Raw genomic sequence first — 56,515 nt, 5'->3', positions numbered from 1 at the left:
TCGAGATGTCCGCACGCACCGGGCTGAACTGCCCCGTCCTGCTCGTGCAGCTTCCGGAGGATCTGGAAAACAATTTTAAGACCGCGACCGGCTCAGCGAAGACCACCATCGCGAACGCTATTAAGTATCTCCGGCAGCGTGGTAAGCCGCTCACCATCCCCGAACTCACCAAGATCAGAGTCACGCTCGCCGGTCAGCGTTTACTGGCGGATCGAAAGGTGAACAGCTGGAACGGTGATGTCGGCTTCCGTGTACTGAAAGTCGATTCGACCAATATGGCAGACGTACTTTTTACGCCTGATGAGACCGACCAGCGCGCGTTGGGGGTGCTGGAGGACAGCGTGAAGCCTGGTCGCACAGGTGCGGATCTACTGTTCCAGGTACTCCTCGATGCGGGATTGGAGCTGACAATGCCGATTTGCGTGGAGAAGATCGAGGAGCGCGAGGTGTTCGTCGTGGAGGAAGATGCGCTCATCGCCTGTTTCGACACCGAGGTGAGCCCGGAGCTCATTCGTGCGATCGCGAAGCGTGAGCCGCTCCGTGCGGTGTTTCGGGACTCTGGGTTTGCGTCTGACGCTGCGCGAATCAATGCTGAGCAGGTCTTCCGCGAGATCTCACCAACCACCGACGTGAAGGCGATTTGACGCGATGAAACTCCAGTTCAAGGTTCAGCCGTACCAAACCGACGCAGTCGAAGCTGTCGTCGAGGTGTTCGCCGGGCAGCCTAAGCAAGATGGTGTCTCCTACCGAATCGACCCGGGCAAGTTGAAGCGGACTGCCGCTCCGGTGCTGTTCGAAACGGACACGACTCCGGACTCGGGCCTACGTAACACCGAGATCGCCCTGAGCCCGAAGCAGTTGCTGGAGAACATCCAGGAAGTGCAACGCTCCCGCAACCTGCCGCTATCGACTGAGGTAAAGGACAGCAGGGCCGCTCCCGGGGCGCCCAATCTTGATGTTGAGATGGAGACAGGTACGGGCAAGACATACGTCTACATAAAGACGATCATGGAGCTGAACAAGCGGTACGGCTGGAGCAAGTTCATAATCGTCGTGCCATCAGTCGCGATTCGTGAGGGCGTCAGGAAGTCCTTCGACGTCACCGCCGAGCACTTCCAGCAGGCCTACGGCACTAAGCCACGCTCCTTCATTTACAACTCCTCCCAGCTTCACGAGCTCGAGCGGTTCAGCTCGGACGCGGGCGTACAGGTCATGATCATCAACATCCAGGCATTCAATGCAACGGGCAAGGACCAGCGCCGTATCTACGACGTCCTCGATGACTTCCAGTCGCGGAAGCCAATCGACGTCATCAGGGCCAACCGCCCGATCGTAGTCATCGACGAGCCCCAGAAGCTCGGCGCCGACAAGTCGCTGAAGGCGCTCGCAGAGTTCAACGCCCTCATGATGCTGCGTTACTCCGCCACCCACAAAGTCGAGCACACCAAAGTGCACCGTCTCGACGCACTGGACGCATACAACCAGAAGTTGGTTAAGAAGATCGCGGTGCGTGGCATCACCGTGAAAGGCCTCGCTGGCTCGACGGCCTACCTTTACTTGGACGCGATCGAGATCGCCAAGGGCGCCGCGCCGCGCGCCCGGGTCGAGATCGAAGTCCAGACAAAGGGCGGGCCGATTAAGCGGCAGGTCAAACGCCTCAATGTGGGCTCCAATCTGCACGACATTTCCGGCGGCATCGAGGCCTACAAAGGTTTGTTCGTTACTGATATCGATGCGAATCGCGATGTGATCGAGCTGAGCAGCGGCGACGTCGTGATTGCCGGGCAGCTCGCTGACCGTGACGTCACTGAAGAAACCAAGCGGCGGATCCAGATCCGTGAGGTCATTCGCGCCCACATCGACAAGGAGAGGGAGCTCTTCAGTCAGGGCATAAAGGTGCTGTCGCTGTTCTTCATCGACGAGGTTGCAAAGTACCGCGACTACGAACGCGAGGACACCCTCGGCGACTACGCGCGCTACTTCGAGGAGGAGTACACGGCGATCGTCGAGGAGATCCTCGGTGAACTGGAATTGGACGACGCCACAGTGGCCTACCAGAAGTATCTCCAGCGCGATGTCGTGCGTGAAGTTCACGAGGGCTACTTCTCGATCGACAAGAAGACCACGCGGCAGGTCGATCCGACCGTCACCAAACGCGGCGAAGATGCCGGGCAGGCATCGGATGTGGATGCTTATGACCTGATCCTGAAGGACAAGGAACGGCTGCTATCCTTCGCAGAACCGGTTCGCTTCTTGTTCTCACATTCTGCCCTGCGTGAAGGATGGGACAACCCCAACGTCTTCGTCATGGGTATGCTCAAGAAGAGTGACAACACCGTTTCCCGGCGCCAAGAGATCGGTCGCGGCCTGCGTTTGGCGGTAAACCAGCACGGTGAGCGCATGGACAACCCGGCCACGGTCCACGATATCAACGAGCTGACCGTTGTTACCGATGAGTCCTACACCGACTTCGTCGCTGGCTTGCAGAAGGAGATGTCCGAGTCTTTGGCGGCACGCCCACGCAAGGCCAGCGTCAAGTTCTTCGCCGGCAAGACGATCCGCACCGAGTCGGGTGCGAGCGTCATTGGGGAAGCCCAGGCCCAGGCCCTGTACAAGTACCTAGTCAAGAACGATTATCTAAACGACGACGACACCGTCTCGGAGGCCTACAAGGAAGCCAAAAAATTCGGCACCTTGGCCGAACCCACGTCCGAGCCGCTGAAGAGCATCATCGACTTCGTCTGGCCGCTGGTGGACGCACTCTACGTCGATGTCCCCCTGCCTGCGAACGACCGCAAGCCAAAGCGAATTCCTCTCAACGAGGCGAACTTCGCCAAGAAGGAGTTCCAGTCCCTCTGGGGGAAAATCAACCATAGGACCGTCTATCAAGTGGAGTTCAATTCGGCCGAGCTGATCGGCAAGTCCATTCAGGCTGTCGACAAGCACCTCAACGTCGCCGCCATGCAGTATGTCGTACAGACAGGAAGGCAACTGGACTCTCTGGAGGCCGACGACCTCGCCAGCGGGGCAGGATTCCATAAGGCCAGCACCGCTACCCACACCGAGACTGTGTCGGCCGGCTCCCAAATCAAGTACGATCTGCTCGGGGAGATTACAGGGAAAACCCAACTTACCCGACGCACTGCGTCTGCCATCCTCAGGGGGCTCACGCCGGCGACCTTCGCGAAGTACCGGCGGAATCCTGAACAGTTCATTACTGAAACGGCCCGTTTGATCAATGAGCAGAAGGCAACCGTAGTCGTTGAGCACCTGGCCTATGATTCTCTCCAAGAACGCTTCGACTCGGCGATCTTCACGGAGAACCAGACCAAGCAGGACCTGACGAACGCCGGACAGATACTGAACAAGCACATATATGACTACGTCGTCACCGATTCCAAGATCGAGCAAGACTTCGTCAACGAACTCGACACGAGCAAGGAAGTTGCCGTTTACGCGAAGTTGCCGCGCGGGTTCTTCATCCCGACTCCCGTGGGGGACTACAACCCTGACTGGGCCATCGCCTTTACCGAAGGAACAGTCAAGCACGTCTACTTCGTCGCCGAGACCAAGGGTTCACTTTCTACGCTTCAACTAAGGGGTGTCGAAGACGCGAAGATCGAGTGTGCCCGCAAGTTCTTTGCAACGCTCAACGAGAAGCAGGACCAGAGCGTCAGGTACGACGTCGTCACCGACTATAGCGAGCTCATGCAACTCGTTGAGACTGTATGACGGGTTGTGCACTATAATTCAGCGGCAGGCGGTCCGTTGGCGATCGAGTTGATGGGCGCTTCTTAGCTAGCTGACGTTGGCTAAATTTATCGACCCCAGAGGTTGGGTACGCGGCTGGTCGGTGGCCGCCCCTTAAGCGAATGGTGGCCGCGGTTGTAGCTGTGCACCACTCGGCGAAAGGCAAGGCGTGCACCGGTCGCAAACCGTAGGTAAGTTTGTAGTCCCATTCCTGCAGCAGGGTGCGGTTGTGAAATTATTCCTTTCCGCCGGGGCTTCGGCGCGGAACTGCAGCAGGAGCCGTCGTCGGTTAAGAGCCGTACATTTCGATCCCGGCCCGTTAAACCAGGCCTTGGCTCGTCGCCAGAAGGCGGGTGCGGTCTGCCGCTCGTCCTCGAGGATCTCCATTTACGCTAGGAGCGAGTGGTCATCGAACGCTTTGTGCAGGGAGTCGCAGCAGGGGCGCCCGGTTGGTCTCTTCTACGAGGTAGTCCGTGGCATAAGCGCTGCCCTTCCCAAGAAGAGAACGGCATTATCCCCAGGACACGCAGGTACGAGCAGGACGGGTCAAAGCGGGAAGGAATCCCCTTGGCAGTCCCCTAGATTGTCCTTGCTGAAGGTCTGGTCGATCAAGTCGTTGTCGTCTCGTCGACTCTCCAAGGGAACATCGCATCCAAGATGCCCGGTGCGAGACCGTTGACGAAGACATACATAATAACGAGGACCAACGCCAGTTGTAGCAGCAGATCCAAGGTGAACGATAGACGAAACAACCAGGGATGAGCGGTGAGAAACGAACCCAAGCGACTGTCCGAAGACTTTCCACGCGAATGCAAAGCATTCGCATACATCGAAGCAAGCCCGAGGAAAGGTGCGATACCCCGGACTGATTGGAACATCTGGATACCGGGTGTGCCTTCAGAGCCCTCTGCCTTGGACCCTAAATCATCCTTGACGTCTCTCACTCGTCCCGCGGATCTGGTTTTCTGTTGGAGGCGCTCGGCATCGTCCGTGCCGTCAGCCTCTCCTTTAGTCGAAAGTGCGGAATCGGTCATTGTCGAACAGGGTCGAAGCCGAGATTCTTCAGTCTATAGCCCATCGCCACTTCTGACACGCGAAAAATTCTGGCCATTTGCTGGACAGATTTTCCCGCTTCCCGCAGTTGCATAACCAACTTGCGCGGCATTAGCAGCGCTGCAGCAAAAGCATTCGCATAGATTTCTTCTTCTGAAGTTCCCTGCCGTGCCTCTTGGTCACGGTTTCTAACCTCATCGCTCAAGGCGCCATCGCCTAGGGTCGTATCGCCATCAACGAATCCAGTCGTAGCTGGCGGCTTGATTTCACGCGCGTACACCAAGTGGCCTGTTTCGTGCGCAGTAGTGAAGCGCCGGCGGACTAGCGAGCTATTCTCATTGATGGTGATTTCTGGGGTGCGGGCTCGTGGCATGTAAATGAACCCGTCTAACTCTTCATCGTCCAAGTCGGCCCAAAACACATTTGCGCCAAGGCGCTCAGCCACGACGGTGGCATCTACAGGCATATTTTCAAGGTCAACAGGCCAATGTTCCTCGTGGACCTCAGCTGCGTGAAGCTCAGCGTCATCGCGGAGTTCCTTAACCTTTTGCCAAGGCACGCGATCAAGAGTAGCTCCGTTGTTTCCTTCAACAATTTTTGTCATTGTCGGCACACCTCCTTACCGCAGCCATTTCACCTCTACAAGATAAATTAGCTAGATGTTTGACTCCCAGTCCAGAGGTCAAATAGTGCAATATACTATATTGTACACTGAGCGTTCGTTCGACGCTTGGCACGCCTGTCTTCTCGGCGGCGACTGTATGTGGAGCGCGCCGCGGCGCAAAGCTAAATGTGCCGAGATTACTGGGATTCGGCAAGCCAGACGCCTTCCATGCTTACATTTCCCTTCCAACGTCGGCCCCAACATCGTTGTGGTTCGAACGCTACCACGTGCGAGGGACAGTTTTGTTTAAGCTGCCCGCACCAGAAACTACCGTCCCGTGCGCTTGGAGGAACGCATACACCTCGGTCTCGTCGACGCCGGGGAAGGCGCCGGGCGGGAGGGCTGCGAGGAGGTGGGAGTTGGCGCGGGCGCTGGGCCAAGCGTGGCCGGCCCATTGGGCGGCGAGGTCGGCGGGTGGGCGGCGGCAGCAGGATTCGTCGGGGCAGTTGGAGACGGAGCGTTCGGTGGTGTCGCGGCCGCGGAACCACTTCACCTCCTTGTACGGGATGCCGATGCTCAGCGAGTACTCCCCCGACGAGTGCCGCTCGGTGATCGCGGTGCACCAGAACGTGCCGGCTTTGGTGTCCGTGTACTGGTTGAAGGCACGGAACTTGTCCGGCACATCGAACACTGCCCGTGAGGTCCAGTTGCGGCAGACGGGCTGGCCCTCGATGGCGCCTGTGTGGTCGGCGGGGAAGTTCACCCCGTCGTTTTCGTAGGCCTTGTGGATGATGCCGGAGACGTGCACCTTCTGGAAGTGGCAGGTAATCCCCAGGTGGTGGGTGGCCAGGTTGGTGAAGCGGTGGGCCGCGGTCTCGTAGGAAACACTGAAGGCGTCGCGCAGGTCCTCGATGGCCAGTTCCTTGGCCGCCTTGGCCTTCTGCAGGAAGTCCACGGTGGCGTGCTCGGGCATCAGCAGCGCGGCGGCGAAGTAGTTGGTGTAGACACGTTGACGGAGGAAGTCAGCGTAGTCGGTGGGCGTCTGGTGCCCCAGGACGTAGTGGCCCACGGCCTGCAGCAGCACTGACCGGGGGTCGTGTTCAGAGCGGTGTCCCTGGGTCAGGTAAATTCTGCTGTTCTTCAAATCCGTCACGGACCGGGTCGAATGCGGCAGGTCGCTAACGTACTGCAGGCTGAAACCGAGGTGCTCGGCGATGTCCGCAGCCACGTGGTGGGACAACGGACCGCCCTTGAAACCGACCGCCTTGAGCAGCTCCTGGGCCTGGGCCTCGATATCCTCGTAGTGGTTGTTCCTAGCGCGCATTTCTGCCCGCAGTTCAGTATTCGCGCGGCGCGCTTCTTCGGGGGTGGCGGCCTGTTCGTCCAGCCGGCGCTCCAGCTCGTGCTGCAGCCCGACCAATGACTCCAGCACGTCCAAGGAAAGCCGCGAGCTGACGCGGACTTTGGGCAGTCCGAGCGACTCGTAAAGCGGTCCGCGCTGGTAGCGTTCCAGCTCGATTTCCAGCGCGGCCCGGCGGCTGGGCGGCTCGGCGCCGAGCAGCTGGTCGATGCCCACACCCAGGGCCTTGCCGAGGGCCTGGAGCATGCCGAGCTTGGGTTCGCGCTTGCCGTTCTCGATCAGCGAGAGCTGCGACGGCGCGGCGCCGACGGCCGCACCTAGATCGTCCAGCGTCATGCCCTGGGCCTTGCGGAGGTGCCGCACCCGCCGGCCCAGGCTGATGACGTCGATCTCGGGCTCGGCGGAGGCACCGCCGTCGTGCTTGGAGGGACGATTCCAGCTGGTGGTTGTCATTTCTTGAGAATACGAGAAGAACTGCAAATTTTTCCAGCACATTCTCTGGTTTGGGTGTTGCAGAGTGCGGAATAGTCGGTTTCACGAAGGATTTGGCCCGGACCGATCACCGAGGATCGGAACCTGCCGGACCCGACACCGAACAGGAGACAGCAATGACTGCATCATTTGAGCCGGCCCCGATGAACGCTGAGGAAGCGGCCAAGGCACTGGAGCTCGAGTGGGCCGCCGATTCCCGCTGGGAGGGCATCACTCGCGACTACACCGCAGCGGATGTCATCCGCCTCCGCGGCCGGGTCCAGGAAGAGCACACGCTGGCCAAGCGCGGCGCCCAGAAGCTGTGGAAGCAGCTCACCGAGGAGGCCGCCGAAGGTTGCTACACCAACGCGCTCGGCGCGCTGACCGGGAATCAGGCGGTGCAGCAGGTCAAGGCCGGGCTGCGCGCCATCTACCTCTCCGGCTGGCAGGTGGCCGCCGACGCCAACCTCTCCGGCCACACCTACCCGGACCAGTCGCTGTACCCCGCGAACTCGGTGCCGCAGGTGGTCCGCAGGATCAACAACGCGCTGATGCGGGCCGACCAGATCGAGTTCTCCGAGGGCATCCAGACCGTCGAGGACTGGATGGTGCCGATCGTGGCCGACGCCGAGGCCGGCTTCGGCGGCCCGCTGAACGCCTACGAGCTGATGAAGTCCATGATCGCCGCCGGCGCCTCGGGCGTGCACTGGGAGGACCAGCTGGCCAGTGAGAAGAAGTGCGGCCACCTGGGCGGCAAGGTGCTGATCCCCACCGGCCAGCACATCCGCACCCTGAACGCGGCCCGGCTGGCCGCCGACGTCGCCGGCACGCCGAGCGTGATCATAGCCCGGACCGACGCCGAGGCCGCCACGCTGCTCACCTCCGACGTGGACGAGCGCGACGCCGAGTTCATCACCGGCGAGCGCACCCCCGAGGGCTTCTACAAGGTCCGCAACGGGATCGAGCCGTGCATCGCCCGGGCCAAGGCCTACGCCCCGTACTCGGACCTGATCTGGATGGAGACCGGCACCCCCGACCTGGAGCTGGCCCGCAAGTTCGCCGAGGCGGTCAAGGCCGAGTTCCCGGACCAGATGCTCTCCTACAACTGCTCGCCGTCCTTCAACTGGAAGAAGCACCTGGACGACGCGACCATCGCGAAGTTCCAGCGCGAGCTCGGGGCGATGGGCTTCACCTTCCAGTTCATCACCCTGGCCGGCTTCCACGCCCTGAACTACTCGATGTTCGACCTGGCCCACGGCTACGCCCGCAACGGGATGAGCGCCTACGTGGACCTGCAGGAGCGCGAATTCGGCGCCGAAGACCGCGGCTACACCGCAACCAAGCACCAGCGCGAAGTGGGCACCGGCTACTTCGACACCATCTCCACTGCCCTCAACCCCAACGGCAGCACCTTGGCCCTGGTCGGCTCCACCGAAGAGGGCCAGTTCCACTAACGACGACGGGGCGCACCCCGGCGCTGCGCCGGGACCCGCCGCGGCACGACCTTCCGACGGCCGCGGACGGCCTTACGAAAGCTATTAGCCGCTTTCCGGGTCCCGGCTCCGCACCTCAGATCCGAAGGTCACCTTTGGCACCCAGGCGGGGCGCCGGCGTCGTACTTACAAAAGTTTTCTTGAGGAGTGAATGAGCGATGAACGATCCGATTACCTTGAACGGGATTACGTTGACGGGCCCGGCCGTGTGCCGGCAGGAGGAAGTGCTGACGCCGCAGGCGCTGGAGTTCGTGGCCAGGCTGCACCAGGCCACCGCGGCCCGACGGCGCGAGCTGCTGGTCCAGCGGGAGAACCGGCGGCGCTCGATCGCCCGCGGCCACGACCCGAAGTTCCTGCCCGGCACCCGGCACATCCGCGAGGATTCTTCGTGGAAGGTCGCTCCCCCGGCACCCGGGCTGGAGGACCGCCGGGTGGAGATCACCGGGCCGGTGGAGAAGAAGATGACCATCAACGCGCTGAACTCCGGCGCCAAGGTGTGGCTGGCGGACATGGAGGACTCCTCCACGCCCAGCTGGTCCAACGTGGTCAACGGGCAGCTGAACCTGACCGACGTGCTGGAGCGGCGGATCGACTTCGTCTCCGACACCGGCAAGGAATACAAGCTGACCGGCCAGACGCTGACCGACCTGCCCACCATCGTGGTGCGGCCGCGCGGCTGGCACCTGCCGGAGAAGCACATGCTGATCGGCGGCGAACCGGTGGCCGGCGGCATCGTGGACTTCGGCCTGTACTTCTTCCACAACGCCCAGCGGCTGATCGCCCAGGGCCGCGGACCGTACTTCTACCTGCCGAAGATCGAATCGCACCTGGAAGCCCGGCTGTGGAACGACGTGTTCATCCTGGCGCAGGACCTGCTGGGTATCCCACAGGGCACCATCCGCGCCACCGTGCTGATCGAGACCATCACGGCCGCGTTCGAGATGGAGGAGATCCTGTACGAGCTGCGCGAGCACGCCTCCGGGCTGAACGCCGGCCGCTGGGACTACATCTTCTCGGTGATCAAGAACTTCCGGGCCCGCGGCCCGCGGTTCGTGCTGCCGGACAGGACGCAGGTGACCATGACGGCACCGTTCATGCGCTCCTACACCGAGCAGCTGGTCCGCGCTTGCCACCGCCGCGGCGCCATGGCCATCGGCGGGATGGCCGCGTTCATCCCCAGCCGCCGCGACCCGGAGGCCAACGCCATCGCCATGGAGAAGGTGCACGCGGACAAGACCCGCGAGGCCTCCGACGGGTTCGACGGTTCCTGGGTGGCGCACCCGGACCTGGTGCCGGTCTGCCGCGAGGTGTTTGATTCGGTGCTCGGTGAGCGGCCCAACCAACTGGACCGTCAGCGCGAGGATGTCACGCCCGACGACGGTGCCCTCCTGAACATCGCAGGCACCGAAGGCTCAATCACCGAGACCGGCATCCGCACCAACCTGGAAGTCGGCATCCAGTACATCGAGTCCTGGTTGCGCGGCAACGGCGCGGTGGCCATCCACAACCTGATGGAGGACGCCGCGACGGCGGAGATCTCCCGCTCGCAGATCTGGCAGTGGATCCACGCCCACGCAGTGACCGACGACGGCGAGATCATCACCCGCGAATGGGTCCGCGAACTGCTGGAGGAAGAGTTCGCCGGCCTGCCGCGGTTCGACGGCGATCGGTTCGACGACGCCCGCGAAATCTTCGAAGAGTGTGCCCTCGGCGAAGAGTTCCCGGCCTTCCTGACCATCCCGGCGTACCAGAACTACCTGCTGGAGAAGTCGCCGGCGAAGGTGGTTGCTGCGGCCTAAGTTGCCACCATTCGTCCGGCGGCGGGCCGGGGTCCACTAGCCAGCCCCCGGTCAGCCGCCGGCACCAAAAACTTTCCGCAGGGCCGCCCGGTCCACGCATCTTTCGCCACAAGCAGCCCGATGGTCGGGCGGGCCGGCGGTCCTGCGGAAGCACAGTGAATGAAAAGGGTCGGGTGCGGCTCTATCTACAGAGCCGCACCCGGCGTCTTTCGTTGCATATTCTGCGTGGAGTTCGAGCCCATCCAGGGGTGTGATCACGGGCCAAGCGGAGAGGCCACAGCTCCGCACAAGAATTCCGGCGGTTTCGAGGCTGCCCTTGCTCAGGCACTAATCCGCATGAGCGGCTGACCCCCTTCCGCTGATGACTCTCCCTGTATCGCAACCCCAGTGTTCAAACCCATGCTGTGCAGAGAGAACACGCCGACCGGCTAGCCGGTACGGTGGCGTGCTAGGTGCACGACCGGATCGCGTAAGCTCCCCGTATGCAACTAAAGAGAGCGCTAGAGCAACACATTGCAGTGTTTGGCGAAAGCGGCAGCGGCAAGACCGTGATGGTCTCCTCCTTTTACGGGGCCACCCAGGAGCCTCATCATCTCCAGAAGAGCCTGTTCCGAGTGGTGGCTGACAGTACAGGCCAAGGCAATCGTCTGCACCAAAACTACCTTGGCATGAAGAATTCAGCACGGCTGCCCATGACCACCCGTTTCGCCGCCACGTCCTACTCCTTCTCGGTCAAGCTGAAAGATGGGGCTAATGCCAAGGCGATGAAGGCTAAGCCGTTCGATGCACTGCGTCTTGTCTGGCACGACTACCCAGGGGAATGGTTCGAGGAGGACGTGAGCGGGCCAGAGGAGGCCCAGCGCAGAGTCGACACTTTCAAGAATTTGTTGGGTTCTGATGTTGCTCTCTTGCTAGTGGACGGTCAGCGGTTGCTGGACAACTCCGGAGAGGAGGAACGGTACCTCAAGTCGTTATTCACCAAATTCCGCAACGGACTGTTGTCACTCAAAGATGATGTGCTTGAGGACGGTAGGCCTCTCGTCGACTTCCCTCGTATCTGGATTATGGCGCTGTCGAAGTCCGATTTGCTGCCGGATCTGGACGTCTATAAGTTCAGAGATGTCCTCATAGAGAAGGCCAGCGATGAAATGGAAGACCTGCGTGAGGTCATCGCTGGCTTTGTGGAAGGCCAAGATGCGCTGTCCGTGGGTGAAGACTTCGTCCTGCTCTCGTCAGCGAAGTTCGACGCAGACACGATTCAGGTGGCCAAACGAGTCGGTGTTGAGCTGATCCTGCCGCTGGCCGCCGTGCTCCCATTCGAGCGACACGTCCGGTGGGCCCAGCTGAAGCAAATACCTGGGAAAGTGGTCGAAAATCTGTTAGGCGGTGCCGGAGCTTTAGCCGCCGCCCTAGTCGGAAGCAAGGTTAAGCCCGCCGGTCCAATAAGCCTTCTGCTGAACCTTGTTGGTCCAGATCTCATCAACGATGCGGCCAAACTGGCCGGGGACAAACTCAGGGAGGTCAACTCCGAAGCATTGGCTAAGCGAGACTTCGTGACAGCAACGTTGACGGGCTTCCGAATGGACTTGGACAAGGGCGAAAAGGAGCAAACCCTTCTCAGGAGCTCTAGATGAGGCTCATCTGGGCCACTCGTGGGAAAACCTGGGGATTCCGGTTTCGCCGTTACGGAGGATTCGACGATCCGCTCCCGGAATACGACGCCGTCTTTTCGCGTATCGGGGATGATTCGGAAGTCTGCCACCGCGTCGGCGAAAAGGTGGCGCTGCGTTTCCCAGATCCTTGGGAGCGTAAGGATGTATCCGGCAGAGTGATTCCACACGAATTCGTCGTCTATGAGCCCTTGGCCGATGGCATCGACTCGGTTGAGGAGGGTCTCCTGAAGGTCTGGCCCTTGGTTGCGGACGAATTTGCGCAGGTCTGGGAGCTGCCGCGCCCACCCGCGGCTAACGGATAACCTCAGCGGCATAACACATCGCGCGAGCGCACTCAGAGCTACCAGTTGCGCCCATGCGAGGGCAAACTAATACGCCGGGTGCGGCTCCACGTTTTGGAGCTACACCCGGCGTTCTCCTGACGGCATCAGAAATGCTTGGTCAGCCGGAAACGGAGCTCGGGCTAAAACTCGATGTGGGGCTCTACCCATGAGTGCCGCACACGGTCAGGGAATGAACTGCGTTCGACCAATGCCGTTTTACAGCCGGCGACTAACCTAAATATTGTCCTCGTGAGCCGTGCCGCCTTCGCCTTCCCATGTTTCCAAGCGCGCGATCTTGGAAGCGTTGAACTTCCGACGCACTCCGTAGCCGCCGTGATCGTCGTCTTCGATGAAGACGACGCCGAACTGTTCTAAGGCACGGCGCAATTGCCAGTTCTGCTCCGGGGTCAGGGCCTGGTTGCCCTTTTCGAAGTCGCGCACCTGTTTTTTGTCCAGGCCGGATGCCTTGCCGATCACCTTGGACGAAACCTGGGTTAGTGCGCGGGCCGCACGGGCAAGATCTGAAGGAATGATCATCGATGACTTAGTCATGGCCTGATCATCCCAGTCTTTGAGAAAAGGTGCAGCCGCCACTTCTGCTGACCAATGTCCTATGCCACATCAACCGATGCATGCCCTAGGTTGGAGCCATGATCGCGCTGCAAGCTCCAGATCCGGTCGAGGTTGTGGTCCGCAACGACGCCCCGGACGGGTGGGACGTTCTCGCCTCTCTCGGTCCGCTGGCCATCCTGTTGGCTGCCCTTATCGCCGCCTTTATCGGCTGGCGCAGCATGCGGACGCAGGCCGAGGCAGACCGCCGGGCGCAGTGGTGGGCGAGGGCGGAGTGGGCGCTGGATGCGTCCATGTCCCCCAGCCTGGACCGCAAGGTGGTGGGGCTTGGGGTGTTGGCGTTGCTCGCCGAAAGCCATCTGGCCGGCGAGGAAGAAGCGCGGATTCTTCAGGTCGCCTCGAACGACGGTTTGGCTCAGCAGGTCACGGCGCTTGAGGACGTGGAGGCTGTTCCGGCCTTTCCCAGAGCCGCTGACTCCCCACAACAGGACAGTGTCAGGATCCAGGCAGCCAAGCTCCGCGTGGTGACGGACAAGAAACAAGGGCACCAGACACCCGAGTGGATCGTGAAGCTGGCCCAAACTTCGACTTAATCCGCGGTCATGGCACAATGACGGCAGACTAAGCCCGGAGGAAATGCATGACAACCCACGATCAAACCGTCCCAGAAACGCAGCAAAAGCCGAAAAGCTACTTGGAGTGGAAGTTTTCCAGCGGCGGCAAAGTCTTCCGCGATCTGCTCGGGATTGCCTTCATTTTTCTGTTCATCACGCTTTTCAATATCGCGGGCAACGGGTTTTGGATGAACCTCGGCGGTGCCGTCCTTATCGGCCTTGCCCTCGATGCCGTTGAATACCAGCACGAAGTGCATCGGCGGCCAGCCGTCCGGAAACACGTCATCTGGTGGCAACTGCTGGCCGCGGTTGCCGTGACCATTCTGTACATCAGCGTGCTCCAGCTAACCCGCTGACCATCCGCTGCCAGCCCCGGGCTCAACTGAACGGCGGCGCTCGGGCGAGCACCGCCGTCGTAGTTTCCTAGCTCCGGAAAAGGCCGCTGTAGGCGTTGAGGGCCGGCTGGCCGCCGAGGTGTGCGTAGAGCACAGTGCTCTCGGCCGGGATCTCCTTGCTGCTGACCAGGTCGATCAGGGCGGCCATGGATTTTCCTTCGTAGACCGGGTCCGTGATCATGGCTTCGAGCGAGGCGCTCAGCCGCATGGCTTCCAGCGTGGATTCGACCGGGATGCCGTAGAGGTCGCCAGCCCAGCCCTCGAGCACCGAGATCTCGTCGTCGTGCAGGTCCCGCTCGAGCCCGATCAGCTGCGCCGTGTTGCGGGCAATGCGGCCGACCTGGTCGCGGGTCTTGGACAGGGTGGCGGAGGCGTCGATGCCGAGCACGCGGCGCGCCCGGCCGCCGGCGTCCTGCAGGGCGGCGAACCCGGCGATCATCCCGGCGTGGGTGGAGCCGGTGACGGTGCAGACCACGATGGTGTCGAAGAAGACGCCGAGGTCCTTTTCCTGCTGCTGCACCTCATAGGCCCAATTGGCGAAACCCAGCCCGCCGAGCCTGTGCTCGGAGGCGCCGGCCGGGATGGGATAGGGCTTGCCGCCGGCAGCCTCGACCTCGGCGATGGCGTTCTGCCAGGAGTCGCGGATGCCGATGTCGAAGCCGGCGGGGTCGAGCCGGACGTCCGCCCCCATCAGCCGGGAGAGCAGGATGTTGCCTACCCGGTCGGTGAGCGGGTCCGGCCAGTCCACCCAGTTCTCCTGCACCAGCAGCGCCTTGAGGCCGAGTGTCGCGGCCACCGCTGCTACCTGCCGGGTGTGGTTGGACTGGAAGCCGCCGATGGACACGATGGTATCCGCGCCCTCGGCGAGGATGTCCGGGACGATGTACTCGAGCTTGCGGGTCTTGTTGCCGCCGTAGGCCAGGCCGGAATTCACGTCCTCCCGCTTGGCCCAGATCTGCGCGCCGCCCAAATGCTTGCTCAGCCGCGGCAGGTGGTGAACCGGGCTGGGGCCGAAGGTCAGCGGGTAGCGGTCGAACTCCGTTATGGCCATGTGGTCCCCGTTCTGCCTCGGCGGCTACTGGCCTGATCCGGCGTTCTCCGGAGCCGTGATGTTGACCATCCAGTTCACACCGAACTTGTCCGTGAGCTGCCCGAAGTAGTCGCCCCACGGGGCCTTTTCAAGCGGCTGGTTGACGGTTGCTCCGTCGCTCAGGCCCTCCCAGTAGCTGCGCAGCTTGTCGTCCTCGCCCGGGTCTTCGCCGCTGGAGCTGACACAGATGTAGCCGTTCGGGGAGGCCTGCATCTCGGGCGGCACGTCCGACGCCATCAGCAGGAAGCCGCGGTCCACGGTCACGGACGAGTGCATGATTTTCCCGCCGGTCTCGGGGCTCTCGTCGCCCATTCCCTCGGCGTAGGTCATTTTGCTCAGCTCGCCGCCGAACACGGAGTGATAGAACTCGATCGCCTCCGCGGCGTTGCCGGTGAACTGCAGGTAGGGGTTCAGGTCCAGTGCCATGGGTCTGCCTTCCGTAGTGGATGCGGCGCGTTCCGTGCCGCGTTCATTCTTGCGCCTTCCACGGCGCGCGGGAAGGGGCGGCGGACCCCTGCCGCACCTGCCCGTGAAGTGGAACGTCCAACCTGTGCGTGCTCCGGCGCTTCCGCACCCTGTGCCGGGAAGCGGGGGTCAGTAGGTCCGCTCGACGCCGAACTCCAGCGGGGGAAGTGCCGCGCGCCGCCGGACCAGGTCCTGGGCGTGGGCGGCCAGCCGCCGATCCTCGTCGGAGCGCAGCACGAGTTGCGGAACCTTGGCGGCGTGCCCGGCCTCGTCCCGGGTAACGAAGACGGTCATGCACTGCGTGGTGTCCCGCCAGTCGCCGCCGCGCGGGTCCCGTGCCCGGACGTGGACGGCGATGTGCATGGAGTGCGGACCGGTGTGAATCATCCGGGCGGAGAGTTCAACCAGGTCGCCGATGTGGACGGGGTTTAGGAAGTGGATGCCGCCGGAGTAGACCGCCACGGCGTCGGCACCGCACCATCCCATGGCGCAGGCCCTGGCCACCTCGTCAATCCAGCGCAGCACGATCCCGCCGTGGGCGTTGCCGCCCCAGTTCACGTCCGTGGGGGCGGCGAGGAAACGGAAGCTTTCGGAGGGAGTGGTGCCAGCATCCGTATATGCCTGGGCGCTCATCACCTCGCGGATCTCGCGCCGGGCCTCCAGCCGGCCCTCGATCCCGCGGGCCAGCCGCTGCGACGCGTCGTCGGTCGGCGCCCACGGCGGAACAGGCCGGGGCCGCCGCTGCTCATCCATGGCGACGAACACCAGGATGCAGTCCATCGCCGGCCGGAACTGCCGGGCGCGCACGTCCGCCGCGTCGACGGTGACGACCACCTGCATGCTGGAACGGCCGGTGTGCGCGATGCGGGCGCTGACCTCGATCAGGTAGCCGTTGCGGATCGGCCGGGTGAAGTGCACATTGCCGACGTACGCGGTGACGCAGTAGCCGCCCGAGTAGCCGACGGCGCACGCGTAGCCGGCTTTGTCGATCCACTCGAGGACCCTTCCCGCCTGCACCGTGGTCCCGTCGGCCGCGACGTCGGTGGGCGCGGCGAGGAAGCGCAGCGTGATCGAATCTTCCATGGCGCCATCGTAGCCGCGCGTGGGGCCGCCGTTGCCGGTTCGCGGACGGGCCGCGCGCTGGACGGCCGAACGGCTGAGGGACGGCCGAACCGCAGAGGGACGTGGCCCGACTGCGGAGGGACCGACACAAAAACGTCCGCTCCCCGGAGACCCGGGAAGCGGACGTTTCGGCGCAGCCTGCGGCGGGCTCGGCTAGCGCCGGCCTGCCAGGGCGTCCTCGCGGCCTTCGAGTGCCGCCTTTTCCTCGGCCACCTTGGCGTCGTGGGCGGCGCGGATCGCGGTGTGCTCCGGGTTGCGGCGCAGCCACAGGTAGCCGATGCCGAGCGCGACGAACCAGACCGGGGTGAACAGCAGGGCAGCCAGCGTGTCCGGCTGGGTGGTCAGCGCCCACAGGATGAAGGCGAAGAAGGCCATGACCACGTAGGGCATGAACGAGCCGCCCGGCATCTTGAACTTGCTGGCCTCGTGCAGCTGCGGCCGGCGACGGCGGTACACGATGTAGCTGACCAGGATGATGGTCCAAACGAACATGAAGCAGAGCGCCGAAACCGTGGTGACCATGGTGAACGCCTCGGAAACGCTGCCCTCCGCGTAGAGCAGGACCACGCCCGCGAGCAGGAACATGCAGGAGAACAGCAGCGCGCTGCGCGGCACACCGCGGCTCGAGAGCTTGCCGAAGCGCTTCGGGGCATCGCCCTCCAGCGAGAGCCCGTAGATCATGCGCGACGTCGAGTAGATGCCCGAGTTCGCCGACGACGTCGCCGAGGTCAGGACCACGAAGTTCACGACGCCGGCCGCGCCGACGAGGCCGGCGAGGGCGAACATGCCCACGAACGGGGATTCGTCGGCGTTAAACCCGGTCCACGGCTGGACGGCCATCAGGATGATGAGGGCGCCCACGTAGAAAATCAGGATGCGGATCGGGATGGAGTTCACCGCCCGCGGCAGGTTCTTCTCCGGGTCCTTCGTCTCGGCGGCGGTGGTGCCGACCAGTTCGATTCCGACGAACGCGAACACGGCGATCTGGAACCCGGCCACGAAGCCCATGAAGCCGGTGGGGAACATTCCGCCGTGCTCCCACAGGTTCCCGAAGGAGGCGCGGACGCCGTCGTGCTCGAAGTTGGTGATGATCATGACCAGGCCGACGACGATCAGGGCCACGATGGCAATGATCTTGATCAGCGCGAACCAGAATTCGGTCTCGCCGAAGGCCCGCACGGTGGGCAGGTTCAGCGCGAGCAGCAGCAGGATGCAGGCGAGCGCCGGGATCCACAGCGGCAGGTCCGGCCACCAGAACGCCACGTAGTGCGCGATCGCGACGACGTCGGCGATGCCGGTGACGACCCAGCAGAACCAATACGTCCAGCCGGTGAAGAAGGCCGCCCACGGCCCCAGGATGTCGCCGGCGAAGTCGCCGAAGTTCTTGTACTCGGTGTTACTCAGCAGCAGCTCCCCCATCGCCCGCATGACGAAGAAGAGCATGAAACCGATGATCATGTAGACGAAGATGACCGAGGGGCCGGCGACGGAAATCGTCTTGCCCGAGCCCATGAAAAGCCCGGTGCCAATCGCACCGCCGATGGCGATCAACTGGATGTGGCGGTTGGATAAAGACCGCTGGAGGTGCGGTTCGGTGCTGGTGGCGCTCACTATGTTCCTTACGGGTGGGACTGTGCAGCTGCGGGAGGTTCCCTTCGAACCGGTCGGACGCAGGCTCCATTGCCCGTCCGGCCAGACCGAGAGCAAGCCGCCCGCGGCTCAGCCCGGAGGGGCCGACTGGGTGACCTACGCCACGAAAACCTATCTGTCGCGGCTCACGTGGGTCAAATCGAGAACAATCGGGAACGCCGTCCCGGCTGGCGCGCGTGGAAACGTGCGGTGAACAGGGCCGGCATTCCGCCGGCCGGCCGGTGGGCCGCGCTTCGCCGCCCGCCGGATGGCCTGTGGGCCGCGTTTAGCCGGATATAGTCGGGGCAAAATAACGTTTCATCGAGAGAGTCGGTGTCGATCATGAGTGCGAGCGTCGGGGTCTTGAAGGGCGCGCTGGGCGTGGTTGCCGCCCTGGCCATGTTCCTGCCGCAGCAGGTTCCGGTTTCGCAAGTGCCCGTCCAGCAGGTGCCGGTTTCGCAGGTGCCCGTCCCGCAGGTGCCGGTTTCGCAGGTGCCCGTCCCGCAGGCTCCCGCCTCAGGATCCGAGGAGGCCGTGCCGGTGATGCTGACCTTGGACGCCTCCGGCTCCATGCTCAACCCCGACGCCGACGCCAAGGGCACCCTGCGGATGGACGCAGCCAAGGCCGCTGCCAGGGAGCTGGTCGAAACCCTGCCGGCGGGATCGCAGCTGGGCCTCATGGTCTACGGCACCAACACGGACAGTTCCCCGGAGGCCCGGGCCGAGGGCTGCAAGGACGTGAGCGTGCTGTCCAAACTGGGCACCACAGATCCCGGGAAACTGGTCGATCAGATCGACTCGATCAAGGCGTCCGGCTACACCCCGGTGGGCGAGGCGCTGCGCCGGGCCGCCGCGGAGCTTCCCGACGACGGTCCCCGCAGCATTGTGCTGGTCTCCGACGGCATCGACACCTGCTCGCCGCCGCCGCCCTGCGAGGTAGCCAAGGACCTGGCAAAGGACGGCGTGGACCTGGCCATGCACACCATCGGGTTCAAGGTGGATGCGCAGGCCCGCAAGGAACTCGAATGCATCGCCAAGGCCTCCGGCGGCACCTACGCCGACGCGGACAACGCCGACACGCTCCGTGAGCAGATGGTCATCAAGACCGTCCGCGCGCTGAACCCCTACGACTTCGCCGGCATCCCGGTGACCGGCGGCAAGAGCGCCGCCGCTGCCGCGGAGGTGTCCACCGGCCAGTACCTGGACACCTTCGCCGCCGGCAGCGACAGGACCTACGAGGGCGGGACCCGCAAGTTCTACAAGGTCCACCTGGACGACGGCGAGCGCCTGCACGTCAGCGCGTCCCTGGTGATGCCGATCCGGGCCGGCAGCATGACCACCTACAGCGCGCTGGAGCTCGAGGTCTTCTCCCCCGACGGGCAGGAATGCCTGAGCTCGGTCCGCGAATCCCGCGACGAGGCCCGGCTCTCCGATGGCCCGGTCACCGCGGTGCTCTCCACTGGCGCCATGGGGAGCGGCGACCAAGAGTGCCTCGAGCCGACCGGCGGCGGCGACCTAGTGGTCGGCGTGACCCGGAGCGGTCCGGGCTGGAAAAAAGACCCGCTGCCGATGGAGCTGCTCTTCCTCGCCGAACCGGAGGCCGATACCACCGGACTGCCGGCCGGCTACGACGCCGTGACCAAGCTCGATCTGCTGAAGCCGGGCTCCAAGCCGCGCGAGACCACTCCCGGCAACAGCTTCAATTCCGCCCCCGAACTGGCGCCCGGCAGCTTTGCGGCCACCCTCATCCCCGGCGAGGTGCACTTCTACAGGGTGCCGGTGGACTACGGGCAGCAGCTGCGCGCCGTCGCCCAGCTCGGCGATTACGAAAAGGACATCTTCAATCCGTCCTACCTGCAGGTCGGCTTCGCCAATCCGCTGCGCCAGCCGGTGACGATCACCGACGGCACCTCCACGGGCGCCTACGGCATGACGTCCATGGCCGACCCGGGCACCAAGGTGGCAGCGAACTTCGCCTCTCCGGTGCGCTACCGCAACGCCGCCGAGGGCATTCACGACGTCCGCAACCTGTACCTTGCCGGCGACTACTACCTCCAGGTGGCCGTCGACCCGCTGTACTTCGAGGACGCCAAGGAGACGGAAATCCCCTACACCCTGACCCTGGATCTGGTTGGCGACGTCGAGCCGGGCCCCGGCACGGCCGAACCCGGTGCTTCGGCCGCGGCCACCGAATCCGCGGTGGCAGAACCGGCGGACCACCAGGCGGGGACGGCAACTGTCGTTGCCGTGGCGGACGACGGCGAAGGCCCGGCTTCGGTCCCGGCCCTCGCCTGGGGCATCGGCGCGGCCCTGGTCCTCGCCGCCGGCGTGGCCACCGCCGTCGTACTCCGCAGGAATCGCGGCGTGAAGTAACGCCGGGCTACCGGCTGCGGCTGTGGTCGGCGGGGTCTGTCTCGTCGGAGGACAGCGCCTGGAGGCGCCGGAGGTCCTCGGGGTGCAGTTCGGGCCGGTCCCGCATGGCGTCGAGAAGTAGCTGCATCTGCCGGTCCAGGGCCGGCGTGTGTTCGGGGTGGCCCTCGGCACGGACGTGTGCGATGAGCATGCGGAGGACCCGCAGGAGAGCGGCGACGACCTCCGGCTGGTCCAGGCTCGTCTGTCGCAGCTGGTCGAAGGCATGGTCGACGTATTCGGCATGGTCAAGGTTCCACGGCTGCAGCAGTACCCGGCCTGACTCGTCCTTCAGCGCTTCCGCAGCAAGCGGGGCGGTCAGGACCGCCCGCAGAAGGCTGCCCAGCCTCAGGATGACCTCCACTGCCGTGGTGGGGTCGTTGATGGCCGGGCTAAGCGCCCGCAGGCCTATGTCAACCAGCTGGCGGATAGCGAAGTCGACATCCTGCAGCATGGTCCGCGAGTCGGCTATGGCAATCGCCCCGGCAAGCTTCTCCCGGCTGCGCTCCGGCGGTGGCGGCCACACCGTGAACAATGCTTCACCCGCGTGGATGTAAGCACCCACGCGGGTTTCCATCCGCACCGTCGTGCCGGCAGGGACCGCTCCCAGCAGCTGGCCGCTGTCCACCTGGCTGATCCATCCGCTCATCCGGCAAGGAATGACGGCGGCATTCCCGGGGGCATGGAAGTCTTTGGGCTCCACGGGCTGGAGGCCAGAGGGCACCCGGTTAAGAGCCGCCACGACGGTCCGGCCCTCTGCCGCGATGACCCGGGCGACGTTGCCAACCTGCAGTCCGCGGGCAAGATGGTCCAGGTGGACGATGATCCCCACCACCGTCACCAGGGTGAGGACGACGGCGATCGTCAGGGATATGCGCGGCGCCGGCTCGGTCGGTTCCCCGCTCAGGCTCGGCAGGACGAGGACGCAGTAGAAAAACGTGGCAACGAGCAGGCCGATAACCGCCTGGCTGAGCCGGTCCCGGATGAACGAGCGCATCACACGCGGCGAGAACTGGTCGCTGGCCAGCTGCAGGCTCACCACGGTCAACGAGAAAACCACGCCGACGGTGGTGATCATCGCTCCCGCGACGGTGGACAGCAGCCAGGTGGCGGCATTGCTGCTCATCGCCAGCGTGAGCGGCACATCGGCATGGTGGCCGAGGGCTCGGTCGACGGCGGTGGCACCGATGGCCAGCGCGATGCCGGCCAACATCACCACCGCCGGGAAGAGAAAGAGGCTCTCCTTGAAGCGGTAGCGCAACGCGGCAACACGCAGGCCCCAGGCACCTTCCTCTCGCTGAACCCCCGACTCCTTGCTCCTCCGCACCGGGCGGCTCACCAGGCGGAAGCGAGGATCAGCGGCGGCTGGCCCGGCAGCGAGCAGTTCAGCGTCAGGGCCGTGGCCGGCCTCTCCTGGGACCCGGGAGTTCGGTAGACGGTCAACGTCAATGGGTTGGCATCGATGGTGGTGACGCTGCCCTCGGTGGTGGGCACCGCCGTCGTCGTGGTGGGGACGATGCCGCCGGGACCGCCGCTGCCGCGGACCGGGAGGGCACCGGCCAGCGGTTCGAGCTTGCCGTCTACGTCGCGGAACTGCTCCGCGCCGGATCCGCCCTGGATGATCACGGTGGCCAGCGCGGTGGCGTACACCGGGTCGGCGCACGCGTCGTAGATCCAGCGGTCACCGAGCACGGAGTGGTCCATGGTCCCGGCCAGGAATTGTTCGGCTCCGGGCAGCGGTGCGCCCCGGTAGGTCAGCGGGACGTGCAGCACCGGACCGTCGCCGGCCCGGACCAGGTGCGTTTCCATGCCGACCTCTCCGGCCGGATCGTCGAAGCGGAAGGCGCCAAGGTGCTCCAGCTCGCCGGCGCTGGCTCCAAGTTGTTGGAACCATGGCTGTTCGGGCAGCCATGCCGCCAGCAGCTCCTGCTTGGTGGGATTCAACACTGCGTCGTAAATGATGGCCATGTTGGTAGCCTATCCACTCTTGGACGGGCACGGGCGGGCGGTCAGTCGGTCACCGGCTAGCCGTGCCGCCTCGGTGGTCACTCCCCTTTCGCTCGCGGGATGCCCGGCTCAGACGAATGCGGGATGCCTGGACTCAGACGGATGCGGGCTCGGCGAGGATGGCGTCGATCTGGCCCATGGCACCCTGCATGCCCTCGACCATCCCCATCTCGAGCATCTTCTCCAGCTGCTCGGCGGACTCGAACCTGGACTCGGTGGTCATCCGGGTGCGGCTGCCGATGGATTCCAGCGTGACCGTGGCGTAGGTGGTGCCCAGGTCCGCCACCGGCTCGCCGTCGTCGTCGGCAAACCCGTCCTCGAAGGTCAGCCGGTGCGGGGCCTCGATCGCGGTGATCCGCCACCAGCCGGCGGCCGTCTCGCCGTCGGGCCCGGTCATGTAGTAACTGGCCGTGCCGCCGGGAGTGAACTCGTGCTTGCTGAAGGTGGCGGGCCACTCGGGCGGGCCCCACCAGCGTTCCAGCTGGCGCGGATCCTCCCAGAGCTGCCAGACGCGCTCGACGGGTGCATCGAACTCGGCCACGAGGGTGAACGTCAGGGCCTCGAGGTCCTGCTTGGTATCGGTAACCGGCATGACGGTGTCCTTCCTATCCCATTGCGAGAATGTCCTGGATCCGGTCAACACGTTGGCGCCAGAGCATCTCGTATTCGTCGAGCAGGCGACGCGCTCTTCGCACTCCTTCAGGATGAGGCCGCACCATCTGCTCCCTTCCGCGCTTCTCCTTAACCACCAGGGAAGCCCGTTCCAAGACCGCGACGTGTTTCTGTACCGCGGCGAAACTCATCTTGTACCCCGCCGCCAGGCCCGACACCGAGAACTCGCCGGTGAGCACCCGGGCCACGATGTCGCGGCGGGTGGCGTCGGCGAGCGCCTGGAAGAGGCGGTCCAACTCGAGGTCACTGACTTGATCTACAACCATTTGGTTGCAGGTTAGTCCTCGGTGGCCGCGGGGTCAAGGGTTTGCGAAGGGTGCGCTCAGAGCGCCGCGGCGTGTGGCCGCACCATGAATTCGGCGCTGGTGGTCACGGTGACCATCGGCGCGAGCAGTTCCAGCAGTTCCAGTGTGGACCGGTGCGCCTGGTCGTTCTGCCCGGCGCACGCGTCGGCGACCACCGTCACGAAGCGGCCGGCATCCGCCGCCCCGAGCGCGGTGGCCAGGATGCAGCAGTCGGTGGCGACGCCGGTGAGGACGATTTCGTCTCCCGCCGGGATCCGGCGGGCCATCTCGTCACCCCATTTCGTGAAGGTCGGCAGGTCCAGCGTCGCCACGATGTCGACGCCGGGCAGCTCCACGTCCCAGACGGGATCGGCCGGATCCAGCCGCATGCTCTGCCAGCGGTCGTAGTAGGCGGACCAGGAACCGGACTCGGCCGGGTCCGGGACGAACCGCGTGATGAGCGGACTCAGGCCGGACCCCACCAGCCGGGCAATAGCCTCGGCGGCCTCGTGGTAGCGCGGCACGTGCCAATCGCCCTGCTGGCGGAACGCACGCTGCATGTCGACCACAACCAAATGCTGCTGCCCTGTCCGATCCGTCCGATTCCCGTCCGTCATTGTCCTAGCCCTCCTTGTCGGCGGTGAGCAGTGACCGCCCGGACAGCCGCGGCAACCGGTAGGTCACCAGGTAGGCCACGGTGGCGATAGCCGCGCCCACGTAGAAGGACAGGTCGCCGATCTGGGGGAAGGCCGCTGCAACAGGGCCCGTGTAGATGGCGGAGATCCAGAACGGCGAGGAGCCTACGACGCCGGCCGCCCAGGCGATAAAGCCCCACTCGAACTTTCGGGACTTGTCGTAGAGTTCCTGGATGCCCTGCCGGCTCCGGCGTCCGCCGAAGATGTAGTCGCAGATCAGCACCGCAACATAGGGCGCAACGCAGTAAGCAGTCAGGTTCAGGAAGGCGGTGAACCCGTCATAGAACCCGTGCTGGCCCCAGAGCGCCACCAGGTAGGACGCGATGCAGATGAACACGACTGCGACATGACGGCTCACCGGCACGCCCATGGTCTGGATGGAGATGGCGCCGCCGTAGACGTTGAGGAAGTTTTGCGTGAAGGAAGACAGGGCAACGATGCCGAGTCCGATGACCGCCCACGGCCCCATCAATTCATCCAGCGCCGCAATCGTGTCGGAGGAGGTGGCGGTGGATCCGAGCAGCGCGCCGAGGATGCCCATCCAGGAGAGCGTGATGAAGTTACCCAGCATGGTGAACCAGCCCGCGCCGCGCCGGTTGGCCGCGTTGTTCGGCAGGTAGCGCGAGTAGTCGGAGGCGAACGGCATCCAGGCGACGATGTAGGAGAAGAAGTAGCCGAAGAAGATGATCCAGCCGCCCACGCCCAGGAAGCCCTCGGCGTCTGGGTTGGGCGTGTTGACGACCTTGCCGGAGGCCACCGTCACGACGGTGACGAAGATGAAGCCGGCCAGCAGCACGAAGGAGAGCACCCGCTGCAGGAAGTGGATCAGGTTGTAGCCCATCACGGCGACCCCGAGCTGCAGCAGCATCAGGACCAAGGCGGACAACCAGAACGGCATGCCGGTGAGCAGTCCGATGGCCTGCCCGCCGAGGATGACGGTCACCGAGGCCCAGCCGACGCCAGCGAAGACGTTGACATAGGCGACCGGCAGCAGGTTGCCGATAAAGCCCAACGGCCCGCGGGCCTGCATCTGCTGCGGGATGCCGAGCCGGACGCCCATCCCGCTGAGGTAGCCCATCACCGTGGCGGCGACCAGTCCGGCGCCGAGGATGGCCAGGACCGCGGACCAGAACGGCAGGCCGAAATACGCGGCGCTGAAGCCCAGCACGACCAGCGGGAAGTTCATGCCGGCCGCGAACCAGAGGAAGAACTGCGAGCGCGGCTTGCCGTGGCGCTCCACGTCCGGGATGTGTTCGATGCCGTACGGCTCGATCTTGGTCAGGCTGTCACGGTAGCCCCGGTCCTCAGCGGTGTTGCCCTCCCCGGCAGACACGCTGTTAAGTTCAGTTTTCACGGTGATCCCTTTGATTCTCGATCGGTACCGGCGGCCCCCTGTGGGCTGCCGGGTGGAACGGCACGGGTCGGGTCGTCCCCGCCTGCCCGTGCAGGGTAGATCAGTCCAAAGAAATCGGTTCCTTGTCCGCGACAGCAGCCCGCCCCGCAGCTGGCTGTGCCAGGACAGGCTGTTTCGAAGTCGGGCCCTGAAATTCAGGGTCCCTTCGCAGTTCGATGATGAGCGATACGCCCAGCAGTGCCACGATGATCGTGAACGGCAGCGCCGAGAGCATCGCCGCCTGCTGGAGGGCGGCCAACCCCCCGACAAGGAGCAGCAGCACCGCGCACACGCCGGTGAGTGCGCCCCAAATGCTCAGTACCGGCTTGCTGGGCTCCAGCGTCCCCTTGGACGAGAGCATGCTCAGCACGAAGGTGTTGGCGTCGGCGCCGGAGATGAAGAACAGTGCCACCAGGATCACGGTAATGACGGAGGTAAGCGTCACCAGCGGCAGGTTTTCGAGCATCGCGAAGAAGGCCGAGTTAATGTTCTCGTTCGTTGCCTCGCCGATCCTGGCACCGTTCATATCCATGTTGATGGCGGTGCCGCCGAAGATGGTGAACCACGCGAAGAACACCACGCTAGGCACAGCCAGCACGCCGGCGACGAATTGCCTGATGGTTCGGCCTCGGGAGATCTTGGCCAGGAAGACCCCGACGAAGGCACCCCAGCTGAGCCACCAAGCCATCATGAAGTACGTCCACCACTGCATCCACTGCATGTCCTCGGGCGTACTCGGGGTGATCAGGCTCGCCTCAAGGAAGTCGTTGAAGTAGGTGCCGACCGAGCGGAAGAACAGGTTGGAGATGAAGTTGGTCGGCCCGGTGATCAGCACGAAGAGCGCCAGCAGGACCGACAGCGACATGGTCACTTGGCTGATGTACTTGATCCCGCGGTTTACTCCGGACAATGCGGACAGCGTGAACAACACCGTCACCACCGCGATGATAAGGATCTGCATAGCCAGGCCGGACGGGAGCCCGAAGACCCGGTCCATGCCCTCGGCGATCTGCGAAGCACCCAGACCCAAAGACGTCGTCGTACCAAAAAGCGTGGCGATGATGGCGAACACGTCGATCAACTTGCCGAACCAGCCGTCCATCGCTGTGCCGAAGATGGGCCTAAGCATGGGAGATACGAGTCCGGGACGCTTCTTGCGGTGGGTCGAGTAAGCAATGGCCAGGCCGAAGATGCCAAACACGGCCCAGGCGTGCGGTCCCCAGTCGAAGAAACTGAACTGCATCGCCCGGACGGCGGCCTGCATGGTTTCAGGCTCGGCCAATGCATGTGGGGGTGCCATGAAGTGCGAAATCGGTTCCGCCACGCCATAGCTGATCAGGCCGATGCCCATCACGGCGGACAGGATCATGGCTAGCCAGGCCCACGTGCTGTGTTCCGGCCTGTCGGTGCTGGACCCCAACCGGATCCCGCCATAGCGGCTGAAAGCCAGGTAGAGCATGAGCCCGATGCACAACAGTGTCACCAGAAGATAGCTCCAGCCCACCGACCTCGCTACCCAATCCATGCTCGTGGTCATGGCGGCGCCCAAGCTGTCCGGCGACACTGCCGCCCAGAGGACGAAGGCTGCGATCAGTCCCAGCGATGCCCAGAAAACTACGCCGGGCCTTCGGTCGGCATGAATGCCGTCCTGCAGCGGATCGCGTGGCGCCCCGCGGGACGACTTGGCTAATTGTTGAACCATGGAAATCTCCGAATCTCAGGAGCAGGCTGCCGGCAGTTGCCGTTACAGCGGGGAAAGACCTTCGCTGTCGTAGAAGCGGCCGGCCTGGTAGACCATGGGCGAAGCGTCGCTAACTTCGGCGTGCCGCACTCGGCAGATGAAGACGGTATGCGTCTTGGCTTGAAAACGTTCCCTGATCTCGGCTTCGAGCGCGGCGGAGGATCCGTCGAGCAGCGGGGAGCCGTTGGGGCCGGCGTGCCATTCGATCTCGGCGAACTTGTCCGCCGCCTTCGATGCGAAGGTGGCAACGGTGTCCTGCTGCCGGTTGCTGAGGATATTGATGCCAAGGTGTGTGGAGGCAAACAGTGCGGGGTAGGTCGACGAGGTCTTTTGGATGCAGACCATCACCAGCGGCGGTTCCAGCGAAACAGACGCGTAGGCGTTCACGGCCAGCCCCTTGGGGGTGTCCCCTTCCGTCGTCGTCACCACTGTCACGCCGGTGACAAACTGACGGTTGAAAGTCTTCATGATCTCGGGGTCCGGTTCTCCGGAGAGAGAATCGACGACGACGCCGGGACCCTCCGCCTCGAGCGCGTCACCCAAGTGCCGGATCCCCAGCGACCCCAGCAGTTCCCTGCTGTCCCAGGTCACGGTTTCCTGCTTAATGCGGCCGCCTGCCATGGAGACGAAGTTGGAACCGCGGGTCTGCACCCGGCGTCCGGTCGGCGGCACGCCCATGAAAGCAGCGCTGTGCGTTCCCGTCGACGTCCAGAAGATGGCTGCCGTGTCACCATCGACAACCACCGCGTCCACCGTGGTGACCAGGTCGGGGAAGGCCCGCCGGACTTCCTGGATGTCCTCCTGCAGCTGGCCGAGATTCATGCTCTTGCCGCTGCCTTTGCTGATCCTGATGTAGTCCGGCGTAACCAGCGCTTCAAGCGCTTCTACCTCCCCGCGATCCCACGCTGCGGACCATGCACTTGCCACTGCAGTATCAAAAGTCTGTTGCATGGCAGTGAGCGTAATGTAGATCACTAGAGAAGGCAACATCGAGCTGGAAATTCAGCCGGGAGGCCACAACTAGCGCGGAGCAGTGCGGATTTGTTGCGAAGCCTTGACGAGCTGATGCATGCAACATAACCTCTGATGTATGCAACAGACGACCACCCAGCAGGACCTCCTGCAGCCGGGCGAGGAACTGCCCCTCCTCGACCGGGTCCGCGCGCTCATCCTCGGGGGTGATTTCCCGCCGGGCGCTCCGGTGTCCGAAGTGTTCCTCGCTCAGGAGTTCGACGTGAGCCGCACACCGGTTCGCGAAGCCCTGAAACAGCTGCAGCACGAGGGCCTCGTGGAAATTCGGCCGAAGGTCGGCACCTTCGTCCGGGAACCCACTCGGCGAGAGATTGTCGAACTGTTCCAGCTCAAGGAAAGCTTCGAAGGACTGGCAGCCGGCCTGTTGGCCCGCCGCGGCCCCGTGCGCGAGATTGCGGTTCTGGAACGCAATCTGGAGGAATCCGACGAGGCGGCCGCCGCAGGCGACGCCGAGCGCTATGCGGCGTTGGTGCACGAGTTCCACCAGACCATCATTGACGGCGCCGACAACAACAAGCTGGCCGAACATTACGGGCGCCTGATGAACCAGTTGGCGTATCACCGGCTCGTCCTGCGCACCGCCGGGCATCCTGGTCGAATCGTCGCCTCTACCGCCGAACACCGCACCGTGCTGCAGATGATCAAGGACAAGGACCATTTCGGTGCCGAAGCGGCCATGCGCAACCACGTCTATGCATCGTCCCGCGAAGTCCTGACCGACTCGCGGACCCGAAACGACTGACCTTCTACTACGACATCCGGGCATCTAAGCCCTGTGAAAGGACCCACCATGCGCTTTTCCATCTTCCACGGCCTTGGCGCCCCAGGAGACCTGGGCAACTACAACCAGCACATGAAGGATGCCCGCGAGTACGCGGTGACCGCGGAGAAGTACGGCTTCTGGTCCACCTGGTACACCGAGCACCACTTCGGCCACGAGGGCCAGGAACTGACTCCAAATCCCATCCTGATGGGCGTGGACATTGCCGCCCGCACCTCCAAGATCCGCATCGGCCAGGCCGCTTCCATCGTCACGTTCTGGCACCCGCTGCGGCTGGCCGAAGACCTGGCGCTGCTGGACCAACTCTCCGACGGCCGGCTCGAGGTCGGCGTCGGCCGCGGCCTGTACGGACGCGAGGCGCTGAACCTGAACCCGGCCGCCGATCCCCGCGACCAAGAGAAGAACCGGGCGCTCTTCGCCGAGACCATGGAGATCCTCGACAAGGCCTGGTACAACGACTTTTTCAGCCACAAGGGCGAGTTCTACGAGTTCCCGGCCCCGGGCGTGAAGTGGAACCACCCGCTCTCCCCCGCCACCCCCGAGTACACCGAAGACGGTGTCATCACGAAGATGGCCGTGACGCCGCGTCCGCTGCAGCCGAAGCTGCCGCTGTGGCAGGTCATCGACACTCCGCGGTCCATCGTCGGAGCCGCCCAGAACGGGGTCCAGGGCATCTTCTGGCTGCCGCCCGTGTCCGCGCTCAAGGGCCGGTTCGAGCTGTACCGCGAGCACGCCGCCCAGGCCCAGGGCCGCGAGGTGCCGCTGGGCGAGGGCATCGCGCTGGTCCGCGACGTGTACGTGGCCGACACCATGGAGCAGGCGCGCGAAGAGTTCGAAGAAGCGGTCATGAACACCTACCGCTGGATCACCCACTGGCGCGGACTGTCCAACCTGATGGAAGAGGGCGAAGAACTCACCGACGCCCACACGCTGGACTTCGACATGCTGATGGACCGCAACATGCTGGTGGGCACGCCGGAGTACGTCACCGAAAAGGTCCGGGAACTGCAGCGCGAAGTCGGCCTGGAGCACATGATGCTGTGGACCACCCACCCCGGGCTGGAGCACCACAAGGCGATGCGCAGCCTGGAGCTGTTCTCGGAGAAAGTGAAGCCCCACTTTGACTAACATCGCCCCGGCCACACCGGGTGAACATCCCGGCATCCGCAAGATCGTCTACTACCAGGAAGAGATACTGCAGGAAAACGGTGCCTTCGCTCCGGTTCCGGTATACCGGGCGACCGCGGCAGCGGTGATCACGAACCCCTGGATCGGAACTGCAACGGACACCGACCTGGCCCCGGCATCGAAAATTGTCGCGCCTGCGGTCGCGCGGTTGCTGACCGACCGTCTCATCGCCGGGCTTGGCGGTGCCGACCGGATCGAGGCGTTCGGCAAGGCCGCGGTCGTCGGCACGTCGGGGGAAATTGAACATGCGGGAGCATTGATCCATACCCCGTACTTCGGCAACCTCGTCCGGGAGTTCCTGGAGGGCACGTCCATCATTTGCTTCGCCGACGACCGAGCCGACGCGGGAGAGCCTCTGGTGGTGCCCATGTGGCACAAGACCCAGGCAGCCACCCGCAGCCACTACCAAACCATCACCACACGAATCTCCGACGGGCCCCGGCCGGACGAGATCGTCGTGGTTGCCGCGGCATCAACCGGTCCCCGCCCGCACGCCAGAATCGGCGACCGCAGCACCGACCCGGCCGTCACGTCCCGCATCCTCGAAGGAGCCACCGCATGAACGTCCGCAAGATCGTTACCCTGACCGAAGAAACCCTGACCGAAGGCGGCCGGCCGGTCGAGCCCAACGCCCGGGTCGCCGTCGTAGCCGCAGTCATCGACAATCCCTGGCGCGGCCAGGGCTTTGTCGAAGACCTCACCGCCGGTATCGACGAGGTCGCCTCAAGGGTGGGCGAACTCCTCGCCCCCCGCGTGGTGAAGGCCCTCGGCGGGACGGTGGAAGCGTACGGCAAGGCGGCGATAGTGGGCCTCGAGGGCGAGATCGAGCACGGCTCGGCACTCATCCACACGCTGAAGTTCGGCGACCACTTCCGCAATGCGGCCAATGCCACCACGCTGCTGCCGGCTGTGGAAAAGCGCGGCCCGGCCGGGGTGACGTTCGACATCCCGCTGAAGCACATCACCGACGCGACCATCCGCTCGCACCACCAGAGCGTCGAGGTCCGGCTCGCCGATGCCCCGCATCCGGGCGAAATTGTCATCGCCTTGGCCGCCGCATCACAGGGCCGCCCGCAGCAGCGGCTGGCGCCCCTGGCCACCGAACAGTAACCGTGGAGACGAACCTGCCGATCGTCCTGCTGCACGGCGTCGGGCTGGACCGTTCCATGTGGGAACCGCTGGGCGAGCGTCTGCGCGACTCCACCGGACGGACCGTGCTGGCGCTTGACCTGCCCGGCCACGGCGGCCAGCCGCGGCTGGAGGCGCCGGTCTCGCTGGCCGACCTGGCCGACGACGTCGCGTCGCGGCTGCCCGGGCGGGCGCACCTGGTGGGCTTCTCGCTGGGCGCTCTGGTCGCGCAACATTTGGCCCGGTTCCGGCCCGAGCTCGTGGTTACCCTGACCAGTGTCAGCTCGGTGTGCCGGCGCACTCCGCAGGAGGCTGCATCGGTCGCGTCCCGGCTGGACAGCGCTGCGGCGGACTTTCCAGGCAGCGTCGAGGCCTCTATGGAGCGCTGGTTCCCGGCCGGTTCGGGGATCGACGCCGCCACAGTGGACGGCATTCGCCGGACCCTGCTGGCCAACGACCAGCAGTCGTACCTGCACGCGTACAGGGTCTTCGCTACCGAGGACGCCGAGATCGGCGCGGAACTCGGTGCCATTGTCGTGCCGTCGCTGGCCGTCACCGGGGACCAAGACCCCGGCTCGACCCCGGAGATGACCCGCCGTTTGGGCGAGGCCATCCCGGGGGCGCGCACCGCCGTCGTGCCCGGGGCCCGCCACATGCTCCCGGTGCAGCGCCCGGCCGAATTGGCGCGCCTCATCACCGACTTCATCAACGAATCGAGTCACGATACCCATGACTAGGAACTACAACCACTTCATCGACGGCCGCTGGAGCGCCCCCGCCGACGGCGCCTACTTCGAGAGCACCAACCCCGCCACGCTCGAGGTCCTCTACTCCGCCGCCCGCGGCAGCAAGGCCGACGTCGACCGCGCGGTCGCTGCTGCACGGGCTGCCTTCGAGAACCCGCTCTGGCGCGACCTGAGCCAGACCAAACGCGGGCACCTGCTGCGGCGGCTTGGCGACCTGGTGGGTGAGAACGCCGAGGAACTGGCACGGATGGAGACCGAGGACAACGGCAAGCTGCTGCGCGAGATGCGCGGGCAGCTGGCCACGTTGCCGGAGTACTTCTATTACTACGCCGGCCTGGCGGACAAGGTGCAGGGCAGCCAGATTCCCACCACCAACCCGGCGATCCTCAACTACACGCAGCGCGAACCGCTGGGCGTGGTCGGTGCCATCACGCCGTGGAACTCCCCGTTGACCCTGACGACGTCGAAGCTCGCCCCGGCGCTGGCGGCCGGCAACACGATCGTCATCAAGCCCTCCGAGTACACCTCGCGGACCGTCCTGCGGCTGGCCGAGCTGGCCGCCGAGGCCGGTTTCCCCGACGGCGTGGTCAACGTAGTCACCGGCATGGGTGCTGAAGCCGGCGCCGCACTGGTGGACCATCCCGGGATCGCCAAGATCTCCTTTACCGGGTCCACCGCCACCGGCTCGGCGATCGCCGCGTCCGCCGCGTCCCGGTTCATCGGCACCACCCTGGAGCTCGGCGGCAAGAGCCCCAACATCGTGTTCGAGGACGCCAACGTGGCCAATGCGGCCATGGGCGTGGTGGCCGGGATTTTTGCCGCGGCCGGCCAGACCTGCATCGCGGGCAGCCGGGTCTTTGCGCACCGTTCCATCTATGACGAGCTGCTGGAACGGGTGGCCGAGCGGGCCGGGAGCATCGTGATCGGCGACCCGCTGCAGGACAGCACTGAACTGGGACCGCTGGCGTTTGCCGCGCAGCAGGAGAAGGTGGGCTCCTACGTGGAGCTGGGCGTCTCCGAGGGCGCCACTGTCTTGACTGGTGGCGGGCGGCCGGACGTCGAGCTGCCCGGCTACTTCTACGCACCCACGGTGCTCACCGACGTCGACAATTCCATGCGGGTGGTCCGCGAGGAGATTTTCGGCCCGGTGGCGGCGATCATGCCGTTCGAGACCGAAGAAGAAGTGCTGCAACTGGCCAACGACACCCAGTACGGGCTCGCGGCCGGTGTCTGGACGCAGAACCTGGCCCGAGCCCATCGGATGAGCCGGCGGCTGGAGGCCGGAACGGTCTGGGTCAACACGTATCGCGCGATGTCGCCCATGTCGCCGCGGCAGGGTTTCAAGAACAGCGGGGTGGGCATCGAGCACGGCATGGAGTCCATGCATGAGTACACGCGGCTGAAGAGCGTTTGGATCAACACCGACGAGGGCCCGGTGGCGGACCCGTTCGTGATGCGAAGCTAGGAGGACGACATGCCGTTGATTGACGTATCGATTGCCGAGGGTCGTACGCCGCAGCAACTGCGGGACCTCGTGAGCGCCCTGCACCGCGCCGCGGAAGAATCCGTGGGCGCGCTGCCGCAGAACACCACCGTGATCATCCGGGAGGTCCCGACCACCCATTGGTCGAAGGCCGACCAAACCATCGCCGAGCGCCAGCAGGCCGCCACGGCACCCGTCACGGAAGGAAACCCCGCCTGATGTTTGTGGACGTGGACCGGGAGGACGGCGCCGCCGTCAAGGATCCGGAGAACCTGCGCGAACTCGCCGTGCGCGCCGATGGCTTAGGCGAACAGGAGGTTGCCCAGACGCTGGCAGCGGCCGGGTTGGGCACCGTGGACGCAGGCTATGCCTGGCTGGACGTGGCGCAGCTGCGGGCCAGCGGCGCCGCCCAACCTCCGTCGTGGGCCAAGGAGTTCGACGGCATGATCGGCTTTGCGCAGAGCCGCGGCTGGCTCAGCGACGACGGCCACAGCGTCCGCGCGCACGTCGACTACGGCAGATAAGGTTCCGGGCGGGGCGTAGAATTGACTGGCCGCTTTTTTGACCGGCCGTCTCCCTCCAGCAAGGTTGTTTCTCCCATGCCGCAATTCGCGTCCGCGCTCGCGCGTGGCCTGACTGTCCGCCACATCCGTTTCATGGCCCTCGGCTCCGCGATCGGCACCGGCCTGTTCTACGGCTCGGCCGCCGCGATCCAGGCCGCCGGCCCAGCCGTGCTGCTGGCCTATGCCATCGGCGGCGCCGCGGTCTTCCTGGTCATGCGGGCGCTGGGCGAGATGGCGGTGCGGCACCCGGTCTCCGGGTCGTTCGGCCAGTACGCCAGCCGCTACTTGGGCCCGTTCGCGGGGTTCATCACCGGTTGGACGTTCGCGTTCGAGATGGCCATCGTGGCGATCGCGGACGTGACGGCGTTCGGCATCTACATGGGTTTCTGGTTCCCCGAGGTGCCGCGCTGGATCTGGATCCTCGCCGTCGTGTTCTTCATCGCCGCCCTGAACCTGGTCAAGGTCAAGGTGTTCGGCGAGACCGAATTCTGGCTGTCGCTGGTCAAGGTCGCAGCGATCATCGCCATGATTGTCGGCGGCGCCGCGATCATCATCTTCGGCTTCGGGCTGCCGGACGGGGCCAACCCGGGACTGGAGACCATGCTCGGGTCCGGCGGCTTCTTCGCCAACGGGTTCTGGGGGCTGCTGGCCTCCTTCTCCATCGTGATGTTTGCGTTCGGCGGAATCGAGACCATCGGGATCACGGCCGGCGAAGCGGAGAACCCGAAGAAGGCGATCCCGGGCGCGATCAACACGGTGCCGGTGCGGATCCTGCTCTTCTACGTCTGCACCCTGGCCGTGCTGATGATGATCTCGCCGTGGGACCGGATCGACGGCTCCACCAGCCCGTTCGTGCAGATCTTCGACATGCTGGGCATCCCGGCGGCCGCGCACATCCTCAACGCCGTGGTGATCACCGCCGCCATTTCCGCCATCAACTCCGACACGTTCGGCGCCGGGCGGATGATGTACGGGCTGGCCGAGCAGGGCCACGCGCCGAAGGCCTTCGCGAAGATCTCCCGGCACGGGGTGCCGTGGATGACGGTGGCGACGATGGCCGCGGTGCTGCTGGCCGGCGTCGTGCTCAATGCGCTCCTGCCGGAGTCCCTGTTCCTGATCGTTGCGTCGATCGCGACATTCGCCACGGTGTGGGTCTGGTTGATGATCCTGCTCTCCCACATCGCGATGAAGCGGGAGATTGCGCGGAAGGGGCTGCCGGCGTCGGAATTCCCGGTGCCGTTCTGGCCTGTGGCGTCCTACCTGGCGCTGGCGTTCATGGTCTTCATCGTGGTGCTGCTGGGTATCATGCCGGACACTCGTGTGGCGCTGCTGGTGGGCTGCGCGTGGATCGCCCTGCTGTTCGTGGCCTACCGCTTCGGCATCAAGGGCGCCGGGCGGCGCCGCGCGGAGCTGGTGGACGAGACTGGCGTGGACGTGGCGGCGGAGGCCTCCCCCGGCACAGGCGGAGCAGTAGTCCGGACGCCGGCGGAGCAGTAGTTTAGGCCCCTAGCCCTGCGCTTACCGACGCTCAGTCGATCTGGGTCCCGCGGGCCACTGCCCCGCGCCGGATGAGCCGCACGGCCTCGCGGCACGTGCCGGCCGTGGCCGGCGACTCCGGGTGGGCGGCGGCCACCTGCTCGAGCAGGTCGGCGCACCGCCTGGCCCAGAGCACGAAGCCCCCGGCGGACAGCCCCGTCTCCGGCAGGACGTCGGCCAGGCTTCGGCCAGCCGCCCAGCCGTACAGCGGGCGGACCAGCCCGGTCTCCGGTTCCGGTGTGCCCGGCAGCCGGTAGCGCCGCTCCAGCACGTTCAGCTCCGCCCAGACGTCCGTGAGGGTGTCGAAGGAGGTCTGCAGCCCGCCGGTCGGCATTTTCACCGGCCCCGCCGGGCTCCTGCCGCTGCGGTACACCAGGGCGGCGGCAAAACCGGCAAGCTCAACCGGGCTGAGCCGTCGCGCGGCATCCCTGTCCAGGCCCAGGCAGACCAGCAGGTCCCGCTCGCCGTAAATCCCGCGCAGCCGCGCGCCGCCGTCGTCGATTAGCACCCCTTGCGCACCGACCGTCAGGTAGCCGTACCGCGCGAGCACCCGAACCAGGCCCTCGAAGGTTTCCTCATGAACCCCGAGGTTTGGCCGGCCGGACCTCCCCGCTTGGAAACTGGCGAACGACCGCGCCAGCAGTGCGCGCGCGCCCTCGTGGCCGTGCCGCGCAATGAGATTGACGGCCACGTTGTAGCCGGGCCGGAAGCCGGAGTCCAACGGGTAGGCGCGCCGGGAGGCCAGCGCCGCGACGGCCGCCGGGTCCACTCCCGGTCTCCACAGCACGACGGCGTGGCCCTCCGCGTCGATGCCGCGCCGGCCCGCACGTCCGGTCAGCTGCGTATATTGGCCCGCGGTCAAGGGAACCATGGCCTCGCCGTCGAACTTCTCCAGCCGCTCGAGCACCACCGAGCGGGCGGGCATGTTGATCCCCAGGGACAGGGTCTCCGTGGCGAAAACGGCCTTGAGTAGGCCCTCGGCGAACAGCTGCTCCACCAGTTGCCTGCACGCCGGAAGCAATCCCGCATGATGCGCGGCGACGCCACGGCGCAGGCCCTCCCGCCACCCTGGGATTCCGAGCGCCTCGCCCTCCTCCCCGGTCAGCCCAAGGTCCGCGGCCTCGACCCGGCGTAGGATCTCCCTGCGTTCGCGCAGGTCCGTCAGCCAGAGTCCCGATTCGGTGCAGGAACGGACGGCGGCGTCGCACCCGGCCCGGGAGAAGACGAATACGATCGCCGGCAGTAGCCCGTCGCGGCCGAGCCGCTGGAGCAGCTGCGCCCAGGGCTTGGACTCTCGGCCGCCTTCTGCCGGGCTGCGTGACCGGTGGAACTGCCGGGTCCGGCCGCGCTCCTGCTCATCGCCGGCGGTGGATCCGGCCAGCGAGGCTGCGTCGGACAGCGCCAGCAGGTGGGGGTTGAGCGGATGCCCGTCCAGCATCGCCGGTGGTTGCGGGTCGAGCTCGTCAAAGGCGACGGGCTCGGCGAACAGGTCGAACAGCTGGTTTTCGGCCATGACGTGTTGGAACAGGGGCACCGGGCGGTGTTCGGACACCACCACGGCGGTAGCGCCCCGGACCGCTTCCAGCCATGCCCCGAACTCTTCGGCGTTGGAGATGGTGGCGCTGAGGCTGACCAGCCGCACGGTTTCCGGGAGCTGGATGATGACCTCCTCCCACGCGGTTCCCCTGGTCCGGTCCGCCAGGTAATGCACCTCGTCCATCACCACATACGCCAGTCGCTCCAGGCCCGGGGATCCCGTGTAGAGCATGTTGCGCAGCACCTCGGTGGTCATGACGACGACGTCGGCGTCCGGATCGACGCTGCTGTCTCCCGTGAGCAGGCCGACCCGGGCGCTTCCGTAGGCCGCGGAGAGATCGGCGAACTTCTGGTTGCTCAGCGCCTTGAGGGGCGTGGTGTAGAACGTCCTGGTGCCCTGGGCGACGGACAGGAAGGCGGCGAAGTCCCCCACCACCGTCTTGCCGGCCCCGGTGGGGGCCGCGACCAGCACCCCGCGGCCGTGCTCGAGCGCCGAGCAGGCCTCTACCTGGAACGGGTCCAGTTCGAAGCCCAGCCGGTCCCGGAATTCCCGGAGCCCGCGGGCGCCGGCCGCGCCGACCGAGCCGGCTTCAAGGCGTTCGTTGTCCGGCATCTTCCGGCGCTCAGGCGCCGATGACCAGCGAGCGAGGGGCGGCCTGCTCGGGGAACAGGTAGGCGCTGATGGCGTGCGCGATCTTGCGGCCGCCCTGGACGGAGGGCTCGATCGGATTCGCGTAGTCGGCGTCTTCGGGACAGATAAGCCTCAGGTCCACCAGCGCCAGCCCCCGGGCGAAGACGGCCCGGGTGATGTGGTCGTTGAACAGGGCGGCGGCCGACCGGATGATCCGCTGATCGGGGCCGGAAGGCGGGGTGTCGTAGATGGTGCAGGCCGCCGTCGGCAGCCCCGTGGCCGCGACCGCATCCAGCATCGCGGCGTAGCCGGCGCCGAATTTATCCTGGGCATCGGCGAACATTGCAAGGGCTTCGGCCGCCCACACGGCCGGTTCATTGAGCAGGTAGGCGAAACCGAGGGCGTCGTTCCCGCCCACGCTGATCACCAGATGCGTGGCGTCCCGCGGGAGGGAGCGGAGCTGGCCGGCGACCCCGCTGATGACGGCGCCGTCGAGGGCCAGGAGCGTGGCCTGCCACCCGCGCGGCAGCAGCCCGCGAAGGTGAGTCACGACGTCGGGGCCGCCGGCAACATAGGCAGCGTTGTCGAACACCGAGTCGCCGAGCAGCACGACGTGGCCGGTGCTGCCGGGTGCGTCAGCTGCCATGTCGCCCTCCTGTTTCAGGGTCGGTGAGGTTTTCGGGACCGCGGGCGGGCACTCGGGCCGGTGAGCACACCTTATCCCCCCGCCCCGACCACCCGGTAGGTGCGCCCCTATCCCCCTGGAGCAGGCCAGAGGACGAAAGGACCCGGGCGCCGTAGAGCGCACCCGGGTCCTTGAGCGAATTACTGTTCGCTAGCCGAGGTAGAGCACGTCCTCCAGCGGCTCCCCCGCGGCGATCCGCTTCAGGATCGCCGGCTCGGCATCGTCCGAGGCAAGGGCGGAATCGACGACGGCGGCTGCCACCTCGGGCGCCAGCACCACCACTCCGTTCTCATCACCCAAGACGATGTCGCCGGGATTCACCGTGGTGCCGCCGATGGTGACCGCGACACCGAACTGCGACCGGCCGGAGCCGTGCCGCTTCGTGGTCAGGCACGTGGTGCCGCGCGCGAACACCGGCAACGCCCCGCCGTCGTCCGCCGCCTGCAAATCCGCGAGATCGGTGACCGGTCCATCCACCAGGATGCCCGCGGCACCGCGGGCCCTTGCCGCGGCAGAGGTGACCGCACCCACCGGGGCGTGGCTCCGGTCCCCGTTCAGGTCCAAAACCAAGACCTCGCCGGGACGAAGCCGGACCAGCGCCTGGTTCACGGCCACGGCATCTGCGTCGGGAATTAACGCAGTGGCGGCGACCCCGATCATGCGGACACCCGGCACGATGCTCCGGATGTCCCCGCTGCAGAAGCCGTCCTCCAGAAAGTGGCCGAGGGTGGGGAGGCTGACCCGGCCCAGTTTCCGCAGCAACTCATCCATGGTCTGCCCCTGGAACCACTGCCACGCATTCGATCTCCAGGGACACGCCCCACAGGCTGACGCACACCGACGTGCGGGCCGGCCGGTGCGGGCCGAAGTACTCGTCGTACACGGCGTTGTATTCCTCGAGCTGGTCAGCACTGGTCAGGTAGGTATTCACCTTGACCACGTGCTGCAGGCCGCTGCCGGCCTCGATGAGGATCGCTTCGAGGTTCCGGATGGTCTGGCGCACCTGGTCGGAGAAGTTCTCCGGCTGATCGGTCAGGCCGCCGGGCCCCGCCGGGATCTGCCCGGAGGTGAAAACAAAACCGTTCGCCACCACCGCCTGGGAGTAGGGCCCCACCGGCCCCACCGCACCCGGCGCTGCAGTGATGCGGCGAATGCTCACGATTCCGCCTTGGCAAATGCCTTCACCGTGTCCGTGTTGTCTACGGCGTCGATATCGCCGTGGCGGGTCTCCGTCAGGAGGTACAACGCGATGAGGGAGAGTACTGCGGCGCCCATGATGTACCAGGCGATGGACGTGCTCTGGCCGGTGGCCGCCAGCAACGCTACGGTGATCGCGGGAGTAGCCGCGGAGCCCAGCAGGCCGGAGAGCATGTAGGAAACGGACAGGCCGGAGTAACGGACCTTGGACCCGAAGAGCTCGGCGAGGAAGGTCGCGATCGGTCCGTAGTTGGCGGAGAAGGCGAGCATCATCAGGCCGTAGGCAACGAAGAGCAGCGGCTCGGATCCGGAGTTGAGCAGCCAGAAGAACGGGAAGGCCAGGAGGGCCTCGGCGATGATGCCGGCGAAGATGATGGGTTTGCGGCCCACGCGGTCCGAGAGCCGGCCGAAGAAGGGGATGGCGACGAACGCCAGCGCGCAGGCGAACATGACCACCCAGAGCATCTTGTCCTTGGAGTAGCCGAGCTCCGCTGTGCCGTAGTTGACGCCGGAAGCGACCAGGAGGGTGAAGGTGCTGCCCGTGGAGAGGGTGGCGACGCCGCCCAGGATGACCTGCTTCCAGTAGCGCTTCATCAGGTAGGCGAACGGCAGCTTGGCCTTGGCCCCGGTCTCGCGGACCATCTGGAAGGACGGAGTCTCCTCGATGTTGAGGCGGATGTAGATTCCGACCGCAACCAGAACGGCGGAGAGGAGGAACGGAACGCGCCACCCCCAGCTGAGCAGGGCCTCGTCGCTCATGCTCGAGGCCACGATGAGGAACGCGACGTTGGCCAGCAGGGTTCCGATCGGAACACCGATCTGCACCATGGAGCCGAAAAAGCCGCGGCGGTTCTCCGGCGCATGCTCAACGGTCATGAGCACTGCGCCGCCCCATTCGCCGCCGAGCGCCAGCCCCTGGATGAGGCGCAGCAGCAGAAGCAGCAGCGGCGCCGCCACACCGATGGTGTAGTAGTCCGGCACCAGGCCGATGGCGAAGGTCGCCGCGCCCATGGTCATCAGTGAGATCAGCAGCATGGACTTGCGGCCCAGCCGGTCGCCGAAATGACCGAACAGGATGGCCCCCACCATGCGGGCCAGGTAGGCCGACGCGAAGGTCAGGAACGAGAGGATGGTGCCGACGGCGCCGTCGAGCTCGGGGAAGAAGATCCGGTTGAACACCAGCGCGGACGCGGTGCCGAAAAGAAACAGGTCGTACCACTCGACGGTGGTGCCGATGACGCTTGCCGTGGATATCTTCCGCATCTTCCGGCGGTCCAAACGGGCCGCGGCCGCGCTGGTGGGTGTCACATGCTGGGACATTGCATCTCCAATAGGGGTGCGAAGTGGTCGGCGGCAGGGCCGCATGCTCGTGCTGAGCGCATTCGAATCGTTTACCCACTATCCCGGCGTGTAGTGTGCCTCACAATCGCTAAGCACACACGTTTCGGACGCCGGGGCTGGGCATCTGCACACCCGCGCCGACACAACCCCTACAGGCCCCCGAGGTTTGCCTTAGGCCCAGGCGACAACCGCGCGGGCCGCCTCCACGGGTTTCATCAGGTCAATGCCGGTCAGGTCCTTGAAGCGCTTGAGCCGGTTCAGGATGGTGTTGCGGTGGCAATAGAGGTGCTCGGCGGTTTCGGTGACGCTCCCGTTCCGCATGAAGCTGAGCACGGTTTCTTCCAGCCGGTCGCGTTCGTCCGGCCGGCAAACCGCCAGTTGTGCCTCGAGCCCGGCCCTGACATCGATGCCGATCCCCGCCATCCGCAGGCGGGTCAGGCGGGTCCAGTCCTCACCTACGGTCAACGGCTGCTTGTCACTGCTGTTGACCAGATCGCTGAGCACCGCGGCGATCCTCGCCGCCGGCGTCAGTTCCCCAAGTCCGAGCACGGGGCCGTGCACCCCGCAGGGAACGGATGCCAGCGGTGCCGGGACCCGCACCCCGCCCAGGTCCTGCATCCCCTGCGTTTCGGGCCAGAACACGTACGTGTACTTGTCCGCCTGATGCAGGAAGGCCGGCGCCCCACGGTGTGAATAGGACGCGAGCTGCCGCAGCGCCGCGGCGGCCTTCCCCTGCGCGGCGGCTATCCCGAACCGGCCGTCCGGATTCACGTCGAACGCTGTGGCGAAGCGGTTCCGGGTCTCCGGCAGCTGGCCCTCCGGCCCGAACAACGCGGCCACGAACTCATGCCGCACGCCCGCTTCCTCCCGGGCCATGAGGATACGCTCGGCGAGATAGCTGGAATGGGCGGCGGCGGCATAGTCGTCAACCACCTTCCAGACGGTTTCCACCCGGTTTGTCAGCATGGCGGCGTCCTCGGGGCCCGACAGCTCCAACAGGCTGCCCCAGACCACCGGAAAGTCGAGACGCACGGCGGAAATCAGCGCCTCCGGCGGCACACCCTGGCGTGCCCGGCGGGCGCCCAGTTCCTCCGCAAACCTCAGCAGGCCGGGATAGGAAGCGGGTTCCTCCAGGCAGTCCAGGATCAGCTCGAGGGACCCTGCCGCCGTCGACTCCAGGTCGTCGTGGCCGACCAGGTCCTGCGCGTAGCCTGGGATGCTCCGAACCCGCCGGACGAAATCCGCCTTCAACGCCCCGGCCTGCTGCCGCAGCCGCGCCACCAGACCGGCCCAGGCACGGTCGGACGTCTCGCCAAGGACTGTGTGCATGAGCACAGTCTAAACGCGCCAAAGGGGTTGGCTTCAGCTAGTTACTTCGAAGTTGGCTGCTGCCAGCATGGAACGAGACAAAGACCGAAGGAAGGGAACAGCGTGAGCACTACAGCCATGCCGGAGGCCGGCAGGTCCGGCAACGCAGGCAGCGCCGGCGCCGGCGCCGGTATCAGCGCGGGACATCTGATCGTGGCACAGCTCGAGGCCGCCGGGGTGAAACGCGTCTACGGCGTCCCGGGCGAGAGCTTCCTCGATGTCCTGGACGGCCTGCACGATTCCTCGATCACCACCGTCGTCACTCGCCATGAGGGAGGCGCCGGGTTCATGGCGCTGGCCGAGGGCCGGTTGACCGACCTTCCCGGGATCGCCATGGTGACCCGCGGGCCCGGCGCGGCGAACGCGTTCATCTCCGTCCATACCGCCTATCAGGACGCCACTCCCCTGGTGCTCTTCGTCGGACTCATCCCGGTGGCCGACCGCGGACGTGAGTCGTTCCAGGAGTTCGACATCAACGCCTGGTTCGGCAGCACCGCCAAGAAGGTCTTGGTCCTCGACCACGCAGCCTCGGCAGCCGCAGTCGTGGACGACGCCATCCACACCTCCCTCAGCGGCCGGCCCGGCCCGGTGGTCATCGGCCTCCCCGAGGACGTTCTCACCCACCTGGTCCCGGGCGGCGTCCCGGTGACGCCGCGAGCCTTGGCCCGCACGGCCCCGTCGTCGTCTGCACTGCAGGAATTCGGCACGAGGCTGGCACAGGCCAGCCGCCCGATGATCGTGGTGGGCGGCGAAAGCTGGACGCAGGAGTCCGGCGAGGCGCTGGCCCGCTGGGCGGCCGGGCGTGGAATCCCGGTGGCCGCAGACTTCCGCGCCTATGATGCCGTGCCGCACCGGCTCGAGGGCGGCAACAGCTACGTAGGGTCGCTCGGCTACGCCCGCAGTGACGCGCTGGCTGCACGGTTCGATAAGTCTGATCTGCTGGTGTTCATCGGCTGCCCGCGCGCGGACGTCCTGAGCGACGGGTACACCGCCGGCCTGGATGCCGAGACCGTGGTGGTAATGCCCGGCGACACGCTGGGGCACTTCGGGCGCCTCGACCAGCACATAGTGGCCGATCCGGTTGCGTTCACCGAGGCCCTGGCCGGGCTGCCGGAGGCCGGCGCCGCCGAGCCGTCCTGGCTGCCGGATGCCCGCGCCGAGTACGAGCGCTTCAGCTCCCCGGTGCCGGCCGACGGCGGCCGCGGCGTGGACCTGAACGAGTGCATGGCGGTGCTGCGCGAGGAACTGGACGACGACGCCGTCATCACCTACGGCGCGGGAAACCACGCGCTGTGGCCGGCACGCTACCTGCCACACTCGGCGGCCGACTCGCTCGTGGCACCGCGCAACGGCGCCATGGGGGTCGGCATCCCTGCCGCCGTGGCGGCCGGATTGATCTTCCCCGGCCGGCAGGTGGTCTCCGTGGCCGGCGACGGCTGCTTCCTCATGAACGGGCAGGAGTTCGGGACGGCCGCGGCGTACGGCAGCGCGCCGGTGGTCATCGTGGTGGACAACGGGTGCTTCGCGACCATCCGCGAGCACCAGGAGCGCAGCTATCCGGGCCGGCCGTCGGGCACGGAGCTCACCAACCCGGACTTCGCGCAGTGGGCCCAGTCCTTCGGTGGCTACGGCGAACGGGTGGAGCGGACAGCTGATTTCCGCGATGCCTTCCGCCGCGCCGTCGACAGCGGCAAGCCCGCCCTGCTGCACGTGCTGCAGGACCCATCCGTGCGGTCACCGAAGACCGGAGAACAGGAGGACGCGCGATGAGCGGGCTGGATTCACACGACGACGCACGCTTCTTGCGGGACTTCGAGGCGCTGAGCGGGTTCGGGGCGACGGAGAACGGCGGGGTCCACCGGCTGGCCGGATCGGCGGCGGACGGCGAACAGCGGCGCTGGTTCACCGAACTGCTGGAGTCGAAGGGCTTCCGCGTGGAGTTCGACCAGATAGGCAACCAATTCGGCCTGCTGGAGTTGGTGCCGGACGCGCCGTTTGTGGTGGTGGGCTCGCACCTGGACTCCCAGCCGACCGCGGGTAAGTACGACGGCGCCTACGGTGTCCTCGCCGCCGCCCACGCCGCGTTCCGGCTGGCGGCCGAATGGCGCTCCTCGGGCACGGTGCCGCGGCACAATCTGGCGGTGGTGAACTGGTTCAATGAGGAGGGCGCGCGGTTTAAGCCCTCGATGATGGGCAGCTCGGTCTACACCGGAAAGATGACCGCCGCTGCCGCGTTGGCGGTGGAGGACCCGGCCGGTATTACGGTCGCGGAAGCGCTGCAGTCCATCGGCTGCCTCGGGTCCGGAACGGGGCCGGCGGCGGTCTACTGCGCCGAGATCCACATCGAGCAGGGCCGGAGCATGGAGCGCGACGGCGTGACGATCGGCCTGGTGGATTCGAACTGGGCGGCGAACAAATACGAGTTCGTGGTGCACGGCGAGCAGTCGCACACCGGCTCCACGGTGATTGCGGACCGGAAGGATGCCCTGCTGGGGGCCTCGATGCTGGTGGTGGCGGCGCGGGAAATCGCGGACCGGTTCCCCGGCGTCCTGCACACCTCCGTGGGCCAGCTCGACGTGTATCCGAATTCCCCCGTCGTCGTGCCGTCCCGCGTGAACCTGTTGCTTGACCTGCGGTCTGCCGACGAGACGGTACTGGCCGAGGCCGACCAGATGCTGCACGAGCGGATGCTTCAGATCGAGCGGGCCGCGAACGTGCGGATCGACAAGGGCGGCTCCCACTGCTGGCCCGTGACGCCCTACCAGCCCGAGGGCGTGGAACTGGCCGAAAAGGCCGCGGTCGACCTCGGCCTTTCCTACCGGAAGGTGAAGACCCTGGCCGGGCATGACTCGACGAACATGAAGGACATCGTTCCGACGATCATGCTCTTCGTGCCCTCGGTCGAGGGCATCTCGCACAACGAGCACGAGTACACCAGGGACGAGGACATCGTGGCAGGCCTGCACATGCTCACGGACGTGGTCCGGCGCCTGTGCCACGGCGAGCTGGACCGCGCGGAATAGCCGACCCGCGCTCTTTGTTGACAAGTCCATGAAGATTGAGATCTGGTCCGACATTGCCTGCCCCTGGTGCTTCATCGGCAAGCGCCGCTTCGAAACGGCCCTGGAGGGCTTCGAACACAAGGACCAGATCGACGTCGAATGGCGCAGCTACCAGCTCGACCCCACCCTGCCGGAACACTATGACGGCACCGAGACCGAGTACCTGTCCCGGATGAAGGGCATGCCGCAGGACCAGGTCAAGCAGATGTTCGCCCACGTCACGGCGCAGGCCGAAGGCGAAGGGTTGAACTACGACTTCGACTCCGTGGTGGTGGCCAACAGCTTCACCGCGCACCGCTTCCTGCACCTGGCCAAGGAGCACGGCGTGATGGACCAGGCCAAGGAAGCCCTGCTGTCCGGCCATTTCGAGCAGGGCAAAGACATTGGCGACGCGGAGTATCTGGTGGGCATGGGCGTCGAACTGGGCATTCCCGAGACGGAGATCCGCGAGACGCTGGCCGGCGACCGCTTTGCCGCGGAGGTGCGCGCCGACATCGCCGAGGCCCGCGCGCTCGGCGTGAACGGGGTGCCGTTCTTCGTGCTGGACCGCAAGTACGGGATTTCCGGGGCGCAGCCGGCCGAGGCGTTCGCGCAGGCGATTCGGCAGGCGTGGAACGAGCGCAGCCCGCTGACCGTGCTGCCGCAGTCGAAGACCGACGACGGCGCGGTGTGCGGCCCCGACGGCTGCAACTGACCTGACCGGACCGGAACCGGCGGGCTGCTACCCGAAGCGGCCCGCCGGTTTTCTTGTGTCCTATGCCTTATCTTGTGCCCTGCGCGTTGCTGGGCGGCCCGTCGAGCACGGTGGGGACGTACTCGAGCAGCTGGAGCCGGCCGTCGAAGGTCCTGCTGTCCACCATCTCGAGCGCGACGTCCGGGTAGCCGTCGTAGATCCGCTCCCGGCCGGTGCGGCCGGTGATGACCGGGAAAACGACCAGCCGGAAGCGGTCCACGAGCCCCGCGGTCAACAGGGACCGGCACAGGCTGAGGCTGCCGAGGGTGCTGAGCTTGGTCCCGGCGCGTTTCATCTCAGCCACGGCCGCGACGGCATTCCCGGTGACCAGTTCCGAGTTCGGCCAGGTCAGCGGCGCCTGCAGCGTGGAGGAGAAGACGACCTTCGGCACGGCGGCGAGGCCGGTCAGGCTGGCGCCCTCATCTTCGGAGAATTCCGAGGACCCGGCCGCAGCCTGCTCGGACATGCCGGACATCAGCCTGTAGGTGTTCGCGCCCAGGAGGAAGGTGTAGTCCTTCTCCCCCTCCTGCTCGAGCCAGGCCAGATACTCCGGGCCCTCCAGCCCCCACCAGCCGGGCCAGCCCACGGCCGAGGCATAGCCGTCCAGCGAGATGATCAGGTCCACCATCAGGTTCGCAGATTGCGCCTGCGCAGTTGTCTCGCCCATCGCACGCTCCTCGCTCTGCCAGGCGCTTGGCCGACATGTTACTCCCGAAGCGATAGGTTGTTGAAGGTGCTCCGGGCGCCCAAGCGCCCGGAGCGAAGGTCCGCTTCCCTGAACTGTGGCGGTCGCTGTCCCCTTGGGCGACCGGCGAAGCACCCTGGCTGCACACTGCGGTTCCATCCGCGTGTGCAGCGCATGTACTGATTGGCCGGCCGACGCTTCGGCCCGAATGAGAGGACCGATAGCGGGATGAATCAGCAACCGACGAGGCTCTGGACCAAGAACTTTATTCTGGCCATCGTCGTCAACCTGTTCATCTCCCTGGTTTTCTACATGCTGATGACCACGATGGCGCTCTACGCCGTGGACCGCTTCCAGGCCTCCGACACCGCCGCCGGTTTCACGTCCAGCGCGTTCGTGCTCGGGTCGGTCATTGCGCGGATCTTCGCCGGCCGGCTGCTGGACGTCGTGGGCCGCCGGAAGATGATCCTGGCGACCATGGCCGTGTTCGTGGCCGCCTCGCTGCTGTACATTCCCACCGGTTCGCTGACCTGGCTGCTGGTGCTGCGCATCGTGCACGGCATGGCCTTCGGCGCGGGCACCACCGCGGTGGCTGCCTCGGCGCAGACCCTCATCCCCCACACCCGGCGCGGAGAGGGAACGGGGTACTTTGGCCTGTCCACCACGCTCTCGACGGCGGTGGGCCCCTTCGTCGGCGTGCTGCTGGCGGGGCTGGGCAACTACGATGCGATGTTTTACTTCTGCGCCGCCGCCTCCGTGGTTGCCCTGGTGGTGGCCCTGTTCCTGCGGGTGCCGGAACTGCCGGCCGCGAAGCGATCCGGCAGGTTCCGGATGAGCCTGAGCGATATTTTCGAGACGGCGGCCCTGCCCATCTCCTGCATCATCCTGCTGGCCGGGACCTCCTACTCCGGCATCCTGATCTTCCTGACCTCCTACGCGGAGTCGCGAGGCTCCACCTCCGCGGCCAGCGTCTTCTTCCTGGTCTATGCGGGGGCGGTGCTGGTCTCCCGCCTGTTCGCCGGCCGGATCCAGGACCGCCGCGGCGACAACAGCGTCATGTACCCCACCCTGATCTCCTTCGTGCTGGGGTTGGCGCTGCTGATCCCGGACCCCACCCTCCTGACCATCATCGGCTCGGCGATCTTCAGCGGCATCGGCTTCGGCACCATCATGTCCGGCGCGCAGGCGATTGCGGTGAAGGTGTCGCCGGCCATGCGCATCGGCACGGCCACGTCCACCTTCTTCCTGGCGCTCGACCTCGGTTCCGGGCTCGGCCCCATCCTCCTGGGCACGCTGGTTCCGGTTCTCGACTACCCGGGCATGTACGCCCTGCTGGCCGTGGTGATGGTGCTGACCACCCTGCTCTACTTCTTCGTGCACGGCCGCCGGAAGGGTACCGCCGGAGCCGTCGGCGCCTAGGGTCGCGGCGGCGGGCCTGGCGTCGCGGCGATGAGGGCGGGCGGCACGGCGGGAGCTGCGTGTCGCCGACGGTGCGGTACGCGACTTGGCCAGGCACCGACGTCGTGCTGGAAGCGCTACTCCTGCTCCGCCGGTTCGCTGGGGGTGGGCGACAGCCGCGGGCAGCTCAGCGTCCCCGGCGTCTGGTCCACCCGGTTAACCGGCACGAGTTCCTTGTAGCCGGCGCCCACCACCACGTCCACGCTGTCGTCGGCACGGTCGTCGGCCACATATTCCGAGTCGGGAATATTCCGTTGAAGGTTGAAGGCGTTGGCCTCGCCGGCCTTGCCGGACACGACGACGGCGCTCATCCCGTAGACGCTCAAGGTCTTGTTGCCGACGGAACCGATGTCGTAGCCGCGGTCGGACAACGCCGCGGCCACCTTGCTGCCCAGGCCTTCCAACTGCGTGCCGTTGTAGACGTTGAGCCGGAACGAACCGTTGTCCGGGTAGTCGTAGGTGCCGGTCGGGCAGGTGACCGCTTCCGGTGGCGGCGGCGGGCCCCAGCCGGGAACCTTCAGGTCGCCGCGGGCGACGGCCAGGGCCGCGAGCGCCGCCGCGATGACCAGGCCGACCAGCAGCACCAACACCGCCCCGTGCAGGATCCGCCGCTGGTAACTGTGCGGCTTCTCCACATTGCCGTCCTCGACGAAGACGCGGTCCAGATCCTCTTCGGTGATGACGCGCTGGCCCTGCCAGCTCAGTATCTGCTTGGGCTTGCGTCGGGGTGGCGGCGGGACGCTGGGTTCAGTCATCGACCACCAGGACCCGGGCATGCAGCACGGCCCTCTGGTGGAGCGCCGTGCGGACCGCGCGGTGCAGTCCGTCTTCCAGATAAAGGTTCCCCTGCCACTGCACCACGTGCGGGAACAAATCCCCGAAGAACGTGGAGTCCTCGGCCAGCAGGGCATCGAGGTTGAGCGTCGACTTGGTGGTGATCAGCTCGTCCAGGCGCACTTGGCGCGGCGGCACCTCGGCCCAATCCTTGGGGCTGACGTGGCCATGTTCGGGGTAGGGGCGGCTGTCGCCCACGGCTTTGAAGATCACGAACCCAGCCTAAGGAAGTCGGCCCGGGAAGGAAACGCGCGCCACAGCGTGCCGCGGACCCGTAGCCAAAAGGTTACTGTCCGTTTGCCGCACGCGTTGGGGCTATTGCTGCCTGCTTCAGGCCGCTGTCTCCCGCCTGTCAGGCCGCGGTGATCGGCACTTCGCGGACGCCCACGGTTGCGCCGGTGATCCAGTCCTCCCACTCGACCCGCAGCCGGTACTCCCCCCGCTCCGGCGGGTGCAGCATCACGTCGTACCGCTCGGCCGCGCCGAAGGCCAGCACGTCGGTCATGAGCGGGTATCCGGCCTCCCGGCAGGTCGGAGACGGCGCCCCCGGGACGGAGGTGTCACGGAACGGCCGTCCGTCGTGCGCGATCAGCTCGGCCATCCGCACCGGCTCCCCGTCCATGGCCGTGAAGTACATGCGGTTGGGAAGCTTGGCGTTCAGGATGCGCAGCAGCGTCGGCTTCTTCTCGCCGCCAGCCACGTTGGCCCGCAGCGCCGACAGGCTCCACACCCGGTTGTCGCCGGAGCGCCGGCGAACCAGCTCGCCGCCCATCAGGTAGAAGTGCTTGGGTTCGAACCGGTTCAGCCCGACGTCTTCGCCGGAGAGCCCGGCCGCATGGTGCATTTCGTGCCAGCGCGGATCCAGCGAATACGGGATCAGAATGGACTCGGTGTCGACGTCGTACTCCGGCCCGTCCACGAACGCCCGCCGCGCTCCCGGCGTCACCGGGTAGTCCTGGTGCACCACCGGATCCACGATCACGGGGCCGAACATCCCCATCTGCGCGTGCAGCACGGTGTTGACGTGGCAGTGGTAGAAGTAGGTGCCGGCCGCGCCGTAGTTGGGATCTCCGGGCCGGCCCGGCTCCGGCGCCCACTGGTACGTGTACGTGCCGCCGATCTCGAAGGACGTATGGCCGACCCCGTCGTTGCGCGGGTCGGGTTCCAGCCCGTGCCAGTGGATGGTGTGCGGCCCCATCGAGGGATGCACGGTGGCGTGGAAGATCTGCCCTTCCAACGGCCGGATCAACGGGCCGGGAAAACCGCGGCCCGACTCCCGCGAGTCAAAGCTCCACATCTCGAACACGGCGCCGTCGTCAAAGCGCAGGTCCCGGTTGAAGACCTCCAGATAGACGGACGAATGCGGCGTCTGCCGGAATTCCGTGACCGGGCGGTCCAGATCCAACTGGTCGGAGCTGAAGTCCACCTGGCTCCGAAAGCGGTGGCGCGGGCGGCCGTCGTCGTCAGTGGGGCTCGGGCTCGGCGTCGGCTGCGCGGGTTGGGTCGGTTCCACGGTGGGGGACGACGTCGGTGCCTCCGTGGGCTCGCCCGTGGGCGTCGGCGTCGGTGCGGCGGTGGGGGTGCCGGTGGGCGAGGTGGTCGGCTCAGCCGTGGGCGCCGCCGTCGCGCTCGGTCCCGGCGTTGCGGTGGGCTTCGGTGTCGCCGTGGGCTTGGCCCCGCCCCCGCCCTTGCCGTCGTCGTCGTCCTTCTTCTTGCCCTTTTTCCGGTCCTCCTCGCGCCGACGGGCAGCTTCCTCCTGCTTCCGCTCGGCCTCGGCCCGCTTGCGTTGCTCTTCGGCCCGTTGCGCGGCCGTGCGGCTGCCGGAGCGCAGGGGCACTCTCGGGTTGCTCATCATCCCTCCCCGGGAAGCGGTGCCTTCAGGTTCCAATGAGCCACCAGCCCGCCCGGATACAGGCCGCCGGCGGCCGTTTGCGAGGGCTCGGCGTGGCAGTGCATCGGGTACTCCCAGTCGGTGGTCCGGGCGTACCAGACCGGATCGAGGGCATCCGGCGGCCGCTTGACCGGGATGATGCAGTCCTTCCGGTCCATCGGTTGGAGCTCCACCACGTCCTCCCACTGCTGCAGCACCACGTGGCCCTGCTTGTCCACGTACCCCTCGCGCCGCGGCCAGTGGTAGTTGTTCCGCCGCACGGTCCACAGGTGGTTCCCGTGGAAGTGGATCTGGTGGTACACAATTCCGGGGTTGATCAGCCGCACCAGCTGGCCGCCGCGGAGGGTGCCGGCCGTGGTGCCTTCGCCGAACTGGCGCACATCGAGCTGCCGCGGATACCCGGAGACCAAGGTTTCCTCGTCGCTGGCCAGGTTGAGCGCCTCGTTCCGGGTCATGGCCAGCGACTCGTAGCCGCTGCGCCCGTTGAGCGTAAAGTACCGCGGCACCGCCTTGGTCTGCAGCGGGTCAACGGTGCCGCCGGCGGCCTCGATGGCCGCCCAGTTCGACTCCACCGCGTGGCAGATCCACACCCACTGCCGTTCGAAGCTGGCCCGGCCGGGGGTGATGTCCCACTGGTGCACCGGATCCATCACCAGGAGCGCGCCGAAGAGCCCGAGAGTCCGCTCGACCGGCGCGTTGGTCGGATCGCTGTAGATGTACGAACCGGCCGGCGGGCACGGCAGCTCCAGCAGCGCGCTCCCGCCCGGCGCAATCGGACCGGTCCTGGCGTCCGCGTGGTCCGGTCCGACGTCGTGCAGGACAAACTCATGGTCCTTGGACAGCCGGTTGTGCACCCGGAAGCGGAGCGTCGAACCCACCTCCGCGATGATGGTGCGCGCGGGGAAGAAGCTGGCCCAGTAGTTGCGGCGGATGAAGTACTGCCCGGGGTTCGCCGGGTCCGGGCCGTACGGCTGCGGGGTGCCGCGCGGCGGCAGCGCCGCCCCCAGCGGATAGGTCCGCGACTCCACCAGTCGCCCGTCGGCGGTAAACACCTTGGGCGCCACGGCCAGGCTCGGCGAGGCGTCCCGCAGGCCGGTGGGCCGGTCGCCGAAACCGCGGTGGTAAACCAGCGAGTCGTCCACCATCTTCAGGTAGCCCTCGTTGATGTAGAGGTCCAGCACGCCGGGGACGGGCACGACGGCGGCGGGCCAGGTTCCGGTGGCGACGGACTGGGCGCGGCTCCTTCGCCCAGCCACGGTCGCCTGGGCCGATGCCGCGCCGCCCAGTCCGCCCAGGGCCAGCGCGCCGAGCCCGGCGGCGGCCCCGTATCTCAGGAAGTTCCAGCGCCCGACGCCGGCTGTTTCCAGGGAGTCCTTTGGCATCCGGGGCTCCGCGCCTTCAGTGCCGGTCCTATCCGAGGCAGCGCTGCCCAACGCAGAACTACCCGAGGCTGCGCTCATCGTGCGGCCGCGGTCTGGCTCCGGAACGTGCTCAGCCATGATGTCCGCCTTCGTCCAGCCAGCCGGGCCTGAGCGCCACCCGCGGCAGTTCGAGCCGCAGCGGCGCCGCGTGCAGCCACGGATCCGTGAACTCCGCCGACAAGCGCTGCGCGTCTGCCGGCACCAGGAAGCTGATCCAGAATCGCTCGGTACTCCAAGCTGCCAGCGCCACGGCCTCCCCGGAGTCCCGGTTGGTCACCGTCGGACCACCGTCGCCGACCCTCAGCCGCAGCTGCCCGGGGGCGAACAGCACCGCGTCCTCTGAAGCGTTCTGCACCTCCAACTCCACCAGCAGGTGGTCGCCCCACGTCATGTTCGCCGGTTGTGGCGCCGCCGCCATGATGGGGCCGTGGCCGGCATGCCCGGTTCCACCCGCGGCGGTCCCCCGGCCTTCCGCGCCGCCGCCCGCAGGCGGCCCCGCCGCAGCGGAGGTCTTCGCGCCCCTGGCGGGGACACCGCCGTCGTACGCCAACCGATGCTGGCGCTCCGCGGACACCAGCCGCGCGCTCCCGAACGACGTTTCCACGCCTCCCGAGCCCACGGTGCCGGCCCGCAGGTGGCTGGCCGTGAGCAGGCCCGCGCCTCCCGCCACGCCGGCGATGCCGGCCCCAACAAGTACCCCAAAAACACGCCGCGAGAGACCGGACGGCAAGCTCGCGCTGCTGTCCGGCCCCGGCACGACCGCGCTATCCCCATAGAGCGTCGTCATTGCTTTACCGCTTCCCATTCCCCCAAACCTGTAGGCACCCATCCTTGCCGCGCGGGCTTGGGAAAAACTGGTGGGATGCGAACGGCCGCGCCGCCCCGTCATACTGGGACCATGAGCCTCACAGCCGGTCTCCCTGCCCGCCCGGAGCAGCCGCCCATCGGCCTGCTGCTGGACGTCGACGGCCCGCTTTCATCGACGGTGACCCGGACCGTGCCGGCGGAGATCATCCACTCGCTGCTCGTGATGGCCAAACGCGGCTGGCCGATCGTGTTCAACACCGGACGGTCGGACCAGTTCATCAAAGAGCAGGTGATGGAGCCGATGCTGGCCGCCGGGATGCCGCCGGAGGTGCGCTGCTATGCGGTGTGCGAAAAGGGCGCCGTCTGGTTCAGCTTCACGGCGGCCGGCCCGGGCACGATCCACGTGGACCATGCGCTGGCTCCGCCGCAGGAGTTCGCCGCCGAGGTGCGCGAGCTGGTCCGCTCCGGCTATTCAAGCCACATGTTCTTCGACGAAACCAAGCGGGCCATGGTCTCCGTGGAGCAGGTGGTGGGGACGGAAAACCGGGAGTACCGCCAGGTGCAGGAAAAGTTCGACGCCGAGGTCCTGGCCCTGATGTCCAGGTTCGGCATGGGTGCCACGCGCCTGGACCAGCACCTGCCGGACAGCGACGACCAAATCGACTACCGGGTGGACCCGAACATCATCGCCACCGACATCGAGTCGGTGCAGCTGGGCAAGGACCTGGGCGCCGAGCGGGCGCTGGAAATGCTGGCCGCGGACGGCGTGGTGCCTCACGCTTGGCGGACGATGGGCGATTCGCGCACCGACTACGCGATGTCCGACCTGCTGCACCACAACGGGCACGCGGTGCTGCACGTGGACGTCCGCCCCGACGACGGGGTCCCGCAGAAGCCGTACCCGGTGCTGACCGCGGCGCACCTGGGCTTCCCGAGGGCCGTGCACGAAGAGGCCGGCGCGGCGTTCCTGCGGACGTGGGCGGCGATCGCGCAGACGTTGTAGGGCTTCCCGCGTTGGCGGTCCCGCCGTCGGGCCGTAACACGGCGAAATACGGGGCGCATTCCACGCCGATTCCGGCCGCGAGTCAAGCGAAACTGTGCCGCCGCAGCAAAACGTAACGTCCGTAACAATTGACTCCGGGCCCGATGCTAGTCTGCCTTCCATGAACGCACTTCAGGGGAGCATTCCAGTACTCGACATGAGCACCGCCCGCCTTGCGGACGGCAGCTTCAACCCGGTCTTCATCGACCAGCTGCGCGACGCCGCGCACCGCGTCGGGTTCTTCCAGATCACCGGTTACGGCGCGGCCGAGGGCCAGGTAGCGGAGCTCTTCGACGCGATGAAGCGCTTCTTTGACCTGCCGCTGGAAGAGCGGCTGAAGCTGGACAACCGAAACTCCCCGCATTTCCGCGGCTACACCCGCATGGGCACCGAGCGGACCCAGGGCCGCGCCGATGCCCGCGAGCAGCTGGACTACTCGCCCGAGAGCGAGCCGGTCACCGACTACCCCGAGGACCAGAAGTACTGGCTGCTGCGCGGCCCGAACCAGTGGCCGGACGCCGTGCAGCCGGACCTGCGCGAGAAGGCCATGGCCTGGGCGGAGCTGATGTCCACGGTGGGCCATGACCTGCTCTCGGCCATCGGCGTCGGGCTGGGCCTGCCGGAAGACTACTTCGACGAGCCGTTCGCCGGCACCCCGCACTGGATGGGCAAGCTGGTGCACTACGTGGGCGGCGTGGTGGAGGAAGCCGGCGACCAGGGCGTGGGCGTGCACGCCGACTACGGCTTCGTCACCCTGCTGCTGCAGGACATGGTGGGCGGGCTCGAGGTGCGGCCGCCGGAGTCCGATGAGTGGCTGCCGGTCGAGCCGATCGAGGGTGCCCTGGTGGTGAACCTGGGCGAAATGCTCGAGGTCGCCACTGACGGCTACATCACCGCCACCGTCCACCGCGTGCAGGCTCCGCCGCCCGGCGTGGACCGCTACTCGGTGCCGTTCTTCTGGTCGCCGCGCTTGGATGCCGTGATCGACCCGGTGCCGCTGCCGGACGAGCTCAAGGCCGAGTCCCGCGGCCGCACCGACGACCCCACCAACCCGATGCTCTCCAGCTTCGGCGCCAACATGCTCAAGGGCCGGCTGCGCGCCCACCCGGACGTGACCGAGAAGTTCTATCCGGAGCTGCTCGCCAAGAAGTAGGCGCGGTAGATCGCCGGGGGTGCCGGGGGCTCCGGGCCGCCGGTTCCGGGCCCCAAGACTCCGGCCCCCCCCGGTTCCAGGCCCCAAGACTCCGGGCCGCCGGTTCCGGGCCCCAAGACTCCGGGCCGCCGGTTCCGGGCCCCAAGACTTCTGGCCCGCCGGTTCAGGGCCGCCGGCTGATGTTTCCCATGGTGTGTGCGGCGCTCGGCGTCGCACGCACCATTCTTCTGGGCGCGGGCTCTGCCCACCCGGTGCGCGCCCGTTCGCGCTCGCCCATAATGGCTGTGTGGGCAACATCCTGACCCGCTGGCGCGAAGAACTGCGGGGCACATTTTCCGGGCAGAGCGACACGATCCCGCAGTGGGAGCTGGACTTGGAGAACGGCGACGACGCGGGCTACTTCGCGCCCGATTCGGCCGTCTGGGCAGTCCACGGCTCGATGCCCACGCTGGTTGCCGGCATCCGTTCGCTGCTCACGCAGACGCTGCATCCCGGCGCGCTGGCCGGCGTGCATGACTTCTCCGCCTACCGCGATGATCCGCTGGGGCGCCTCGCCAATACCATCCGGTGGATTTTCACCGTCACGTACGGCGACACCGCTG

General features: G+C 66.2%; 52 protein-coding genes and 2 pseudogenes (2 of these 54 only partly in view). 25 read left to right on the top strand and 29 right to left on the bottom strand.

Translation table 11 applies throughout. The annotated features are described in order from the left end of the window. A protein-coding gene (locus AC5RUH_RS02100; RefSeq protein ID WP_494127783.1) for a site-specific DNA-methyltransferase crosses the window boundary here: on the top strand, positions 1-644 show its 3' end. Its footprint begins 1,417 nt before the window's first position; 644 of the gene's 2,061 nt are visible here — the last part of the coding sequence; the start codon falls outside the window, past its left edge; the stop codon is at positions 642-644. A 4-nt stretch (positions 645-648) separates the two neighbouring features. Next, complete coding sequence (locus tag AC5RUH_RS02095) at positions 649-3,732, top strand: type III restriction-modification system endonuclease (RefSeq protein ID WP_494127782.1); 3,084 nt, start codon at positions 649-651, stop codon at positions 3,730-3,732. 626 nt (positions 3,733-4,358) lie between these two features. Here AC5RUH_RS02095 and AC5RUH_RS02090 read toward each other — a convergent pair. The 3 genes from AC5RUH_RS02090 to AC5RUH_RS02080 form a co-directional block, all read right to left on the bottom strand. After that, positions 4,359-4,784, bottom strand: coding sequence for a hypothetical protein (locus tag AC5RUH_RS02090; protein WP_494127781.1), 426 nt, complete (start codon positions 4,782-4,784; stop codon positions 4,359-4,361). Next, entirely contained in the window at positions 4,781-5,407 is a 627-nt protein-coding gene (locus tag AC5RUH_RS02085) for an ImmA/IrrE family metallo-endopeptidase (RefSeq protein WP_494127780.1), read from the bottom strand. Before AC5RUH_RS02085 ends, AC5RUH_RS02090 begins: the two co-directional genes overlap by 4 nt. A 280-nt stretch (positions 5,408-5,687) precedes the next feature. Beyond that, the gene (locus tag AC5RUH_RS02080) at positions 5,688-7,247 is read right to left on the bottom strand and encodes a helix-turn-helix domain-containing protein (RefSeq protein WP_494127779.1); all 1,560 of its coding nucleotides are present in this window, start codon (positions 7,245-7,247) and stop codon (positions 5,688-5,690) included. A gap of 128 nt (positions 7,248-7,375) precedes the next feature. Between AC5RUH_RS02080 and aceA the strand changes: the two genes are divergently transcribed. From aceA to AC5RUH_RS02060, 4 genes are all read left to right on the top strand, one after another. Continuing rightward, positions 7,376-8,692 carry an isocitrate lyase gene (gene aceA / locus AC5RUH_RS02075; protein ID WP_494127778.1) on the top strand — a complete coding sequence of 439 codons (1,317 nt, stop codon included), beginning with the start codon at positions 7,376-7,378 and terminating at the stop codon, positions 8,690-8,692. Between the two features lie 197 nt (positions 8,693-8,889). Further along, positions 8,890-10,530: a malate synthase A gene (aceB, locus tag AC5RUH_RS02070; protein WP_494127777.1), complete on the top strand. Its 1,641-nt coding sequence runs from the start codon at positions 8,890-8,892 to the stop codon at positions 10,528-10,530. 482 nt (positions 10,531-11,012) lie between these two features. Then, complete coding sequence (locus tag AC5RUH_RS02065) at positions 11,013-12,164, top strand: TRAFAC clade GTPase domain-containing protein (RefSeq protein WP_494127776.1); 1,152 nt, start codon at positions 11,013-11,015, stop codon at positions 12,162-12,164. After that, complete coding sequence (locus AC5RUH_RS02060; protein ID WP_494127775.1) at positions 12,161-12,505, top strand: hypothetical protein; 345 nt, start codon at positions 12,161-12,163, stop codon at positions 12,503-12,505. The genes AC5RUH_RS02065 and AC5RUH_RS02060 overlap by 4 nt, the downstream gene beginning before the upstream one ends. Positions 12,506-12,760: 255 nt before the next feature. On the opposite strand, the gene AC5RUH_RS02055 is transcribed toward AC5RUH_RS02060, so the two are convergent. Next, a complete protein-coding gene (locus tag AC5RUH_RS02055) occupies positions 12,761-13,078 on the bottom strand; it encodes an XRE family transcriptional regulator (RefSeq protein ID WP_494127774.1) in 318 nt (105 codons plus the stop codon). Positions 13,079-13,176: 98 nt separating this feature from the next. Between AC5RUH_RS02055 and AC5RUH_RS02050 the strand changes: the two genes are divergently transcribed. Together AC5RUH_RS02050 and AC5RUH_RS02045 are read left to right on the top strand one after the other, a co-directional pair. After that, positions 13,177-13,689, top strand: a complete 513-nt coding sequence (locus AC5RUH_RS02050) for a hypothetical protein (RefSeq protein WP_494127773.1) — start codon at positions 13,177-13,179, stop codon at positions 13,687-13,689. Positions 13,690-13,736: 47 nt separating this feature from the next. After that, positions 13,737-14,066 (top strand): hypothetical protein, encoded by a 330-nt coding sequence (locus AC5RUH_RS02045; protein ID WP_494013229.1) that lies wholly within the window; start codon positions 13,737-13,739, stop codon positions 14,064-14,066. Positions 14,067-14,133: 67 nt separating this feature from the next. On the opposite strand, the gene AC5RUH_RS02040 is transcribed toward AC5RUH_RS02045, so the two are convergent. The 4 genes from AC5RUH_RS02040 to cycA all read right to left on the bottom strand — a co-directional run bounded on the left by AC5RUH_RS02040 (position 14,134) and on the right by cycA (position 18,393). Next, the gene (locus tag AC5RUH_RS02040) at positions 14,134-15,156 is read right to left on the bottom strand and encodes a 1-aminocyclopropane-1-carboxylate deaminase (RefSeq protein ID WP_494127772.1); all 1,023 of its coding nucleotides are present in this window, start codon (positions 15,154-15,156) and stop codon (positions 14,134-14,136) included. A gap of 24 nt (positions 15,157-15,180) precedes the next feature. Beyond that, complete coding sequence (locus tag AC5RUH_RS02035) at positions 15,181-15,621, bottom strand: VOC family protein (RefSeq protein WP_494002091.1); 441 nt, start codon at positions 15,619-15,621, stop codon at positions 15,181-15,183. A 168-nt stretch (positions 15,622-15,789) separates the two neighbouring features. Then, positions 15,790-16,743, bottom strand: coding sequence for an acyl-CoA thioesterase (locus AC5RUH_RS02030; RefSeq protein WP_494127771.1), 954 nt, complete (start codon positions 16,741-16,743; stop codon positions 15,790-15,792). A gap of 192 nt (positions 16,744-16,935) precedes the next feature. Beyond that, entirely contained in the window at positions 16,936-18,393 is a 1,458-nt protein-coding gene (gene cycA, locus AC5RUH_RS02025; RefSeq protein WP_494127770.1) for a D-serine/D-alanine/glycine transporter, read from the bottom strand. Positions 18,394-18,753: 360 nt separating this feature from the next. Between cycA and AC5RUH_RS02020 the strand changes: the two genes are divergently transcribed. After that, the gene (locus AC5RUH_RS02020; RefSeq protein WP_494127769.1) at positions 18,754-20,784 is read left to right on the top strand and encodes a vWA domain-containing protein; all 2,031 of its coding nucleotides are present in this window, start codon (positions 18,754-18,756) and stop codon (positions 20,782-20,784) included. 7 nt (positions 20,785-20,791) lie between these two features. On the opposite strand, the gene AC5RUH_RS02015 is transcribed toward AC5RUH_RS02020, so the two are convergent. The 8 genes from AC5RUH_RS02015 to AC5RUH_RS01980 form a co-directional block, all read right to left on the bottom strand. Further along, positions 20,792-22,159, bottom strand: coding sequence for a DUF2254 domain-containing protein (locus tag AC5RUH_RS02015; protein ID WP_494127768.1), 1,368 nt, complete (start codon positions 22,157-22,159; stop codon positions 20,792-20,794). After that, positions 22,156-22,788, bottom strand: a complete 633-nt coding sequence (locus tag AC5RUH_RS02010) for a CG0192-related protein (protein ID WP_494127767.1) — start codon at positions 22,786-22,788, stop codon at positions 22,156-22,158. The genes AC5RUH_RS02015 and AC5RUH_RS02010 overlap by 4 nt, the downstream gene beginning before the upstream one ends. Before the next feature lie 133 nt (positions 22,789-22,921). Next, on the bottom strand, positions 22,922-23,419 hold the full coding sequence (locus tag AC5RUH_RS02005; RefSeq protein ID WP_494127766.1) for an SRPBCC family protein: 498 nt from the start codon (positions 23,417-23,419) through the stop codon (positions 22,922-22,924). 13 nt (positions 23,420-23,432) lie between these two features. Beyond that, on the bottom strand, positions 23,433-23,765 hold the full coding sequence (locus AC5RUH_RS02000; RefSeq protein WP_494013237.1) for an ArsR/SmtB family transcription factor: 333 nt from the start codon (positions 23,763-23,765) through the stop codon (positions 23,433-23,435). A gap of 56 nt (positions 23,766-23,821) precedes the next feature. Beyond that, positions 23,822-24,352, bottom strand: a complete 531-nt coding sequence (locus tag AC5RUH_RS01995; RefSeq protein ID WP_494127765.1) for a cysteine hydrolase family protein — start codon at positions 24,350-24,352, stop codon at positions 23,822-23,824. A gap of 52 nt (positions 24,353-24,404) precedes the next feature. After that, the gene (locus AC5RUH_RS01990) at positions 24,405-25,832 is read right to left on the bottom strand and encodes a purine-cytosine permease family protein (RefSeq protein WP_494127764.1); all 1,428 of its coding nucleotides are present in this window, start codon (positions 25,830-25,832) and stop codon (positions 24,405-24,407) included. A 100-nt stretch (positions 25,833-25,932) separates the two neighbouring features. Beyond that, a complete protein-coding gene (locus tag AC5RUH_RS01985) occupies positions 25,933-27,573 on the bottom strand; it encodes a BCCT family transporter (RefSeq protein ID WP_494127763.1) in 1,641 nt (546 codons plus the stop codon). A 42-nt stretch (positions 27,574-27,615) separates the two neighbouring features. Beyond that, positions 27,616-28,563 (bottom strand): flavin reductase, encoded by a 948-nt coding sequence (locus tag AC5RUH_RS01980; RefSeq protein ID WP_494127762.1) that lies wholly within the window; start codon positions 28,561-28,563, stop codon positions 27,616-27,618. Positions 28,564-28,702: 139 nt separating this feature from the next. Between AC5RUH_RS01980 and AC5RUH_RS01975 the strand changes: the two genes are divergently transcribed. From AC5RUH_RS01975 to AC5RUH_RS01935, 9 genes are all read left to right on the top strand, one after another. After that, positions 28,703-29,386 carry a GntR family transcriptional regulator gene (locus AC5RUH_RS01975; protein WP_494127761.1) on the top strand — a complete coding sequence of 228 codons (684 nt, stop codon included), beginning with the start codon at positions 28,703-28,705 and terminating at the stop codon, positions 29,384-29,386. A gap of 48 nt (positions 29,387-29,434) precedes the next feature. Further along, on the top strand, positions 29,435-30,553 hold the full coding sequence (locus AC5RUH_RS01970) for an LLM class flavin-dependent oxidoreductase (RefSeq protein ID WP_494110234.1): 1,119 nt from the start codon (positions 29,435-29,437) through the stop codon (positions 30,551-30,553). After that, positions 30,546-31,175: an amino acid synthesis family protein gene (locus tag AC5RUH_RS01965; RefSeq protein ID WP_494127760.1), complete on the top strand. Its 630-nt coding sequence runs from the start codon at positions 30,546-30,548 to the stop codon at positions 31,173-31,175. Before AC5RUH_RS01970 ends, AC5RUH_RS01965 begins: the two co-directional genes overlap by 8 nt. Beyond that, positions 31,172-31,723: an amino acid synthesis family protein gene (locus tag AC5RUH_RS01960; RefSeq protein ID WP_494013243.1), complete on the top strand. Its 552-nt coding sequence runs from the start codon at positions 31,172-31,174 to the stop codon at positions 31,721-31,723. Before AC5RUH_RS01965 ends, AC5RUH_RS01960 begins: the two co-directional genes overlap by 4 nt. Positions 31,724-31,725: 2 nt before the next feature. Further along, a complete protein-coding gene (locus AC5RUH_RS01955) occupies positions 31,726-32,478 on the top strand; it encodes an alpha/beta fold hydrolase (protein WP_494127759.1) in 753 nt (250 codons plus the stop codon). Then, positions 32,471-33,952 carry an aldehyde dehydrogenase gene (locus tag AC5RUH_RS01950; protein WP_494013245.1) on the top strand — a complete coding sequence of 494 codons (1,482 nt, stop codon included), beginning with the start codon at positions 32,471-32,473 and terminating at the stop codon, positions 33,950-33,952. Before AC5RUH_RS01955 ends, AC5RUH_RS01950 begins: the two co-directional genes overlap by 8 nt. Before the next feature lie 9 nt (positions 33,953-33,961). Further along, complete coding sequence (locus AC5RUH_RS01945; protein WP_494013246.1) at positions 33,962-34,189, top strand: tautomerase family protein; 228 nt, start codon at positions 33,962-33,964, stop codon at positions 34,187-34,189. Continuing rightward, entirely contained in the window at positions 34,189-34,494 is a 306-nt protein-coding gene (locus AC5RUH_RS01940) for a hypothetical protein (RefSeq protein ID WP_494127758.1), read from the top strand. The genes AC5RUH_RS01945 and AC5RUH_RS01940 overlap by 1 nt, the downstream gene beginning before the upstream one ends. A gap of 75 nt (positions 34,495-34,569) precedes the next feature. Further along, positions 34,570-36,030: an amino acid permease gene (locus AC5RUH_RS01935; protein ID WP_494127757.1), complete on the top strand. Its 1,461-nt coding sequence runs from the start codon at positions 34,570-34,572 to the stop codon at positions 36,028-36,030. A 31-nt stretch (positions 36,031-36,061) separates the two neighbouring features. Here AC5RUH_RS01935 and AC5RUH_RS01930 read toward each other — a convergent pair. From AC5RUH_RS01930 to AC5RUH_RS01900, 7 genes and pseudogenes are all read right to left on the bottom strand, one after another. Further along, positions 36,062-36,553: pseudogene (locus AC5RUH_RS01930) on the bottom strand (DEAD/DEAH box helicase); the annotation flags it as partial. A gap of 117 nt (positions 36,554-36,670) precedes the next feature. Next, positions 36,671-38,218: pseudogene (locus tag AC5RUH_RS01925) on the bottom strand (DEAD/DEAH box helicase); the annotation flags it as partial. 10 nt (positions 38,219-38,228) lie between these two features. Beyond that, the gene (locus AC5RUH_RS01920; protein WP_494127756.1) at positions 38,229-38,882 is read right to left on the bottom strand and encodes a GDSL-type esterase/lipase family protein; all 654 of its coding nucleotides are present in this window, start codon (positions 38,880-38,882) and stop codon (positions 38,229-38,231) included. Between the two features lie 189 nt (positions 38,883-39,071). After that, a complete protein-coding gene (locus AC5RUH_RS01915) occupies positions 39,072-39,692 on the bottom strand; it encodes an RraA family protein (protein WP_494127755.1) in 621 nt (206 codons plus the stop codon). Continuing rightward, positions 39,685-40,080 (bottom strand): RidA family protein, encoded by a 396-nt coding sequence (locus AC5RUH_RS01910; protein ID WP_494127754.1) that lies wholly within the window; start codon positions 40,078-40,080, stop codon positions 39,685-39,687. Before AC5RUH_RS01910 ends, AC5RUH_RS01915 begins: the two co-directional genes overlap by 8 nt. Next, positions 40,077-41,438, bottom strand: a complete 1,362-nt coding sequence (locus AC5RUH_RS01905) for an MFS transporter (protein ID WP_494002080.1) — start codon at positions 41,436-41,438, stop codon at positions 40,077-40,079. Before AC5RUH_RS01905 ends, AC5RUH_RS01910 begins: the two co-directional genes overlap by 4 nt. A 192-nt stretch (positions 41,439-41,630) precedes the next feature. Continuing rightward, positions 41,631-42,788 (bottom strand): RsbRD N-terminal domain-containing protein, encoded by a 1,158-nt coding sequence (locus AC5RUH_RS01900; RefSeq protein ID WP_494127753.1) that lies wholly within the window; start codon positions 42,786-42,788, stop codon positions 41,631-41,633. A gap of 117 nt (positions 42,789-42,905) precedes the next feature. On the opposite strand from AC5RUH_RS01900, the gene AC5RUH_RS01895 reads away from it, so the two are divergent. Genes AC5RUH_RS01895 through AC5RUH_RS01885 form a run of 3 tightly spaced genes read left to right on the top strand, consistent with a single transcriptional unit; the run spans position 42,906 to position 46,583 of the window. Continuing rightward, positions 42,906-44,597, top strand: coding sequence for a thiamine pyrophosphate-dependent enzyme (locus tag AC5RUH_RS01895; RefSeq protein WP_494127849.1), 1,692 nt, complete (start codon positions 42,906-42,908; stop codon positions 44,595-44,597). After that, positions 44,594-45,850, top strand: coding sequence for a M20 family metallo-hydrolase (locus tag AC5RUH_RS01890; RefSeq protein ID WP_494127752.1), 1,257 nt, complete (start codon positions 44,594-44,596; stop codon positions 45,848-45,850). Before AC5RUH_RS01895 ends, AC5RUH_RS01890 begins: the two co-directional genes overlap by 4 nt. A 28-nt stretch (positions 45,851-45,878) precedes the next feature. Then, on the top strand, positions 45,879-46,583 hold the full coding sequence (locus tag AC5RUH_RS01885) for a DsbA family oxidoreductase (RefSeq protein WP_494013254.1): 705 nt from the start codon (positions 45,879-45,881) through the stop codon (positions 46,581-46,583). Positions 46,584-46,650: 67 nt separating this feature from the next. Here AC5RUH_RS01885 and AC5RUH_RS01880 read toward each other — a convergent pair whose 3' ends face one another. Beyond that, a complete protein-coding gene (locus tag AC5RUH_RS01880) occupies positions 46,651-47,289 on the bottom strand; it encodes a dihydrofolate reductase family protein (RefSeq protein ID WP_494127751.1) in 639 nt (212 codons plus the stop codon). A 246-nt stretch (positions 47,290-47,535) separates the two neighbouring features. Between AC5RUH_RS01880 and AC5RUH_RS01875 the strand changes: the two genes are divergently transcribed. Beyond that, positions 47,536-48,726, top strand: a complete 1,191-nt coding sequence (locus AC5RUH_RS01875) for an MFS transporter (RefSeq protein ID WP_494127750.1) — start codon at positions 47,536-47,538, stop codon at positions 48,724-48,726. A 116-nt stretch (positions 48,727-48,842) separates the two neighbouring features. Here AC5RUH_RS01875 and AC5RUH_RS01870 read toward each other — a convergent pair whose 3' ends face one another. The 5 genes from AC5RUH_RS01870 to AC5RUH_RS01850 all read right to left on the bottom strand — a co-directional run bounded on the left by AC5RUH_RS01870 (position 48,843) and on the right by AC5RUH_RS01850 (position 53,698). After that, a complete protein-coding gene (locus AC5RUH_RS01870) occupies positions 48,843-49,520 on the bottom strand; it encodes a LytR C-terminal domain-containing protein (RefSeq protein ID WP_494127749.1) in 678 nt (225 codons plus the stop codon). Then, the gene (locus AC5RUH_RS01865; protein WP_493977152.1) at positions 49,513-49,812 is read right to left on the bottom strand and encodes a type II toxin-antitoxin system VapB family antitoxin; all 300 of its coding nucleotides are present in this window, start codon (positions 49,810-49,812) and stop codon (positions 49,513-49,515) included. The genes AC5RUH_RS01870 and AC5RUH_RS01865 overlap by 8 nt, the downstream gene beginning before the upstream one ends. 139 nt (positions 49,813-49,951) lie before the next feature. Next, positions 49,952-51,451: a multicopper oxidase domain-containing protein gene (locus tag AC5RUH_RS01860; protein WP_494127748.1), complete on the bottom strand. Its 1,500-nt coding sequence runs from the start codon at positions 51,449-51,451 to the stop codon at positions 49,952-49,954. After that, positions 51,451-52,872, bottom strand: coding sequence for a multicopper oxidase domain-containing protein (locus AC5RUH_RS01855; protein WP_494127747.1), 1,422 nt, complete (start codon positions 52,870-52,872; stop codon positions 51,451-51,453). The genes AC5RUH_RS01860 and AC5RUH_RS01855 overlap by 1 nt, the downstream gene beginning before the upstream one ends. 109 nt (positions 52,873-52,981) lie before the next feature. After that, entirely contained in the window at positions 52,982-53,698 is a 717-nt protein-coding gene (locus AC5RUH_RS01850) for a DUF4352 domain-containing protein (protein WP_494127746.1), read from the bottom strand. 111 nt (positions 53,699-53,809) lie between these two features. On the opposite strand from AC5RUH_RS01850, the gene AC5RUH_RS01845 reads away from it, so the two are divergent. The 3 genes from AC5RUH_RS01845 to AC5RUH_RS01835 form a co-directional block, all read left to right on the top strand. Further along, positions 53,810-54,721, top strand: coding sequence for a Cof-type HAD-IIB family hydrolase (locus AC5RUH_RS01845; protein WP_494013260.1), 912 nt, complete (start codon positions 53,810-53,812; stop codon positions 54,719-54,721). Between the two features lie 160 nt (positions 54,722-54,881). Further along, entirely contained in the window at positions 54,882-55,913 is a 1,032-nt protein-coding gene (locus tag AC5RUH_RS01840) for an isopenicillin N synthase family dioxygenase (protein WP_494013261.1), read from the top strand. A 286-nt stretch (positions 55,914-56,199) separates the two neighbouring features. Next, on the top strand, positions 56,200-56,515 hold the 5' end (the start) of the coding sequence (locus AC5RUH_RS01835; RefSeq protein WP_494127745.1) for an oxygenase MpaB family protein. The gene runs 590 nt beyond the window's last position; the window shows 316 of its 906 coding nt (coding positions 1-316); the start codon lies at positions 56,200-56,202; the stop codon falls past the right edge of the window.

The organism is Arthrobacter sp. Y3223166 (assembly GCF_059090935.1).
This window is presented reverse-complemented; position numbering and strand designations above follow the sequence as displayed.

Bases quoted from the DNA above. Each gene is read 5' to 3' on its own strand.
- AC5RUH_RS02095 (WP_494127782.1), top strand. From the start codon at position 649: ATGAAACTCCAGTTCAAGGTTCAGCCGTACCAAACCGACGCAGTCGAA.
- AC5RUH_RS02090 (WP_494127781.1), bottom strand. From the start codon at position 4,784: ATGACCGATTCCGCACTTTCGACTAAAGGAGAGGCTGACGGCACGGAC.
- AC5RUH_RS02085 (WP_494127780.1), bottom strand. From the start codon at position 5,407: ATGACAAAAATTGTTGAAGGAAACAACGGAGCTACTCTTGATCGCGTG.
- aceA (WP_494127778.1), top strand. From the start codon at position 7,376: ATGACTGCATCATTTGAGCCGGCCCCGATGAACGCTGAGGAAGCGGCC.
- aceB (WP_494127777.1), top strand. From the start codon at position 8,890: ATGAACGATCCGATTACCTTGAACGGGATTACGTTGACGGGCCCGGCC.
- AC5RUH_RS02065 (WP_494127776.1), top strand. From the start codon at position 11,013: ATGCAACTAAAGAGAGCGCTAGAGCAACACATTGCAGTGTTTGGCGAA.
- AC5RUH_RS02060 (WP_494127775.1), top strand. From the start codon at position 12,161: ATGAGGCTCATCTGGGCCACTCGTGGGAAAACCTGGGGATTCCGGTTT.
- AC5RUH_RS02055 (WP_494127774.1), bottom strand. From the start codon at position 13,078: ATGACTAAGTCATCGATGATCATTCCTTCAGATCTTGCCCGTGCGGCC.
- AC5RUH_RS02050 (WP_494127773.1), top strand. From the start codon at position 13,177: ATGATCGCGCTGCAAGCTCCAGATCCGGTCGAGGTTGTGGTCCGCAAC.
- AC5RUH_RS02045 (WP_494013229.1), top strand. From the start codon at position 13,737: ATGACAACCCACGATCAAACCGTCCCAGAAACGCAGCAAAAGCCGAAA.
- AC5RUH_RS02040 (WP_494127772.1), bottom strand. From the start codon at position 15,156: ATGGCCATAACGGAGTTCGACCGCTACCCGCTGACCTTCGGCCCCAGC.
- AC5RUH_RS02035 (WP_494002091.1), bottom strand. From the start codon at position 15,621: ATGGCACTGGACCTGAACCCCTACCTGCAGTTCACCGGCAACGCCGCG.
- AC5RUH_RS02030 (WP_494127771.1), bottom strand. From the start codon at position 16,743: ATGGAAGATTCGATCACGCTGCGCTTCCTCGCCGCGCCCACCGACGTC.
- AC5RUH_RS02020 (WP_494127769.1), top strand. From the start codon at position 18,754: ATGAGTGCGAGCGTCGGGGTCTTGAAGGGCGCGCTGGGCGTGGTTGCC.
- AC5RUH_RS02010 (WP_494127767.1), bottom strand. From the start codon at position 22,788: ATGGCCATCATTTACGACGCAGTGTTGAATCCCACCAAGCAGGAGCTG.
- AC5RUH_RS02005 (WP_494127766.1), bottom strand. From the start codon at position 23,419: ATGCCGGTTACCGATACCAAGCAGGACCTCGAGGCCCTGACGTTCACC.
- AC5RUH_RS02000 (WP_494013237.1), bottom strand. From the start codon at position 23,765: ATGGTTGTAGATCAAGTCAGTGACCTCGAGTTGGACCGCCTCTTCCAG.
- AC5RUH_RS01985 (WP_494127763.1), bottom strand. From the start codon at position 27,573: ATGGTTCAACAATTAGCCAAGTCGTCCCGCGGGGCGCCACGCGATCCG.
- AC5RUH_RS01980 (WP_494127762.1), bottom strand. From the start codon at position 28,563: ATGCAACAGACTTTTGATACTGCAGTGGCAAGTGCATGGTCCGCAGCG.
- AC5RUH_RS01975 (WP_494127761.1), top strand. From the start codon at position 28,703: ATGCAACAGACGACCACCCAGCAGGACCTCCTGCAGCCGGGCGAGGAA.
- AC5RUH_RS01970 (WP_494110234.1), top strand. From the start codon at position 29,435: ATGCGCTTTTCCATCTTCCACGGCCTTGGCGCCCCAGGAGACCTGGGC.
- AC5RUH_RS01960 (WP_494013243.1), top strand. From the start codon at position 31,172: ATGAACGTCCGCAAGATCGTTACCCTGACCGAAGAAACCCTGACCGAA.
- AC5RUH_RS01950 (WP_494013245.1), top strand. From the start codon at position 32,471: ATGACTAGGAACTACAACCACTTCATCGACGGCCGCTGGAGCGCCCCC.
- AC5RUH_RS01945 (WP_494013246.1), top strand. From the start codon at position 33,962: ATGCCGTTGATTGACGTATCGATTGCCGAGGGTCGTACGCCGCAGCAA.
- AC5RUH_RS01940 (WP_494127758.1), top strand. From the start codon at position 34,189: ATGTTTGTGGACGTGGACCGGGAGGACGGCGCCGCCGTCAAGGATCCG.
- AC5RUH_RS01935 (WP_494127757.1), top strand. From the start codon at position 34,570: ATGCCGCAATTCGCGTCCGCGCTCGCGCGTGGCCTGACTGTCCGCCAC.
- AC5RUH_RS01920 (WP_494127756.1), bottom strand. From the start codon at position 38,882: ATGGCAGCTGACGCACCCGGCAGCACCGGCCACGTCGTGCTGCTCGGC.
- AC5RUH_RS01915 (WP_494127755.1), bottom strand. From the start codon at position 39,692: ATGGATGAGTTGCTGCGGAAACTGGGCCGGGTCAGCCTCCCCACCCTC.
- AC5RUH_RS01905 (WP_494002080.1), bottom strand. From the start codon at position 41,438: ATGTCCCAGCATGTGACACCCACCAGCGCGGCCGCGGCCCGTTTGGAC.
- AC5RUH_RS01900 (WP_494127753.1), bottom strand. From the start codon at position 42,788: ATGCACACAGTCCTTGGCGAGACGTCCGACCGTGCCTGGGCCGGTCTG.
- AC5RUH_RS01895 (WP_494127849.1), top strand. From the start codon at position 42,906: ATGCCGGAGGCCGGCAGGTCCGGCAACGCAGGCAGCGCCGGCGCCGGC.
- AC5RUH_RS01890 (WP_494127752.1), top strand. From the start codon at position 44,594: ATGAGCGGGCTGGATTCACACGACGACGCACGCTTCTTGCGGGACTTC.
- AC5RUH_RS01885 (WP_494013254.1), top strand. From the start codon at position 45,879: ATGAAGATTGAGATCTGGTCCGACATTGCCTGCCCCTGGTGCTTCATC.
- AC5RUH_RS01880 (WP_494127751.1), bottom strand. From the start codon at position 47,289: ATGGGCGAGACAACTGCGCAGGCGCAATCTGCGAACCTGATGGTGGAC.
- AC5RUH_RS01875 (WP_494127750.1), top strand. From the start codon at position 47,536: ATGAATCAGCAACCGACGAGGCTCTGGACCAAGAACTTTATTCTGGCC.
- AC5RUH_RS01870 (WP_494127749.1), bottom strand. From the start codon at position 49,520: ATGACTGAACCCAGCGTCCCGCCGCCACCCCGACGCAAGCCCAAGCAG.
- AC5RUH_RS01860 (WP_494127748.1), bottom strand. From the start codon at position 51,451: ATGAGCAACCCGAGAGTGCCCCTGCGCTCCGGCAGCCGCACGGCCGCG.
- AC5RUH_RS01855 (WP_494127747.1), bottom strand. From the start codon at position 52,872: ATGCCAAAGGACTCCCTGGAAACAGCCGGCGTCGGGCGCTGGAACTTC.
- AC5RUH_RS01850 (WP_494127746.1), bottom strand. From the start codon at position 53,698: ATGACGACGCTCTATGGGGATAGCGCGGTCGTGCCGGGGCCGGACAGC.
- AC5RUH_RS01845 (WP_494013260.1), top strand. From the start codon at position 53,810: ATGAGCCTCACAGCCGGTCTCCCTGCCCGCCCGGAGCAGCCGCCCATC.
- AC5RUH_RS01840 (WP_494013261.1), top strand. From the start codon at position 54,882: ATGAACGCACTTCAGGGGAGCATTCCAGTACTCGACATGAGCACCGCC.